This window comes from Pseudomonas sp. SHLD1 (genome assembly GCF_028640935.1).
Lineage (GTDB): Bacteria > Pseudomonadota > Gammaproteobacteria > Pseudomonadales > Pseudomonadaceae > Chryseomonas > Chryseomonas aestiva.
Genome location: NZ_JAQZAD010000023.1, coordinates 225,319 through 280,939, shown reverse-complemented (window position 1 = coordinate 280,939; position 55,621 = coordinate 225,319). Strand labels below are relative to the sequence as shown.

Sequence of the window (55,621 nt, the reverse complement as noted above, 5' to 3'; positions counted from 1 at the left end):
ATGGGCGCGGGCGCTGATGTTGATGTTCTCGGCCACGCTGGCCAGGGGCACGATGCCTTCCTTCTTGCGATCTTCCGGGCAGAGCAGGATGCCGGCGGCGATGGCGTCACGCGGCGATCTCAGACTGACCGGGGCGCCCTTGAGACTCAGGCTGCCGGCCTTGTGTTTTTCCAGACCCGCCAGCAGGCGCAACAGCTCGGTGCGACCGGCGCCGACCAGGCCGAACAGGCCGAGGATCTCACCCTGGCAGACCTCGAAACCGACCGGCTGCTGCAGGCCCTGGCCGAGCAGGCCCTCGACCTTGAGACAGCCGCCGCCGATCTCGCGCGGGCGGTAGTCGTAGATGTCGGCGAGATCGCGGCCGACCATCAGGGTGATCAGCTGGTCGGGGGTGATGTCGGCCAGGCGCTCGATGGTGCGCACATGGCGGCCGTCCTTGAACACCGTCACCGCATCGCAGATGCGGAAGACCTCTTCCATGCGGTGGGAGACATAGAGCACCACCCGGCCTTCATCGCGCAGCCGGCCGATGATGGTCATCAGCCGATCGGTCTCGCGGGCGGACAGCGAGCTGGTCGGCTCGTCGAAGGCGATGACGCGGGCGCCGCGGGAGAGCGCCTTGGCGATCTCGACCAGTTGGCGCTGACCGAGCGACAGGCGCCCGACCTTGGTGTTGGGGTCGATCTCTTCGGCCAGGCCCTTGAGCAGGTCCAGGGCCTGGCGGCGCAGATGACCGCGATTGACGATGCCGTAGCGCGCCGGCAGGTGCCCGAGAAAGAGATTTTCGGCGACCGTCATCTCCGGCACCAGCTGCAATTCCTGCTGGATCACGGCGACGCCGGCACGGATGGCTTCGGCGGTGCTCTTGAACACCAGTTCCTGGCCATCGATGTTGAGGTGGCCGGTGGTGGGGGCGTGGTAGCCGCTGAGGATCTTCAGCAGGGTCGACTTGCCGGCGCCGTTCTCGCCCATGAGGGCATGCACGGAACCGGGACGCACGGTGAAGGAGATGTCGGCGAGCGCCTTGACGCCGGGAAAGGTCTTGCCGATGCCGACGAAACCGAGGCTGTCGGCGCTCTGGGCGGTGGTGTGTTCCAAGGCTGCCATGAGGCACTCCTGTCACAACCTTTTTACGATCTGCTGCGCGTCGGCCAAACTGTGTTGAAAAGCCTTTCGGAATGCTCATTTACTAATCGTAAACTGCGCTTCCTAAAGCCTTTTCGCCTTGTTTGTCGCTAGCTCGCTAAATCGTAATAAAGGCTCCAATATGAAAGGGGGCGGCGCCAGCTCGGGCGCCGCCGGGGTCATCACTTCCAGAGGCCGATCTTTTCCAGCTCTTGCTGGAAATTGGCGCGGGTGATGAGGGTGACCTTGTCCATTGCGGTGTACTTGGGCGGTTCCTTACCGGTAGTCACCCACTCGTACATCATGCTGGCGGTCTGGTAGCCCTCTTCGTGGGGGCTGGGCAGCATGGAACCGAAGAAGCCGCTGTTGGGTTTCTTCAGTTCGCCGATGGCGTCGGTGCCATTGATGCCGATGCCGATCACCTGGTCGGCCTTGAAGCCGGCGCTTTCGGTGGCGCGGACGCCGCCCAACACGGTGTTGTCGTTCATGCCGCCGATGATCAGGTGCTTGGCGCCCGAGGGCAGCTTGACCAGGGCGGAGGTGGTGGAGTCCATGCTGCCGGGCACGTCCAGGGTCTTCTGCGGCGCGAAGATGATGTGGTCGGCGGGCAGACCGGCCTTCTTCAGGGCTTCCACTGAGCCGTCGGTGCGCTTCTTGCCGGTGTCCAGTTCGTTGTAGGTGTTGATCACCGCATAGGTGTCATCCCACTTCCAGCCACGCTTCTCGGCTTCGGCGGCCATGGCGGCGCCCTGCTGCTGACCGACCTCGAAGGCCGCCATGCCCAGGTAGGGCACGTCTTCCATGAACTTGCCTTTGGCGTCGACGAAGCGGTCGTCCACGGCCATGACCTTGAGATCGTTGAGCTTGGCCTTGGCGACGATGGCCGGGCCGAGAGAAACGTCGGGCGGGCAGATGACGAAGCCCTTGGCGCCGTTGGCGGCCAGGCTGTCGATGGCGGCGAGGGTCTTCTCGCCATCCGGCACGGCGATCTTGAGCAGGGTGAAGCCCTTGTCCTTGGCAGCTTTCTCGGCGAAGGCCCACTCGGTCTGGAACCAGGGTTCCTCGGGTTGCTTGACCAGGAAACCGATCTTGACCGGATCGGCAGCGAAAGCAGAAAGGGACAGGCTGACAGCGCCGGCAGCGAGGGCGGCACGCAGCAGAGAACGAACTCCCGGAACACGGAACATAGCTGGAACTCCTTGTTTTTATTGGTGTGGCCAGGCAATGCAAGGCGGCGGGCTGCCGTCGTGGAGGTCAGACGACGCCGCTCTTTATTGATATTATGATTGGATGGATGCGGGCGCAAGAAAAAGGTGACGAGATTTTTCGTCACCTCTGTCACCGAGCTGTTACATAGGGCCGGAAGCGGAAAGGCGCCGCGAAAGGACGCCTGGGTCGGTAGGATGAATCAGCCGGCGAACCTGTGGCAGGGCATGCCGGCTACCGGCGCGGTCGCCTTGAGCAGGGCGCCGTCGAGGGTACCGTCGGCGGCGGCACTGGTGACGTAGAGGGTGCGCAGATCCGCTCCGCCGAAGACGCAGCTGGTGGGCCGCTGCACGGGCAGCTCGACGATCTCCAGCAGCTCGCCCTCCGGCGAGAAGCGCAGCAGGCAGTTGCCATCCCAGCGCGCGTTCCATACGCAGCCTTCGCTGTCGATGGCCGAGCCGTCCGGCGAGCCGCGCTCGTGGGGACCGGCCCAGACGGTGGGGGTCCCCAGGTTGCCACTGGCATCCAGCGGGTAGCGATAGAGGGTGTCCTTGAGGGTGTCGGCGCTGATGACGTGGTTGTCGGCGGCGCTCCACACCAGGGTGTTGGCGATGCCGAGGTCGCTGGCGTGACGGCTGACGCTGCCGTCGGGATCGATGCGGAACAGACCGCCCGAGTGCCGGTCGATGGCCACGTCGCCGCCCTGGGCATCGAGGTTGTTCTGCATGGTGCCCAGCCACAGACGCCCCTGGGCGTCACAACGCGCCTCGTTGCCGCGATTGCCCGGATCGGGATCGGCGACGCAGAAGAGTTCCAGGGCGGGACGCTCGGGCGGGGAATCGAGATCCAGGCGGAAGACGCCGTTCGGCAGGGTCACCAGGGCATCGCCGCGGACCGTGGGCACGAAGGCGGAGCAGGGGCGATCCAGCTGCCATTCCTGATAATGCTCGCCGCGCAGGCGGCAGGCCTTGAAGCCGGCGATGTCTACCCAGTAGAGCGCCTGGGTCTCCTGGTCCCAGAAGGGGCCCTCGGCCAGTTTGAAGCGCTGGGGAAGCAGCGGCTGCCAGTCCATCGTTCACCTCTCTTGTTGTGGCAGGACGAAAAGTTCAGGCATGGGAACCTGAAACGCAGCGCAGGTTGCGCCGGGCGCGACGTCAGTCGGTATAGCGCGCCAGGGTCACCGCCGCGCTGTCGATCAGCATCATGCAGGCCCAGACGGCGCGCGCGGCATCGCGCGAGGCGATACCGTCGGCCAGGGTCTTGTGCAGGGGGAGGGTGCGCCGCAATTCGTCGGGATCGGCCGACGACAGGGTGAAGGAGGCTGCCAGCAGTGCGCCCAGGGCAGGCACCATCTGCTCGATGAACTGATTGTGGCTGGCCGCCAGGACGCATTCGTGGAAGCGCTGGTCGGCGGTGTTGTAGTCGCCGCCATTGAGGGACGCTTCCAGGTGCTGGTAGGCGACCTGGATCGCCTGGACCTGCTCGGGGGTGGCCCTTTCGCAGGCCCAGCGTACCGCCGCCGGCTCGATGGCGTGGCGCAGGTCCAGCAGGTCCTTGACGAAATGAGCGGGCAGACCGCCCGTGGCCAGCCAGCCCACCACCTGGGTATCGAAAAGATTCCAGCGACTGAGCGGCAGGACCCGGGTACCGACCTTGGGGCCGACTTCCAGCATGCCCTTGGCCGCCAGGGTCTTGATCGCCTCGCGCAGGATGGTGCGGCTGACGCCCAGTTCCTGGCAGAGGTCCGCCTCTACCTTGAGGGCGCTACCGGGTGGAAATTGCCCGGCCGCGAGTCGCTGGCCGAGTTGTTCTACGGTAGAGGCATGGTAGCTGCTGGACATGAGGGCATACCGCGAGTGGGTTCTTGCCCTCAATGATCATACGAAATTTCACCTTCAGACAAGGGCTGCGGCCGGAAGGCTTCGGCGACCATGTCATCGACACCGGCCAACTGGGCGATGGCGGCGTGGCGAGCGGTCAGCGGGTCGCGGTGCTGGATCGCGGTAAGGATCGCCTTGTGCCGGGAGACCAGCAGGTTGAGGCTGTCTCCGGCGGCGAACAGCGCCGAGGAGCGTTCCAGATAGTCCCGCACCGGCAGCAGCATGATGCTGTAGAGGTGCGTCAGCAATTCGTTGTGGGTGGCCGTGGCGATGGACAGGTGGAAGGCCATGTCCGGCTCGGCCATGTTGGCGATGTCGGCCGCCTGCTCCATCCGCTCGTAGGCGTCCTCGATGGCCTTGACGTCTTCAGGCTGGGCGTTGGCAGCCGCCATGGCGGCGACCTCCGGCTCGATGATGTTGCGCACCTTGACCAGGGTCTCGTAGAAGCTGTGCCGCGAATCGCTCTGCAGCAGCCAATGGAGCACGTCCGGATCGAGCAAATGCCATTCGTTGCGTGGCTTGACCACGGTACCGACCTTGGGCTTGGACCTGACCAGGCCCTTGGCCACGAGCACCCGGGTGGCCTCACGCAGGACGGGGCGGCTCACTTCGTACTCTTCGCACAGCTGCGCCTCGGGGGGCAGGCGCTGTTCTGGCAGGAAGTGCCCAGACACGATCTGGGTGCCGAGCTCATGGACGATGCGAGCGTGTCTGCTTTTGCGCGGCAGCGGTGTCTTGTAATTCATCGAAAGGCATCCGAAGTCGTCGTGCCATCACTATAACACCATCAGCGCGATAACCGATGTTATGGCGGGCCAAGCGGCTCTGTAACGGGGATCAGCGGAAATCAAGAGATAAGATTTCCTACTTCGTAACAATATTTTAGTATTATCAAAATTAGCTTAAGAGCCGATTAATGGCCTGATTTTGGTATTTAACGATTCAATGATAGTACGTTAGAATTTCGAGCGATCTGCGCTTCAACCGCACAACAACAACAAGTCGGAGAACGCCATGCACCCTGAATCCGCCCTCATCCGTCGGATCACGCTCAAGCTGGTCCCCTTTCTCGTATTGCTCTATCTGGTCGCCTACATCGACCGCTCCGCCGTAGGCTTCGCCAAGCTGCACATGGGCGCCGACATCGGTATCGGCGATGCCGCCTACGGCCTTGGTGCCGGGCTGTTCTTCATTGGCTATTTCCTCTGCGAGGTGCCCAGCAACCTGCTGCTGGAACGCTTCGGTGCGCGCCGCTGGTTCGCCCGCATCCTGGTGACCTGGGGTGCCATCACCATGGGCATGGCCTTCGTCCAGGGACCGAACAGCTTCTATGTCATGCGCTTCCTGCTGGGTGCGGCCGAGGCCGGCTTCTTTCCCGGCGTGCTCTACTACCTTACCCAGTGGTTCCCGGTACGCCATCGCGGCAAGATCATGGGGCTGTTCATCCTCTCCCAGCCGATCGCCATGCTGGTGACGGGACCGCTGTCGGGCATGCTGCTGCAACTGGATGGCGCACTCGGCCTGCACGGCTGGCAGTGGCTGTTCCTCTGCATCGGCGCGCCGGCGGTGCTGCTGGCCTGGCCGACCCTGACCCGCTTGCCGGATGGTCCGCAACAGGTCGCCTGGCTGGACGCCGATGAAAAGCGCTGGCTGGCCACGGAGCTGGAAAAGGACCTGCACCTCTTCGACCAGACCCGCCATGGCAATCCCCTGCATGCGCTCAAGGATCGCCGGGTGCTGCTCCTGGCGCTCTACTATCTGCCGGTGACCCTGAGCATCTATGGCCTGGGGCTGTGGCTGCCGACGTTGATCCACCAGTTCGGCGGCAGCGATCTCACCACCGGCTTCATTTCCGCCATTCCCTACGCCTTCGGCATTCTCGGCCTGCTCATCGTGCCGCGCAGTTCCGATCGCCTCGGCGATCGCTATGGGCACCTGGCCGTGCTCTATGGGGTAGGCGCCCTGGCCATGGCCGGCAGCGCCTGGTTCGGCACTGCCGTGCTGCAACTGGCGGCGCTGTCGGTGGTGGCCTTCTGTCTGTTTTCCCTCACCGCGCTGTTCTGGACCCTGCCCGGACGCTTCTTCGCCGGGGCCAGCGCTGCAGCCGGTATCGCCCTGATCAACTCGGTGGGCAATCTCGGCGGTTATCTCGGCCCCTATGGCATCGGTGCGCTCAAGGCGGCCACCGGCACCCTGGCCTCGGGACTCTATCTGCTGGCCGCGGTGCTGCTGTTCGGCCTCTTGCTCACCGGCATCGTCTATGCCCGCCTGGAGCGCAAGAACCGGCGGGAAGAGGGTTATGCCGCGGAGCGTTCCGCCGGCTGACGCCCCGGACAGGTCTCGGCGGCGAACCAGGCGGCGCCGAGACACACCAGATTGGCCACCAGCAGGTAGGCGGCCGGCGCCATGCGATCGCCGGTGGCGCCGATCAGCCAGGTCACCACGATCTGGGCGGTGCCGCCGAAGGCCGCCACCCCCAGCGCATAGACCAGCGAGAAGCCGGTGGCGCGCACCCGCTGCGGAAAGCTTTCCACCAGCAGCACGATCAGGGCCGCGCCGCTCATGCCGTGCAAGCCGGAGAGCACCGCCAGGGTCAGCAGGAAGGTGCCGGGGCCAGGCGCCTGGGTGATGAGCTCCAGCGCCGGATAGAGCAGCACCAGCAAAAGCAGTCGCGGCAGGATCAGCACGATGCGCCGGCCATAGCGATCGCTGAGCACACCGCCCAGGATCGAGCAGACCGCCATGGCCGCGCCCATCACCAGGGTGGCGAGCATGGCGATCCCGGCCGGCAGCTTCAGTTCCACCAGGGCGAAGGTGGTCATGTAGTTGAGGAAATACTGGGTGATGGTGCTGCCGGAGAGGATCAGCAGCCCCAGCAGCAGCGGCCGCCGCTGGGTGGCCAGCACCTCGCCCAGCACCGCGCCGGTGCCCCGGGTTTCGCCGACGTGGGTATCCACCAGGCCACGGCGGATATAGAGGCCGATGGGCAGGATCGCCAGGCCCAGCAGGAAGGGCAGGCGCCAACCCCAGGCCAGCAGCTGCTCCGGCGTCAGCCAGAGGGTCAGGCCGTAGCCGATCAGACCGGCCGCCACCGCGGCCAGCCCCTGGGCCACCACCTGCCAGCAGGCGTAGGTGCCCCTCTTGTGCAGCGGCGCCGCTTCCAGGATGTAGGTGGTGGCCGGGCCGGCTTCGCCACCCCAGGCCAGGCCCTGCAGCAGGCGCGTCAGCACCAGCAGGATGGGCGCGGCGATGCCGATCTGCTCATAGCCTGGCAGCACGGCGATGCCGCCGGTGCCCAGCGCCATCAGCACCATGGTCAGCAGCATCGCCGGCTTGCGCCCGACGCGGTCGGCCCAGGCGCCGATGAGAATGGCGCCCAGCGGGCGGACGACGAAGCCGACGCCAAAGGTGATGACGCTGGCCATCAGGCTGGCGAAGGCATTCTGCGAAGGAAAGAACACCTGGCCGATGAGCACGGCGAAGGTGGCGTAGACGCCGAAGTCGAAGAACTCCACGGCGTTGCCGAGCACCACGGCAAAGACGCCCTTGCGGGAGTGGATAGGGCGGGAAGCGGTCATGGGCGATGTTTCAGCGGAAGCAGGGCGCGCCCGGGACCGAGCGCGCGGGAGGTATCGACTCAGTGGGCGAGGTGCAGGCCGCACTCGCGGTTCTCGTCACCCTTGGTGGGATCGAAGTAGTCGAATTCGTTGGGCAGGTCGTGGGCGGTGAGGTACTGGTAGAGGTCCTTGGAGGTCCAGTGCAGCAGCGGCGCGACCTTGATCAGGCCGTCCGGATTGACGCTGACCGGGTCCATCTGGGCGCGCACCGCGGTGTCGGTGGCACGCAGGGCGGTGAACCAGACCTCAGGGGCGGTCTCGCGCAGGGCGCGGGCGAAGGGCTCCAGCTTGACCTCTTCGGTGAAGGCGGCGTGGCGCGGATCGTCCAGCCCCGGCACCGGGCCGTCGATGGCCTCGCGATGGGCACGCGAGCGCCTGGGCAGGTAGGTCACCAGGTTGAGATCGAGCTTGCGCACGATCTCGTCGGCGCAACGGTAGGTGGCGGGGGTGTTGTAGCCACTGTCCATCCAGACCACCGGGATGTCCGGCTTGACCTGGCTGACCAGGTGCAGGATCACCGCCTCGAAGGGGCGGAAGTTGGTGGTGACGATGGCGCTCTTGCCCAGGCCCAGGGCCCAGGCGACGAGCTTTTCGGGATCGCGGCCGAGGTCGGCGTTGATGCGGGCGAGATCGAGGGACATGGCGGGCTCCAGCCGGGGAAGGGATGAGGCCATGGTAGCAAAGCCGGATCAGCTGTGGGCTGCCAGCGTCTCCAGCAGCACCCGCACCTTGGCCAGGGACTCGGCGTATTCGTCGGCCCAGTGCGAATCCATGACGATGCCGCCGCCGCCCCAGCAACTGAGCACGCCGTCTTCCGCCAGCAGGCTGCGGATCAGGATGGAGCTGTCGCTCTCGCCGCGCACGTCCAGATAGAGCAGCGAGCCGCAATAGGGACCGCGCCGGGTTTCTTCCAGCTCGTCGATGATCTGCATGGCGCGGATCTTCGGTGCGCCGGTGATGGAGCCACCAGGGAAACTGCCGGCCAGCAGGTCCAGGGCGTCCAGCCCCGCGGCCAGGTCACCGGTGACGGCGCTGACCAGGTGATGGACGTTGGGATAGCTCTCCAGGACGAACAGCTCGGGCACCCGTACCGAGCCGATCCGGCAGCTGCGCCCCAGGTCGTTGCGCAGCAGGTCGACGATCATCAGGTTCTCGGCGCGATCCTTGGGGCTGGCCAGCAGGGCCTTGGCTTCGGCGGCATCGGCGCCAGGCGCGGCGCGGCGCGGCCGGGTGCCCTTGATCGGACGGGTTTCCACCTGACCACGGCTCACCCGCAGAAAGCGCTCCGGCGAATGGCTGAGCAGGGCGCCGCGCTCCAGCGCCAGATAGCCGGAGAAGGGCGTCGGGCAGGCCGCGCGCAGGGCCTGGTAGGCGGTCCAGGGCGAACCCTGGAAAGGCGCGCGAAAGCGCTGGGCAAAGTTGACCTGATAGCAGTCGCCGGCGGCGATATAGGCCTGGATGGCCTCGATGCGCTGGCGATAGGTGGGCTCGTCGATGTCGGCGGCGAAGGGGGCGGTCAGCCGGAAGCCCTCGGCCCTGGGCGCCTCCCCGGCGTCGAACAGGGCGATCAGTCGCTGGCGTTCCCCGGCGTCCAGCGCCGGATGGCAGACCAGTTGGCTGGTCCGCGCCTGGTGATCGCTGACCAGCGCCCAGGCATGGAGGCCCAGCCGCGCATCGGGTAGTGCCAGGTCGGCGCGGGCGCCCGCGGGTAGGCGCTCCAGGCGCCGGCCGAAGTCGTAGCCAAGATAGCCCAGCAGGCCACCGGCGAAGGGCAGGTCCGCACCCTCCGGCAGGTCGGCGCGACCCAGGCTGGCGAGGGCCGCGCGCGTCCGCGTGAAGAAGGCGTGGCCCGTTTCACCGGCAGCGGGCTGCAGCACCTGCAGCGGCCAGGCTGCCATGAGGTCGTAGCGCCCCCGCTCGGCCACTGGCCGCCCGGAGTCCAACAGCACCGCGCCGGGTTCGCCCTGCAGCAAGGCGAAACGCACGGTGGGATCGGCGTGGTAGGGCAGGGGATGCAGGTGGCAGAGGGGCATGGCGAGGTCGGCTGGGAGGGACGGCGCGCTAGTGTAGCGAACCGCCTCTAGCGGAGCGAGATACAGGCTGTCACAGCTGGATTGTCGACAGATGTTGACGGGAAAGGCGTTGAGGCGTAGTTATTCAGCCCATAAACACAAAAGGTGTCGACAATGATCGATAGCCCCCTCCAGGCCGAAGCGCCCGAGACCGACAGCGGGACCCTTTCCGAGCAGGTGTTCCGCCGGATCCGCGAGGCCATCGTCCGTGGCGATGTGGCGCCGGGCAGCAAGATTTCCGAGCCGGAGCTGGCCCGCACCTATGGCATCAGCCGCGGGCCGCTGCGCGAAGCCATCCACCGGCTGGAAGGCCAGCGCCTGGTGGTGCGGGTGCCCCATGCCGGCGCCCGGGTCGCCGCCCTGAGCCTGGCCGAGCTGGTCGAACTCTACGAAATCCGCGAATCCCTCGAGGGCATGGCCTGCCGCCTGGCAGCCGAACGCCTCACGTCCCAGGGCATCGACGAACTGCGCCGGCTGCTGGATACCCACGAGCGCGATCCGGCGTTCCAGGCCGGCACCGGCTACTACCTGCAGGAAGGCGACCACGACTTCCACTACCGCATCATCCAGGCCAGCGGCAACGGCATGCTGGTGCGGCTGCTCTGCGGCGAGCTCTATCACCTGGTGCGCATGTACCGGCTCAAGGTCTCCGCCACCCCCAATCGGCCGCGCCAGGCTTTCGCCGAGCACCATCGCATCCTCGATGCCCTGGCCGAGGGTGATGGCGAACTGGCCGAGCTGCTGATGCGCCGCCACATCGCCGCCTCCAAGCGCAATCTGCAGCACCATCCCCTAGTCCAAGATCAGTCGAGGTAACGCCATGCCTGCCGTCAGTCCCGGCCAGAAATTCCGCGCCGCCGTCGCCGCCGAACGCCCGCTGCAGGTGGTCGGCGCCCTCAACGCCAACCATGCGCTGCTGGCCAGGCGCGCCGGTTTCCAGGCCATCTACCTGTCCGGCGGCGGCGTCGCGGCCGGCTCCCTGGGCCTGCCGGACCTGGGCATCAGCGGCCTGGAAGACGTGCTCATCGACGTCCGCCGCATCACCGATGTCTGCGACCTGCCACTGCTGGTGGATGTCGACACCGGCTTCGGCGCCTCGGCCTTCAACGTGGCGCGCACCGTCCGGTCGCTGATCAAGGCCGGCGCGGCGGCCATGCACATCGAGGACCAGGTGGGCGCCAAGCGCTGCGGCCATCGGCCGGGCAAGGAGATCGTCAGCCAGCAGGAGATGGTGGATCGTATCAAGGCCGCGGTGGATGCCCGTACCGATCCCGACTTCGTCATCATGGCGCGCACCGATGCCCTGGCGGTGGAGGGCCTGCAGGCCGCCATTGACCGCGCCTGCGCCTGCGTCGAGGCCGGCGCCGACATGATCTTTCCCGAGGCCATGACCGAGCTGCCCATGTACCGCCAGTTCGCCCAGGCGGTAGGGGTGCCGATCCTGGCCAACATCACCGAATTCGGCGCCACGCCGCTGTTCACCACCGAGGAGCTGGCCGGGGCCGATGTCGGCCTGGTGCTCTATCCGCTGTCGGCCTTCCGTGCGGCCAATCGCGCCGCCGAAAACGTCTACACGGCGATCCGCCGCGACGGCAGCCAGCAGGCGGTGGTCGACACCATGCAGACCCGCGCCGAGCTCTATGACCGCATCGACTATCACCGCTACGAGGATCAGCTGGATCGCCTGTTCCAGCAGCAGAAGAACTGACGCTCCACCCTGAACGCCCGCTTTTTCGCACAACAACTCCAAGAGGAGCGAGACGATGGCAGACAGCAAAACCCTCGGCGGCGCCGGCCTGCGTGGCCAGGTCGCCGGCCGCACCGCGCTTTGCACCGTCGGCAAGACCGGCGCCGGCCTCACTTACCGGGGCTATGACATTCGTGAACTGGCCGCTCAGGCCGACTTCGAGGAAGTCGCCCACCTGTTGCTCTATGGCGAGCTGCCCACGCAAGCGCAACTGGACGCCTATCGCCAGCGCCTGGCGGCCCTGCGCGACCTGCCGCAGCCGCTCAAGGAAGGCCTGGAGCGCATCCCCGCCAGCGCCCACCCCATGGACGTGATGCGTACCGGCGCCTCCTTGCTGGGCACCCTGGAGCCGGAGCACAGCTTCGCCGACCAGCAGCAGGTGGCCGATCGCCTGCTCGGCGCCTTTCCGGCGATCCTGCTCTACTGGCACCACTTCAGCCAGCGCGGCACCCGCATCGACTGCAGCAGCGACGCCCCGGACATCGCCAGCCACTTCCTCACCCTGCTGCACGGCAAGGCGCCCAGCGAGTTGCATGCCCGGGTGATGAACGTCTCGCTGATCCTCTATGCCGAGCACGAATTCAACGCCTCCACCTTTACCGCCCGGGTCTGCGCCTCGACGCTGTCCGACCTCTATTCCTGCGTCACCGGCGCCATCGGCTCCCTGCGCGGGCCGCTGCACGGTGGGGCCAACGAGGCGGCCATGGCGCTGATCGAGCGCTTCGCCTCGCCCGAGGCGGCGGTCACCGGCCTCAAGCAGATGCTCGAACGCAAGGAGAAGGTGATGGGCTTCGGCCACGCCATCTACCGCGACAGCGATCCGCGCAACGAGGTGATCAAGGACTACGCCCGGCAACTGGCGGCGGAGGTGGGCGACCGCGTGCTGTTCCCGGTCTCGGAAGCCATCGACCGCACTATGAAGGAAGAGAAGGGGCTGTTCCCCAACGCCGACTTCTACCATGCCTCGGCCTATCACTTCCTCGGTATCCCGACGCCGCTGTTCACGCCGATCTTCGTCTGCTCGCGCACGGCCGGCTGGTGCGCCCACGTCTTCGAGCAGCGCGCCGACAACCGCATCATCCGCCCCAGTGCGGACTACACCGGCGTCGAGCAACGTGCTTTCACGCCCATCGCCAACCGCTGAACAAACCTGATCGCGGCCATGGGCCGCTTTTACAAGGGCGAGAGGGTCCTGTAGGAGCGGCCCATGGCCGCGATGAACCTAGCCCCGTAGCAGCGGCCGCATCGGCGGACCGCCATGACCACGATAAGGAATCAAAACCCCATGAGCGCCAACGTCGATCTCAACAACCGGCCCGACTACGACCAGGTCATCCAGGACCTGGCCGACTACGTGCTGACCTACCAGGTCACCTCCCGCGAGGCCCTGGACACCGCCCGCAACTGCCTGATGGACACCCTCGGCTGCGGCCTGCTGTCCCTGCGCTTCCCCGAATGCACCAAGCTGCTCGGCCCCCAGGTGGAGGGCACCGTGGTGCCCCAGGGAGCGCGGGTGCCGGGCACCAGCTATCGCCTGGATCCGGTCAAGGCGGCCTGGGACATCGGCTGCATCATTCGCTGGCTGGACTACAACGACACCTGGCTGGCCGCCGAGTGGGGCCATCCCTCCGACAACCTCGGTGCCATCCTGGCGGTGGCCGACCACCTCTCCCAGCGCCGCGTGGCCCAGGGCGAAGCGCCCCTGACCATGCGCCAGGTGCTGGAAGCCATGGTCATGGCCCACGAGATCCAGGGCATCTTCGGCCTGGAGAACTCCTTCAACCGCGTTGGCCTGGACCACGTCTTCCTGGTCAAGCTGGCTTCCACCGCGGTCAGCGCCAAGCTGATGGGCGCCAACCGCGAGCAGCTGCTGGCGGCGCTTTCCCACGCCTTCGTCGATGGCCAGGCGCTGCGCACCTATCGCCATGCGCCCAATGCCGGCAGCCGCAAGTCCTGGGCCGCCGGCGACGCCTCCAGTCGCGGCGTGCGCCTGGCCGATATCGCCCTGCGCGGCGAGATGGGCATTCCCGGCGTGCTCAGCGCACCCCAGTGGGGCTTCTACGACGTGCTGTTCAGCCACACCAACAAGGACCTGGCCACCAAGCCGGCCGATCAGCGCCAATTCAGCTTTCCCCAGGCCTTCGGCAGCTACGTGATGGAACACGTGCTGTTCAAGATCAGCTTCCCGGCGGAATTCCATGCCCAGACCGCCGCCGAAGCCGCGGTGATCCTGCATCCCCAGGTGCGCGATCGCGTCGATCAGATCGAGAAGATCGTGGTGACCACCCACGAATCGGCCATCCGCATCATCTCCAAGCAGGGCCCCATGGCCAACGCCGCCGACCGCGACCACTGCCTGCAGTACATGATCGCCGTACCGCTGCTGTTCGGCGACCTGGTCGCCGAGCACTATGAGGACGCCTTCCACCAGGCCCATCCGCGCATCGACCAGCTGCGCGAGAAGATGGAGATCGTCGAGGACGAACGCTACAGCCGCGAATACCTGGAAGCCGACAAGCGTTCCATCGCCAACGCCCTGCAGGTGTTCTTCACCGACGGCAGCAGCACCGAGAAGATCGCCGTGGAATATCCCATTGGTCATCGCCGTCGCCGCGAGGAGGGCATTCCGCTGCTGGAGCGCAAATTCCAGAGCAACCTGGCGACGCGCTTCCCGGCCGGTCGCTGCGCCCAGATCTTCGAGCTGTGCAAGGACCAGGCGGGACTGGAGGCCACTCCGGTGCATCGCTTCGTGGATCTGTTCGTCCTCTAGGCATTGTCTGAAAAGTGCCTGCGCTCGGTCATGCTGCGTTAAAAATCAGCTGGAATGCCAGCCCAGTCGGAATGCTCATTTACCGCTCGTAAACTCGTTCGCGAGCCCGGTCCGCTTCCTCGCTGATTCTTGCCTTGCCTGACCTTCGCTCGGCGACTGCTCAAACAAGCCTAACCAAATAAAGGAGGCGACTCGACCGAGCCTGCAGGGCCATGCAGGAGCGGACGAGTCGCCTCGGAGGTTGGGGCAGGGCGTGGCGGGTGATCAACCACCCGTCGCGCCCTTTTTCATGGCTAGCAGTAGCGATCCACATAGGCCGGCTGCTGCTGCCGACCGGCCAGGCGCCAGTGCTCCTGCAGGGCGGCGTGGACGCTTCTGATGAAGTTGTCGTCCGCCGCGGCCGACTTGCCGACGTAGCCGCCGCCCTTGTTGTAGGTCTTGAAGCGGATGCGCAGGCTGGGATGGCGCTCTTCGAACTGCTCGGGCGTCTCGCCGCCGGGCAGGCGGTCAACGTGCACCGCGCCGCTCTCGCAGACCCAGAGGATGTGGGTGTGGTTCTTGTCCTTGAGCCGGCCGAACAGGCGCTTGAGGTCGTCCAGGCAGGGGTTGTCGTTCAGGTTCATGAGCGTGTCCTCCGCAGTGGCCGTGATCAATGGAACTGGTTCATGGTGTTGTCCTTGCCCGCCGCCTTGAGGGCGGCCTCGCCGGCAAAGTATTCCTTGTGGTCGTCGCCCATGTCCGAGCCGGCCATGTTCTGGTGCTTGACGCAGGCGATGCCCTGGCGGATCTCCTGGCGCTGCACGCCCTTGACGTAGGCCAGCATGCCTTCCTCGGCGAAGTAGCCCTTGGCCAGGTTGTCGGTGGACAGCGCCGCGGTGTGGTAGGTGGGCAGGGTGATCAGGTGGTGGAAGATGCCCGCTTCCCGTGCCGCATCGCGCTGGAAGCTCTGGATCCGCGCATCGGCCAGGCGCCCCAGCTCGGTGTCGTCGTAGTCCACGCTCATCAGCCTGGCGCGGTCGTAGGCGGACACGTCCTTGCCCTCGGCCTGCAGGGCGTCGAACACCTGCTGGCGGAAACTCAGGGTCCAGTTGAAGGAGGGACTGTTGTTGTAGACCAGCTTGGCGTTGGGCACGACTTCGCGGATGCGGTCGACCATGGCCTTGATCTGGCCGACGTGAGGCTTCTCGGTCTCGATCCACAGCAGGTCGGCGCCGTTCTGCAGCGAGGTGATGCAGTCCAGCACCACCCGGTCCACACCGCTGCCGGCACGGAACTGGAACAGCCCGCTGGCCAGGCGCTTGGGCCGGAGCAGCTTGCCGCCGCGGCTGATCAGGACATCGCCGTTGCCCAGCTGGCTGGCGTCCACCTCGTCGCAGTCGAGGAAGCCGTTGTACTGGTCGCCCAGGTCGCCCGGCTGCTTGCTCACGGCGATCTGCTTGGTCAGGCCGGCGCCCAGGGAATCGGTGCGGGCGACGATGACGCCCTCGTCCACGCCCAGTTCGAGGAAGGCGTAGCGCACGGCGTTGATCTTGGCCAGGAAGTCCTCGTGGGGCACCGTGACCTTGCCGTCCTGGTGGCCGCACTGCTTCTCGTCGGAGACCTGGTTTTCCAGCTGGATGCAGCAGGCTCCAGCCTCGATCATCTTCTTGGCCAGCAGGTAGGTGGCCTCGGCGTTGCCGAAACCGGCGTCGATGTCGGCGATGATCGGCACCACGTGGGTCTCGTAGTTATCGATCTTCGCCTGGATGGCAGCGGCCTTGGCGTTCTCGTCGGCGGCGCGGGCGGCGTCCAGATCGCGGAACAGTATGGCCAGCTCGCGGGCGTCGGCCTGGCGCAGGAAGGTGTAGAGCTCTTCGATCAGCGCCGGCACGCTGGTCTTCTCGTGCATGGACTGATCGGGCAGCGGGCCGAATTCCGAACGCAGCGCGGCGATCATCCAGCCCGACAGGTAGAGGTAGCGGCCTTTCGTGCTGCCCAGGTGCTTCTTGATGGCGATCAGCTTCTGCTGCCCGATGAAACCGTGCCAGCAGCCCAGCGACTGGGTGTAGGCGCTGCTGTCGGCGTCGTAGGCGGCCATGTCCCGGCGCATGATGGCCGCGCAGTGGCGGGCGATGTCGAGACCGGTCTTGAAGCGATTCTGCAGGCGCATCCTCGCGACGTATTCCGGATTGATGGCGCTCCAGTGATTGCCGGTGCTGTTCTTGAGGGCGGCGATGGTCTGAACGTCGTTCTCGTAAGCGGACATGAGTCGATCCTTCTCGATGAGGTTGGCTTGGGTACCAGTCTTTTCCCAACGTCCGGCAGCGGGATGGTGGTTGCCACCCGGATGCCGGTCGCGAAGGCGAAAGGTCAGCCCAGCTGTCGAGTCATGTCGCCGTACGTTCCTGCATGGATCCGGACGTCACCTCTGGCGACGCTGCCTCGAGCAGCGCGGCATTTCAGTCGTCTTCTCTTGTAGTGCCTCTTGAGCATCACTACGCAAGACGGCCCGAGGGTCACCCGGAGCCCAGGCGCGACCCGCATGGATAGGGGGTTCGCGTCCGGTGCAGCTAGAGATTTGCAGGAGATCAGGCCGTCGTCAATCGAGTTTTGTAGTGCTTTCGTATAGTCACTACAAAAGTCGTAGACGCGGCCGGGAGCGGGTTTGGGGCGTCTATTGCTGACCCATGGGTCGCCGACAGGGGCAAAAGGGGCCCGCAAGCCACGGCGCTGGCCGTGACCCTGCGGTCACTTGGAAGGTGATCCGACGCCCACCGGTATCTGCCCCTGGTGAGGGGCAGCTGCGCGGGCGACTGGCGAGACTTGCCGGTCAGTGCCGACGAACGGTAAGTCCCTCTGGCCTAGGACGACGTGGCGGCGGTAAGGCCGGTGAGGGTATCGGCGATGTCCTTGGTGCGGTGGGAGGTCTGGGCGGTGAGCCGCCCGGATTCGCGCAGGACGGCGAGCAGCTCCTGCAGCGAGCCCACGTCCTCGGCCTGGCCGGCGATATGGGCGCCGACCTCGCTGATGGCGCGGGACAGCTGGTCGATGTCGGCGCCGATCTCGGCGGCGTTCTTGTGGGTGATGGCCGCCAGGTTGCGCACCTCGTCGGCCACCACCGCGAAGCCGCGGCCGCTCTCGCCGGCGCGCGCCGCCTCGATGGCCGCGTTGAGCGCCAGCAGGTTGGTCTGGCCGGCGATCTGCTGGATCACCTGGACGATGGACTGGATGCGCAGACTCGACTGGCTCAGTTCGTTGGCGCTGCGCACCACGTCCTCGGCCTGTTCGGTGAGGTGCTGCACGGTGCTGTCGGCCTGGCGGGTGACCTCGCCCTGCTGCAGGATGTTGCCCGCCAGATCGTCCATGCTGCTGTGCAATTCGCCGGAGTAGTGCCGCAACTGCTCGCCGATCTCCTGGCGACTCTGGTGGGCCTGGCGCAACACCTGGCCGAGATCGGCGAGGCCGCCGAACACCGCCTGGATGGAGTCGTCGAGGCCCTGGGCATCCACCACGCCGCTGAAGTTCTGCCGCTTGAATTCGTTGATCTGGTTGACCACCACCTGGCTCAGGCCGGCCAGCTTCTTGATCTGTCGACGCAGGAAGAAGGCCTTGAACTCGCCATAGTGGGCGGCGAAGTTGTCGACGTAGTCGTCGCGGAAGGGCGCGCCTTCGGGGGTGCGGAAAAAGAACACTGCGGTGAGCGTCTGGTTGAGATTCAGGCCAAGGATCTCGCCAAAGGTGGAAAAGCCCACCACCGGCGTCTGGCCGAACACCTCGCCCATGCGCGGCAGCTCGGCGCCGTTGTTGGCGCGGCGCAGGATGCAATCGTTGAGCACGCCCACCAGCGGGGTGCCGCTCTTGCCCTGCAGGAAGCGCGCGAAGTCCTGGCGGGTGGCGTCCACCAGCGAGGTGCGCTTGACCATCACCAGCTCTTCGCCGGGCGCCACGTCGCAGAACAGGTGGATGCGCTCGCGCTCGTAGTCGATGCGGGCGATGGAGCGGACGAACAGCTCCTCGCCCACGCGGATGGCGAAGGAATAATCCGCCAGGCGCTGCTCCAGCTGTTCGGCGCGGCAGCTCAGGGCCTCGCAGAGGGCCGCCACCATGCTCTTGATCTGGCCGCGGCTGTCGACCACCTGGCTGATGTAGCGCTCTTCCAGGGAGGCGGTGAGGACACTGAGGCTGAGCGGCGTGGCGCTGAAATTCTGGCTCTTGAACACCCCGAAGCGGGTATTCCTGGCCATCTTCAGGAAAACCAGCTGGGCATGGTTTTCATAGGCCTTGCGGCCATCGTGCAACAGCGTCTGGCGGAAGTCGCCCTTGCCGCCGGCGGAACCGCCGACGAACAGGCAGGGGAAGCGGCCGGACTCGTACAGCGCCTCCATGAAGAAGGATTCCGAGGCGGACAGGCCGTCGAACAGCACGAAGGCCAGGGTATCGCGGTGATCGATGGGCGTGCGTACCTGCAGGCGCTTGAGCGACTCGGTCAGGCGGGCGAGGCGTTCCTTCATGCTGCGCCGCGGTCCGCCCCGGCGGATGTCCTCGCTGTCCAGCGGGACGTGCACCACCTCGGCCGAGGCGATGACCGAGGCATCGAAGAATTGCAGCACCAGCCGGTCCCAGGCGCCGTCGGCGGCGCAATACAGGCGTGACTCGCTGCCGCAGAGTTCGCCGGACGTGGTGCACAGGCTGATGGAGGCGTCGGGAAAGCGCCCGGCCAGTTGCCGGGCGATGGCGTCCAGGTCCAGGTGCGGCGAGACGAACCCGGCGATGTAGGTGGGCTTGAAGGCGACGCCGCCGAGGCGGTCGCTCAATTCGCGAGCGGAGCAGGTCAGGCTGAACACGCCGCTACCGCCCTGGCGGGCACGCGCGCCGAAGCGTTGCAGAAACCCCATGATTGTTCCTCTTGTCTGGCAGGCTGGGAAAGGGAGCTCACCCAGGCATCGGCGCGTTTGGCGGCGGCTTGATAGGGGTGTGCGCCCAGGCCGCAGGCACGCGGGCAGGGTGGCTCGGGGGTGGGGAGGGGAATGGGGCTCTGGCACGAGCCTTGGCGCGCTAAGCGCCGTGCCCGGAGGCGCCCAGGGTCAGGCGACCAGCGGTCATGGCCGGCGCCCGGAATCGAACCCGGGCAGCTAGTCCCGGCTGTCGTGCTCGGCCAGGGCTTCGGCCCCGGTCAACTGGCGATGCGAGTGCGTGAAGCAGTACCAGGCCGGCTTTTCCTCCATGAAGATCTCGCTGTCCAGCCACCAGTCCGCGCCCTCGAGCAGGCCGACCGGGATGGCGTAGTGCGGCTCGGCCTTGAGGCGGTAGAACAGGTGGGTGCCGCAGTGGCGACAGAAGCCGCGCTCGGCCCAGTCGGACGAGGCATAGATGGCCAGGGCGTCGCCGCCACCGATCACCGGTGGCTGGGCGCATTCCACCGCCAGCAGCGGGCCGCCACCCCAGCGGCGACAGGTCCGGCAATGGCAGGCCGAAACGGCCAGGGTAGCGAGGCGACAATCCAGCTGAACAGCGCCGCACAGGCACTGGCCGTGACGTTCGAGGGGCAGGGACATGGCGCTATCCTCGGGAGGCAGTAAGTCTGCAGGATAGCCGGTTGGGCGCAGGGAGGGGAGGGTGCTCCCGCCGTGGGCGGGAGCACCGGCGCGATCAATCCTCGCGGCTGGTGACTTCCACCAGGTGATAGCCGAACTGGGTCTTTACCGGACCCTGGACCTGGTGCAGCGGCGCGCTGAACACCACGGTGTCGAATTCCTTGACCATCTGGCCCGGGCGGAAGGTGCCCAGGTCGCCGCCCTGACGGCTGGAGGGGCAGCTGGAGTTGTCCTTGGCCACCTGGGCGAAGTCGGCGCCCCCTTCGATGGCGGCTTTGAGTTCGTTGCACTTGTCTTCGCTGGAAACCAGGATGTGGCGGGCAGAGGCTTTGGCCATGGGAGAGACTCCTGTTGAATGAGCGGGCGAGCCTACCCCAATCACCCCTGCAAGCAAACTGCCATCCGTTCCTCGGTTGGCGAACCGTTTGGGTTGCGCCCCCGGTACAGGGCGGGTACATAGCGCTTCCCTGTTTTCCGGATCCGCTCGCGCATGCCTCGTCTTTCCGCCTTGTCCCTGCTGCTGACCTCGACCCTGCTGACCCAGGCCGCCCTCGCCGCGACGCCCGAGGAGGCGCGGCTGGTCAGCCTGATCAACGCCTATCGCGCCGCGCCCCAGGGCTGCCCCGGCACCCGCGCCGCGGCGCCCCTTGCCGCCGACGGTCGCCTGGCGGCGGTACGCCTGACCGGTCGCGATAGGCTGCAGAGCGATCTGCGCGCCGCGGGTTATCAGGCGTCGGCGGTGCAGGTGATCATGCTGGCGGGCGCGCCGACCGCCCAGGCGGCCATGGCCGGGCTGCGCCAGCAGTACTGCCGACCGCTGGCCAGCAGCGACTATGCGCAGATCGGGGTGAGCCAGCAGGGGCCGCGCTGGCAACTGGTGCTGGCGCGGCCGGTGGTGAGCGCCGGCCTGGGCGACTGGCAGACCGCCGGCAAGGCGGTGCTGGCCGAGGTCAATCGCGCCCGGGCCCAGGCGCGCACCTGCGGCACCCGCCGCTTCGCCGTCACCACGCCGCTGCGCTGGAATCCGGCGCTGGCCAATGCCGCCCTGGCCCACAGCCAGGACATGGCCGGGCGCGACTACTTCTCCCATACCGCACCCGGCGGCGGTACCGTGGCCGAGCGGGTGGCCAGGCAGGGTTACGGCTGGACCCGCATCGGCGAGAACATCGCCGCCGGCGCCGGTTCGGTCACCCAGGCCATGCAGGGCTGGCTGGCGAGTCCGGGCCACTGCGCCAACCTGATGAATCCGGAATTCACCGAGATGGGCGCGGCCTATGCCCTGAATCCGCGCAGCGCCCACAGCCTCTACTGGACCCAGGTGTTTGGCCGGCCACGCTAGCCCGGGTACTCGGCGATCTCGATCAGGTTGAGGTCGGGATCGCGCACATAGACCGAGCGAATCGGTCCGGTGGCGCCGGTGCGCGCCACCGGACCCTCGATGATCGGCCAGCCCTCGCGCTGCAGATGGGCGATCACCCGGTCCAGCGGCTCACGGGCGATAAAGCAGAGGTCGAGGGCACCCGGCACCGGCAGGTGGGCCTTGGGTTCGAATTCGTGCCCTCGCTCGTGCAGATTGATCTTCTGGTTGCCATAGCGCAGCGCCTTGCGCCCCGCGCCGAACGTTTCCAGGCGCATACCCAGCACCCGGGTGTAGAAATCCTCGCAGGCGGCGAGGTCCGTGGTGGTCAGGACCAGATGATCCAGATGGTCGATCAGCATGGCGGTCTCCGCGTCGGGACTGGTATCTCACTGTGCCAGTCCCGGACGCGGTGCACCATCACTTGGCGTGGGCCTTGATCCAGCGGTTGAGCTGGTCGATTTCCTTCTGCTGGGCCTGGATGATGTCCTCGGCCAATGTGCGCATCTCCGGGTCCTTGCCGTGCTGGAGCTGGTAGCGGGCCATGTCGACGGCGCCCTCGTGGTGGGCCAGCATGCCCTTGGCGAAGGCCAGGTCCGGGTCCTTGGCCTTGAGGCCTTCTTCCATGCCCTGGTGCATGGTCTCCATGCTCTTCTGCATGTCCTGGTGGGCCGGGTGCTGGGCCTCGGCGGCCTGGGCGACGCCGCCCGCCAGCAGGGTGAGGGCGAGCAGGGTGGAGGTAAGGGCAATACGCATGTTCAGAGCTCCTGACTGGGCTGACGACGCCGAGGCTAGAGCTTGCCCCTGGGGCAAGGTCAATGACCGGCTGCCTTTCGCCAACAGCCTGACCCGGGCAAAGGGTTTCGCGATGTTTTGTCGCAGCGACGGGCAGCTGCCAGGCCGGTTACTGGGCGAAAAAGCGCCGCCGATCAGGCAGTTGGGCACTCTGAGCGGGTGATCGTGGCGGCCGGGCGCAACTGCAGGTGGTTGTGGGGGTCCGAATCGACAGCGTAGAATTTTTACCACATCCAATTCCAATCCCTACCTACAGCAGACTTCTCGCTCGCGAACAGGCGTCGCAGGCGGGCCAAGCCTTTGCCGTGGGTTTTCGTCGTCGGCTTTCCGCCTGGAAGTCGCTGTCCACCCTTTCGCTCTGGAGTAGAAGACCCCCCATGGATGCTACCGCCGAAGCCCGGAAACCCAGCTGGTCCGGTGTCATCGCCCTGGCCCTGGCCGCCTTCATCTTCAACACCACGGAATTCGTCCCGGTGGCGCTGCTCAGCGACATCGGTCGCAGTTTCGACATGCGTCCCTCGCAGGTCGGGTTGATGCTGACCATCTATGCCTGGGTGGTCGCCCTGATGTCGCTGCCGATGATGCTCGCCACCCGCTCCATCGAGCGGCGGCGCCTGCTGATGTTCGTCTTCGTCGTCTTCATCGCCTGCCACGGCCTCTCCGGGGTGGCCTGGAGCTTCGAGGTGCTGGTGGCCAGCCGCATCGGCATCGCCTTTGCCCATGCGGTGTTCTGGTCGATCACCGCCTCGCTGGCGGTGCGCATCGCCCCGGCCGGCAAGCAGACCCAGGCCCTCGGCCTGCTGGCCACCGGCACCTGTTTGGCCATGGTGCTGGGTATCCCGCTGGGCCGGGTACTGGGCGAATTGCTGGGCTGGCGCTACACCTTCGTCGCCATCGCGGCGCTGGCGGTGGGCACGGTGCTCTGGCTGGCGCGCAACCTGCCGCTGCTGCCCAGCGAGAACTCCGGTTCCCTGGCCAGCCTGCCGGTGCTGTTCAAGCGTCCGGCGCTGCTGTGCATCTACCTGCTCACCACCCTGGTGGTGACCGCCCACTTCACCGGCTACAGCTACATCGAGCCCTTCGCGGTGGAAGTAGCGGGCATGGGCGGGATGCAGATCACCGCCTTGCTGCTGCTGTTCGGCGGCTCCGGCGTCATAGGTTCGCTGCTGTTCAGCCGCTACAGCCTGAGATTCCCCAATGGCTTCCTGGTCGCGGCCATCGCCGGCATCGCCCTGTCGCTGCTGTTGCTGCTGCCCTTCGCCTGGAAGAGCTTCATGCTGGAAGGGCTGAGCGTGGTCTGGGGCATCGCCATCATGAGTTTCGGCCTGGCGCTGCAATCCAAGGTGCTGGCGCTGGCCAAGGACGCCACCGACGTCGCCATGGCGCTGTTCTCCGGCATCTACAACGTCGGCATCGGTGGCGGCGCCCTGCTGGGCAGCGTGGTGGGGACCCATGTCGGCATGCCCTACATCGGCCTGGTGGGCGGCAGCCTGGCGGTGGCCGGCCTGCTGTTCGCGATCTTCATGACGCGGCGCTACACCGAGCAGCTCAACGCCAATCCGCTGTGATGTGCCAGGGCGCCTCGGCTGTTTCGAGGCGCCTCGGACCGCACGACCAGTGAGTCGCGAACTGTCTACCGGGCCGCGCCTGCCAGTCGTGGAGCGGCCCGGGACGAAGCGCTAAGCTGCGGGCTCCTGGCGCCTCGGCCAGGCTGCCGGATGCGCTCGCCATGAATCGACTGCTGTTCAATCTCTTCGTCTGGACCAAGGTGCCCATCGCCAAGATCGCCGGGCTGCGCCTGCGGCACCTGGACGATGCCGGCTGCCAGATGCAGGTCACCCATGGCTGGCTGAACCAGAATCCCTTCAAGAGCATGTTCTGGGCGGTGGAGGGCATGGCGGCGGAATTCTCCACCGGCATCCTCGCCGACCGGCACATCCGCCGTTCCGGCAGCCGCTACGCCATGCTGGTGGTGGCCATGAGCGCGACCTTTAGCAAGAAGGCCGTGGGCACCCTCGTCTTTCGCTGCGACCAGGGCGCGGCCATCGCCGCAGCGCTGGCGCAGGCGCGCGCGACGGGCGAGCCCCAAACCCTGAGTCTGCGCAGCGTCGGCACCGACGAAAGCGGCGACCAGGTCGCCGAATTCTGCTTCACCTGGAGCTTCAAGGCGCGGATGCCGGTGGCTACGTCTCTGTAGGATCGGCCGGCCGGTAGCGTGGAAAACCGCGCAGTGTCTTCCACTGGCAAGCCCGCTGCAAAACGGTGGAAGGCCGCGCCGTTATCCACCTCCGCGGCCTAACTGCGCCCTCTCCCTGGGAAGGCTGGGGAGAGGGGGATCGCGGCCATGAGTGGCCACGTTGTTGGGCTTCGCTGCGCTCAGCGCCAACCTACGAACTAGCGGCCGAAGCGTCCGCCACGGCGCTCGCCCCGTCCCTGGCGGCGCTCGCCCTTGCCTTTGCCCTGGCCCTTCTCCTGGTCACGTGGCCGCCGCCGGCGCGACAACTCCCGGGTGATGGCGTCGTTGAGCAGGTCTCGATGATCCTGGCCGCGTTCCAGGGCCGGAAACAGCTCGGGCAGGCTACGCGACAGGTGCAGATAAGTCTCCACCACGTGCAGGGCGCTTTCCAGCCCGGCGAGATCGGTGCCCATGGGGATGCGCGGCAGGTCCACCGGCTCGCCGCGGGCGACGCTGCGCAGCCAGCGCTGGGCCTGGCCGCTGGCCGGGCCTTCCAGGCCGCCGCGGATCGGCGTGCAGGCGAAGATCCAGCGCAGCTGGAAATCGATGCCGGGCAGGTCGATCAGCTTGATCCACTCGGCCAGCTCGTCGGGCAGTACCGAGACGAAGGCGTCGCCATAGTTGATGTTGCGATTGAAGGTCAGCCAGGTGCGCAGCAGGCTGGGCTCCTCCATGAACTCGGACAGCGCGCGCAGGTGCTCCAGGCTCGGCCGCACCTGGAACTGGTGCAGGTCCACCGGATCGTCCGGACTGTGGAACAGCCGCTTGATGTTGCGCAGCACATGGGGCTCCAGCGCGGTGATCTCGCCTTCGGCATGGTGACCGAAACGCCCGGCGCGACCACCGATCTGCTTGACCTCCTGCACCCGCAGTGGACGGTTCTCCACCCCGTCGAATTTCTCGTCGGTGTAGAAACACAGGGTGTGGGCCGGCAGGTTGAGGCCCATGCCCACCGCATCGGTGGCGACCATGATCTCGGTCTCGCCTTCGCGGAAGCGGCGCGCCTGCTCCCGGCGCACCTCCGGCGAGAGGGCGCCGTAGACCACCGAGACCCGGCGGCCGGCCATCTCCAGCAGGCCCTTGAGTTCCAGCACCACCCGCCGGCTGAAGGCCACCAGCAGCGAACCCGGTTCCAGGCGTTCCAGGGTGGTGGCGTGGCGCGCCACCGTGACCGGTGACAGGCGCTTGGTGGGTTTGATCTCCAGACGGTCCTCGCACAGGGCGCTGAGGGTGCGCAGCGAGGGCTCGATCAGCGCCGGACCGGTCATCAGCAGGCGTTTGGTGTAGGCGCTGACCAGGGCATCGACCCAGGCCCAGCCGCGCTGCGGATCGGCCAGCATCTGCACCTCGTCGACCACCACCACCTCCCACTGCTGGCGGCGGAAGCGGGCGAATTCCTCGACGGTGCAGCAGAAGTGGGTGGCGCCCGGACGGATGATCTCCTCCTCGCCGGTGACCAGCGAGCAGGGCACGCCCAGGGATTCCAGGCGCTCCTGGTTTTCCAGGGCCATCAGCCGCAGCGGCGAGAGGTAGATGGCATGGGTCACCGCCGCCATGGCCTCGATGGATCTGTGGGTCTTGCCGCTGTTGGTGGGACCGAGCAGGGCAGTCCAGGTGCGGGTCAGCCGCCGGGCCGGATAGTTCTGGTGGTACTGGCCGAAGCGCGGGTTGTTTTCCAGCAGCACGGCGAAGGCCATCTTCTCGCGCTGCTGGGTCACGGCGTGGCGCAGGGCCCGGCGCAGCTTGTCGGCCTCCAGGCGCATCAGCTCCTGCAGACGCGGCGTGCCCAGCTGGTGCAGGTCGAAGTCCAGGGCATCGGCTTCGCCCACCAGCACGGCGAAACGCTCGCGCAGGTCCGCCTCGGCTTCGGCCCTGAGCGCGGCGACATCGGCAGCGCCGAGCAGGCGGCCCTGGTTGGCCGCCAGCCGCCGGGGGATCTCCAGGCGAATGTCCTCGTGGGTCAGGACCACGTTGAATCTGAGTTCGTGGCGCGTCTCGTTGAGCACCTCCACCGCCCGCGGCAGGAAGTCGTCCAGACGGATCAGCGCCTGGGGCACCCGCTCCAGCACCCGCTGGCGATCTTCGTCGGCCATCTCGGCGAAGGGCGCCGCCAGGAGGCCCAGACGCTCGCGCACGGCATCGCCCAGGCGCTCGCTGACCGCGGCGGCGAAGGCTTCGGCGCAAGCGCTGTCAGCCAGGTTGAGCGCCCAGTGGGGTTCGAGCAATTCGCTCGCCGCGCCGCCAGTAAAGAGCTTTTCACTGCCGAAGACATCCACCGCATAGCCGAAGGTCTTGCCGGCACCGAGCAGCGCCTGGCCCAGCAGGCTGTCGGGATCGGGCGCGCTGCCCGTAGCCACTGCGGCGGCTTCGTCCAGACCCAGCCAGAAGGCCTTGGCGATCCGCCCCAGGTGCGGCAGGGGATAGCCCGAATAGGGCTTGAACCAGAGTTCCTGATGCTGTTGCCGGGCGACGAAGTCGGGATGGGTGCGGCCGGCCCAGTCGAGGAAGCGCTGCAGGCGTTCGAGGCGGCGTTGCTTGCGGAGGCGGTGATCGCTCATGCGAGGAGGGATTTTCCTTGAGGACTATAGGGCATGGGACCCCGGTCATGGGCACGGGGTCACGGCTGCGCGCACCATTCGGCAGATAGGGGGCACCGTGGCTGCGTTTGCGCAGTCTCCATCACAAGGGTGGCGTTCGCTACCCGCTCTCCTTCTTCTGTTCTGGATCACGCTACCCACATGACATTTCTCGTCTGGGTCGGGGTATTGGGATCGCTGTTGATGATCCTGGCCCTGACGTCCGCCTATCTGCGCTGGCTGCCGGTCACCACTTCGGTGGTCTGTCTGGCCTTCGGCATGCTGATCAGTCCCATTGGCCTCGGGCTCGCCGAGGTCAATTTCCAGCAGTCGGCAACCTGGATCGGTCACCTCACCGAGGTGGCGGTGCTCTTTTCGCTGTTCGTCAGCGGCCTCAAGCTGCGCCTGTCCTTTCATCGCTCCTCCTGGCACGGCGCCTACCTGCTGGCCGGGCCGGTGATGATCCTCAGCATCGCCGGGGTCTGCCTAGCGGCCCACTATCTGCTCGGCCTGCCCTGGGGCGTGGCCCTGCTGATCGGCGCCATCCTCGCGCCCACCGATCCGGTGCTGGCCGGGCTGGTGCAGGTCAATCACGCCCAGGATTTCGACCGGGTACGCTTCGGTCTCTCCGGCGAGGCGGGCCTCAACGACGGCACCGCCTTTCCCTTCGTGCTGCTCGGCCTGCTGCTCCTGCAGCACGGCGAACTGCAGTGGGGCTGGACCCTGGAGTGGTTCCTCAAGAACGTGGTCTGGGGCGTGCCGGCGGGCCTGCTGCTGGGCTATGTCATGGGCAAGGGGGTCGGGCGGCTGATGATCTTCCTGCGCACCCGGCATGGCGACAGCACCATCTCGCCCAATGACTTTCTCGCCCTGGCGCTGATCGCCCTGTCCTATGTGCTGGCCGACGAGATCGGCGCCTTCGGCTTTCTCGCGGTGTTCGCCGCCGGCCTGGGCCTGCGCCAGGCCGAGGTACAGACCTCCGGCCATGCCGAAGTACCCTCCGAGCACCTGGCGCAGCCGGTGATCGGTCATCTCACCGGGGCGCCGGAGCGCGCCACCGTGGCCAATGCCGAGGACATCGAGGAGCCGCGGATGGCGGCCGGGGTGATGATGGGCGACATGCTCGCCTTCGGCAGCCTGGTGGAGCGCTCCTTCGAGGTACTCCTGGTGACCCTGCTCGGGGTGGTGCTGATCACCCACTGGGACAGCCGCGCGCTGCTGCTGGGCGCCTTGCTGTTCGTGGTGATCCGCCCGCTGGGCGTGGCTACCATGCTGCCCTTCACCCGCATCGATCGCCACCAGGGTGCGCTGATCGGCTGGTTCGGCATCCGTGGCATCGGTAGCCTGTATTATCTGTGCTACGCGCTCACGCATCACGTCACGGCCGACTGGGCCGGGACCATCGTCGACCTGACCCTGTCGGTGGTGGCCTTGAGCATCGCGGTCCACGGGATTTCCATCCAGCCGCTGCTCGACCGCTACGAGCGCCTCACTGCCCGTCGCGAGGGCTCGGCGAGACCCTGAGCCCGTTTGCGACCTATACCGGAGGACGCATGTATCACGGCGAACGTCTCAATGCCTGGACCCATCTGGTCGGTGCCCTGCTGGCCCTGGCCGGCGCCATCACCCTGGTCGTGCTGGCCAGCCTGCAGGGCGATCCCTGGCGCATCGTCAGCGTGGCGATCTACGGGGTCGCGCTGGTGATCCTCTACAGCGTCTCGACCCTCTACCACAGCGTGAAGGGACGCGCGAAGCGCCTGCTGCAAAAGCTCGATCACCTGTCGATCTACCTGCTGATCGCCGGCAGCTACACGCCGTTCTGCCTGGTGACCCTGCGCGGGCCCTGGGGCTGGACGCTGTTCGGCATCGTCTGGGGCCTGGCGCTGATCGGCATGGCGCAGGAACTCAAGCCCCGTTCGGAGGCGCGCATCCTGTCGCTGGTGATCTACGCCGTCATGGGCTGGATCGTACTGGTGGCAGTGGGACCGCTGCTGGACCGCCTGGGCGGCGAAGGCTTCGCCTGGCTGGCGGCCGGCGGCGTGCTCTATACCGTGGGGATCCTGTTCTTCGTCTTCGACGATCGCTTCCGCCACTGGCATGGCATCTGGCATGGCTTCGTCATGGCCGGCAGCGCGCTGCACTTCGTCGCCATCCTCAGGTTCGTGCTACCAGCGTCCTAGCCGTGGTCTTGAGGGGCTCGTCACAGATATGGCGGCCTATGGCCATCCGTGGCGAACCCTTGGGTAGCTGTTTGGTTCTCAAATAGCTGAACCCATTCCCAGTGCGTTGCTTTCCCCAAAACGAAGAAGAAGAGGAAGGTGAAACGTGTTCAGCCGTCCCAGATTTCTTGTATTGCTCCTATTGCTCGCCTGCAGCGCCTGCCAGGAAAAGGACGCCAAGACCGTCGCCGCGCCGATCAAGAAGGAAGCCAGCTTCGAGCAGCGCGGCAAGGCCTCCTTCTATGCGCGCAAATTCCATGGCAAGGAAACCGCCAGCGGCGAGACCTTCAACAACAACGAGCTGGTCGCCGCCCACAAGACCCTGCCGCTTGGCACCCGGGTCAAGGTGACCAACCTGGAAAACGATCGCGCCGTGGTGGTGCGCATCAATGACCGCGGCCCCTATATCCGCGGCCGCATCATCGATCTCTCGCGCGCCGCTGCCCGGCGGGTGGACATGGTCGACGACGGCACCACCGCGGTGAAGGTGGAAAAGCTGGAGTAGCGACCCTCAGCGGATCCAGACGGTCTGGTCCTTGCCCTGGCGCTTGGCCCGATAGAGTCCTTCGTCCGCCTGGCGCAGCAATTCGTTCAGCGACAGCTCCGGCGCGAGTCGTAGCGCCCCGGCACTGAAGCGGATACCCAGGGGCTCGGCTTCAGCCAGGCGCCTGCGCAGGGTTTCCAGCAGCTGACTGACCCGCCCCTCGTCGAGGTCGCGGATCAGCAGCCCGAATTCCTCGCCGCCCAGCCGGCCGCCTTGCAACCTTGGATCGAGCTGATCGAGTTGCCGCGCCGTGGCGAACAGCACCTGGTCACCGACCTGGTGGCCGTGGCGGTCGTTGATCTCCTTGAAGTTGTCGATATCAAGCATGACGAAATGCCTGGGCGCCTGCCCGCTCTCGCCGCGTGCCGCGTCGACCTGCTCGAGGAGCTTGCGGCGGTTGGCGATTCCGGTGAGTTCATCGGTCTCCGCGAGAATCCGATAGCGCTCCTTGAGAATGAAGGTCCGCCGCATCCACTGGCTGTTGGCATGGTTGTAGGCGATACCGATGGCCAGGGTGGCACCGACCAGCAACCCGACCAGCTGCACCGGCATGGCGGCGGGTATCAGCTGGGCCTGGCCGGCGAAGAGGATGAAGGCGGCGCCGGCGAGGGTAATCAGGTAGTGGGAGAGGCGATAGGTCAGGCCGCAGGTGCCCAGCACGACGGCGATGGCGATGGGGAGATTCCAGTAGTGACCCAGGGCGCCACCATCCTGGATCTGGATGCGGAAGGCGAAGACGAGCGCCCAGATGTTGCCAGTGAAGGTCAGACTCATCATGCGCGCGCTGCGCGCCACGCCGAGCAGGGCGCTGATCCCCAGCAACAGCAGCATCACCGCGAAATAGCGCGTCTTGTAAGGACTGCCGATCAGCGGATTGCTCCACAGACTCAGCGGCCACATCGCCAGCATCAGGGGCTGCAACACCAGCAGGGGCGTGCGCAGCACCCGGCGGACATGCTGTTCATAGCGAATATCGTCGTCCATCGACATCTCGGAAGGGGGTAGGGCCGCTGGACGATGGCAAATCGGCCGATGGCTCGGCCAGGGTGCATCACTGTAATGGCTAAGTGCTAGTGCCTCCAAGTAGGACAGGGTGCTATTGCCCGCCGTAGAGCGGTTTGCCGATGACTGGTCTGACTGTATGGCCAGCCTGGCGCAACACTGTATCTGGCCGACGCCCGCCCGGGAGGCCGAGACTCTTGCTTCACCCCGCGCCCCCGGTAGCCCCATGCACCTCGCCATCCTCACCTTCGACGGCTTCAACGAACTGGACTCCCTGATCGCCCTGGGCCTCCTCAATCGCATCAGGCGTCCGGACTGGCGGGTCTCGCTGATGGCGCCGACTCCCTGCGTGACCTCCATGAACGGCGTTCGCCTGGAGCGTCAGGCCGGCTTCGACGAGCTGGCGGACTGCAGCGCCGTGCTGGTGGGCAGTGGCAGCCGTACCCGGGAACTGGCGCGAGACGCCGCCCTGCTGGAACAGCTGGCGGTGCTCGACCCCGGACGCCAACTGGTCGGCGCCCAGTGCTCCGGCACCCTGTTGCTGGCGCGCCTCGGCCTGCTCGACGGCGTACCTGGCTGCACCGATCTCACCACCAAGCCCTGGGTGCAGGAAGCCGGCATCGAGGTGCTGGCGCAGCCCTTTTTCGCCCGCGGCAACCTGGCCACCGCCGGCGGCTGCCTGGCTTCCAGCTACCTGGCGGCCTGGGCCATCGCCCGGCTGCTGGGGCGCGAGGCGGCGGCCGAGGTGCTGCATTACGTGGCACCGGTGGGTGAGAAGGAGGACTATGTGCAGCGCGCGCTCGGCAATATCGAGCCCTATCTCAGCCATCCATCCCGGGAGGTCGCCTCGGCATGCTGAAAATTCTCGGTCGCGTCTCTTCGATCAACGTCCGCAAGGCGCTCTGGTGCCTCGACGAACTGGGCCTGGGCTATGAGCGCAAGGACTGGGGCGCCGGCTTTCGCTCGGCGCAGTCCGCCGAATACCTGCAATGGAATCCCAATGGCCAAATCCCGGTCCTGCTGGACGGCGACTTCGTGCTCTGGGAGTCCAACAGCATCCTGCGCTACCTGGCCAACGCCCATGGCGGCGAGGCGCTGTATCCCGCCGCTCCGCGCGCCCGGGCACGGGTCGATCAGTGGCTGGACTGGCAGGCCTGCGAACTCAATCCGGCCTGGAGCTACGCCTATCTGGCGCTGGTGAAGCAGCAGCCGGCGGAACCCGATCCGCAGCGCCTGGCGCAAGGTGTCGCCGCCTGGAACGAACGCATCGCCATTCTGGACGCGCACCTGGCGCAGCATGGCCCCTATGTGGCCGGCGAACACTTCAGCCTGGCCGACATCGCCCTGGGCCTGTCGCTGCACCGCTGGCGCAGCACCCCGATGGAGCGCAGCGCGGCGCCGGCGATCGAGGCCTATCTCGAACGCCTGGCCACGCGCCCGGCCTGGGCCTGCTATGCCAGCGCTGCCACGCCCTGAGACGCAGCGTCTGGGCTAGTGGGCCGACTCCTCCGGCTGGCTCTTCTCCGTAGGGGGGGAACAGCGGATTGCCGCAGCGATTGCAAAAGGAGGAATCGGGTTCGTGGGTAGGCTTCTGGCAGCGTGGACAGTCGCGCTGCAGCGTGGCGCTGCGCATGGCGTTGGCCAGCTCCGCGGTAAAGATGCCGGTGGGCACGGCGATGATCGAATAACCGGTGATCATGATCATGCCCGCCAGGGTCTGGCCCAGTGCCGTCTTGGGCACCATGTCGCCGAAACCCACGGTGGTCAGGGTCACCACCGCCCAGTAGATGCTGCGCGGGATGCTGGTGAAACCATTGGCCGGTCCTTCGATGACGTACATGAAGGTGCCGAACATGGTTACCAGGGTGCAGATGGCCAGCAGGAACACGGTGATCTTCTGCCGGCTGCTGCTCAGCGCCACCATGAGGAAATCCGCCTGGCTCAGGTAGGGCGTCAGCTTGAGCACGCGGAACACCCGCATCATCCGCAGCACCCGGATGACCAGGAAATACTGGGCGTCGGGCATCAGCAGGGCGATGAAGGCCGGCAGCACGGCCAGCAAATCGATGAAGCCGTAGAAACTGGTGACGTACTGGCGCGGCCGGGGCGCGCAGATCACCCGCAGCAGGTATTCGATCGCGAAGAGGCCGGTGAAGATCCATTCCAGTCCATAGAGCCAGCTGCCGTAGCGCAGGTGGATGGCCTGGATGCTGTCCAGCATCACCACGCCCAGGCTGGCCATGATGACCGCCAGCAGCAGGGTGTCGAAGAGTCTTCCGGCCGGGGTGTAGGTGTGGAAGATGATGACGTACAGGCGCTCGCGCCAGGTACCTGGGCGAGGGTAGGGATCCATGGGCGCTCCTGGGCAGGGGTATCCAACGGACAAGGATAGCAAGCCCCTTCCCGCTGACCGAGTGAATGTGCCCTAGAGCCGTCCGGCCACCTCGGTAGTCGCCAGGAGGTGCTGGAAACCGTCCAGCAACGCCGTTTCCGCCTGGGTCATGCGCTGCTCGCGGTGCCAGAGCAGGTGCACGTCGACATCGGCCACGCCTTCGCCAGGCGGCAGTCGCCAGAGTTCGCCGGCGGCCACGTCATCGGCCACTACATGCTGGGGCAGACAGCCGATGCCGTAACCGGCGCCGACCAGGCGGCGGATTTCTTCGAGGCTGGGTGAGGAGGCGACGATCCGTCCGGTGAAGCCCTGCTGATCGCGAAAGATGGTGAGCGGCGAGAGGCTGCCGCCAATCTGGTCGCTGGTGAAACTGACGAAGTTCTCGCCCTGCAGATCGGCCAGCGACAGGTCACTGCGCCCGAACAAGGGATGGCGACGTCCGCAGAAAAAGGCATAGCGCTGCTGCAACAGCACCCGTTGCTCCAGTTTTGGCTGAGGAATACGGCAGAGGGCGAGGCCCAGGGTCGCGGTCTTCTGCAGCAGGGAGCTGATGATGTCCGAGCTGCGCATCACGTCGATCTCCAGTTCCACCCGTGGAAAGCGGCGGTGGAAGTCGGCGAGGAAGTCGTCGTAGCAGCGCGACTGGATGCGGCTGATGGTGAGCATCCGCACCTTGCCCACCACGGTCTCCGTTGAGCGCTCAAGTGCAGCGCCGAGGCGGGAGACGTTGCCATAGAGGTCGCTGGCGATGCGGGCCACCTCTTCGCCGGCCTCGGTGAGGGCGAAGCGCGGCCCCCGGCGAATGATCAGCGTCCGGTCGAGTTGTTCCTCCAGCCGCTTGAGGGCCTGGCTGACGGCTGGCTGAGTCAGGTGCAGCCGCGCGGCCGCACGACTCACGCTACCTTCCTGGACGATCACCAGATAGGTGCGCAGGAGATTCCAGTCCAGCCGATCATTGAGAAAGCGCCGGCCGTCTGGCGAGGGCGCGGGGGAGAGCGGTTCATCCTGATTATTAGCCATGCTTATAGATAGGTATAAGAATTAGAAAATTGACTAATCTTAGCCTGCCAAGGGATAACGACGTCAAGGCGCCCCAGAACGCTCCTGCATTCTTCTTCCTCTCCTGCCCAACAAGAACGATACCCCCAGGAGTGCTGCGTCCATGTCTCCCTGACTACGCCTGCCCATCGCTCTCCGTGCGTCCGGCCTTTCAATCCGCCGCGCCGCCCCTCTTTCCGGCAGTCGATAGGAGCACCCTGCATGCCGTCCACCTCACCGCGTCGCCAGCCCAGGCGCGCCGCCGCCGCTGCCTTCGTGGGCACCACCATCGAGTGGTACGACTACTACATCTTCGCCACGGCCGCCGCACTGGTCTTCGGCCAGCTGTTCTTTCCCTCCGATGACCGCTTGCTGAGCACCCTGGCTGCCTTCGGTACCTTCGCCGTGGGGTTCTTCGCCCGGCCATTGGGCGGTCTGGTCTTCGGCCATATCGGCGACCGCATCGGCCGCAAGAAATCCCTGATCGTCACCCTGCTGATGATGGGCGTGGTCACCGTGCTCATCGGCGTGCTACCCACCTACAGCCAGGCCGGCGTCTGGGCGCCGATCCTGCTGATCCTGCTGCGGGTGGTGCAGGGCATCGCCGTGGGTGGCGAATGGGGCGGCGCCGTGCTGATGGCCGGCGAGCATGCACCGGCCGGTCGCCGTACCTTTTTCGCTTCCTTCGCCCAGTGGGGTAGCCCGGCCGGCCTGATCCTGTCGATCATTGCCTTTCGTAGCGTCACCAGCCTGCCGGAAGAGGACCTGCTCGACTGGGGCTGGCGCCTGCCTTTCCTGGCCAGCGCGTTGCTCCTTGTGGTCGGTCTGGCCATCCGCCTGGGCGTGGACGAGTCCCCCGAGTTCGCCGAGATGAAAGAGCGCCAGGAAACGGCCAAGGCGCCGGCGGCCGAAGTGCTGCGTACCGCCTGGCGTCCGCTGCTGCTGTGCATCGGTGCCAATACCCTGGGTATCGCCGGGGTCTATTTCACCAATACCTTCATGCTCAGCTACACCACCCAGGTGCTGGAGTTGTCGCGCTCGCTGATCCTCGACTGCCTGCTGTTCGTCGCCCTCATCCAGTTCCTGGTCCAGCCACTGGCCGCGCTGCTCGCCGAGCGTATGGGCAGCGCACGTTTCCTGCTGTTGATCTCGGCCCTGGCCATGGCCTCGCCCTATCCGATGTTCGTCCTGGTCAAGACCGGCTCGGCGCCGCTGATCGTGCTGGGAATCGCCCTGGCGGCTGCCTGCATGGCGTCCTTCTATGCGGTGATCGCCGGCTTCGTCAGTGGCGTCTTCGCTACCCGGGTGCGCTACACCGCCATCTCCATGGCCTACCAGGTCTGTGGCGCCATTGCCGGTGGCCTGACACCCATGGTCGGCACCCTGCTGGCCCATCGCTTCACGGGCGAGTGGTGGCCGCTGGCGGTCTTCTACTCCCTGCTGGCCGGCCTGTCGCTGCTGTGCGTGGCGGCCCTGGCGCGCCGTCGGGAGGCCACTGCCCATGTCTCTCCCGCCTGAGTACAAGGAATCCAGCATGTATAAAGTTGATGGCGAGCGCCTCTGGCAGAGTCTGGCCGCCATGGCCGAGGTCGGTCCGGGCGAGGCCGGAGGCAGCAGTCGCCTGGCCCTGACCGAAGAAGATCGCCAGGGGCGGGCGTTGTTCAGCCAGTGGTGCGTGGCCGCCGGCCTCAGCCTGACGGTGGACCCGGTCGGCAACCTGTTCGCTCGTCGTCCGGGTCTTGATAAGCAGGCCGCGCCAGTGGTCATGGGCAGCCATCTGGACACCCAACCCAAGGGCGGGCGCTTCGATGGCGTCTATGGGGTGTTGGCCGGGCTGGAGGTGATGCGCAGCCTGAACGACGCGGACATCCAGACCGACCGACCCCTGGAAATCGCCGTCTGGACCAACGAGGAGGGTGCCCGCTTCACGCCGGCCATGCTGGGTTCCGCGGTCTTCACCGGGCAGTTGCCCCTCGCCGCCGCCCTGGCGACCTGCGACCGTGACGGCATCTCCGTGGCCACGAGTCTGGAGCGCACCGGCTATGCCGGCGACCAGCCGTTGGGGCGGTCCTTCGATAGCTATTTCGAGGCCCATATCGAGCAGGGCCCGGTTCTCGAAGACGAAGGCCTGGCGGTGGGCGTGGTCACCGGGGGCCAGGCGATCTGCTGGCTCGACGTGTGCGTCCGGGGCACCGCGGCCCACGCCGGCACCACCCCCATGGCCAGGCGCCGGGATGCCCTGTTCGGCGTCGGCCGGATGCTGGCTGCGCTGGAGGATCTCGCTTCTCGCTTCGGCGACGGACTGGTCACCGTGGGGCAACTGGACGTGGCGCGCTCCTCGCGCAACACCATCGCCGGCGAGGTGCACTTCACCCTGGACCTGCGTCACCCCCAGGACCCGACCCTGGCAGCGCTGGAAACCGCCGCACGGGAATGCCTGGCCGCCGTGGCCGCGGAGCGCGGCTTGTCGCTGGACGTCCAGCGGCACTGGCTGAGCCCTGCCACTCCCTTCGCCGCCGACTGCGTCGCCGCCGTACGCGACGCGGTCCAGGCGCTGGGCTATCCCCACCGCGACATCATCAGCGGCGCCGGTCACGACGCCATCCACCTGGCCAGGCACTGTCCCACGGCGATGATCTTCATCCCCTGTGCCGGCGGCCTGAGCCATAACGAGGCCGAGTCGGCCAGTTTCGATGACGTCCGCCGCGGCGCCGACGTCCTGTTCAATGCCGTGCTGGCCCGAGCGGGCCATCAGGAGAGATGACATGAAGACCTTTTTCCATCCCGATCAGCGCCTGCATCATCCGCGCAGCTACCTGTCCCGAGGCCAGATGCGCACCCCCCAGGAGGTGCCGGCCCGCCTCGACGCCCTGCTGGCCGCGGTGGAGCGGCTGGGCTATCCCCTCGAACAGCCGGCGGATCACGGCCGCGCACCGCTGCATGCAGTGCACGGCGAGGCCTATGTGACCTACCTGGAGAATGCCTATCGCGACTGGCACCAGGTGCCCGAAGACTGGGGTGACGAGGTGATGTCGAACATCTATGTCCGCGAGAACAACCCGCTGCGTGGCATCCTCGGCCAGACCGCCCGCTACCTGGCGGACGGCAGTTGCCCGATCGGCGCCCAGACCTGGGCCGCCGTCTATGGCTCCGCCCAGAGCGCGGTCGCCGCGGCGCGCTGCGTGCGGGACGGCGCGCCAGCCGCCTATGCGCTCTGTCGCCCACCGGGGCATCATGCCCGGGCCGAGGCGGCCGGCGGTTTCTGCTACCTGAACGGCGCCGCCATCGCCGCCCAGGAGTTGCGCGCGCGCTTCGCCCGGGTCGCCATCCTCGATACCGACATGCACCACGGCCAGGGCATCCAGGAGATCTTCTACGACCGCGACGACGTCTATTACCTGTCGATTCACGGTGATCCGACCAACTTCTATCCGGTGGTGGCGGGCTTCGCCGACGAACGCGGCAGCGGGCTGGGCGAGGGCTGCAACCTCAATCTGCCGATGCCTCATGGCGCCTCCGAAGCGGACTTCTTCGCCCGGCTGGACGAGGCCGAGACGGCGCTGCGTGAATGGGCGCCGGACGTGCTGGTGCTATCCCTCGGCTTCGACATCTACGAAAACGATCCGCAGTCCAAGGTGGCGGTGAGTCAGGCAGGGTTCGGCGTGCTGGGCGAAAGGATCAAGGCCCTGGGGCTGCCCACGGTGATCGTGCAGGAAGGGGGATACGACCTGGAAACCCTGAGCGACAATGCCGAGCGCTTCTTCCGCGGTTTCGACGGTCGCTGACCGCTGACCGCTGACCGCTGACCGCTGGCCCCGGCCTTGGCGCCGGGGCCTGTCCTGGCCTGATCAGGCGAACACGAAATACTTGCGCACCGTCTCGACCACTTCCCAGGTGCCCTTCATGCCGGGCTCGACGACGAAGATGTCGCCGGCCTTGAGGTGGATGGGTTCCTGGCCATCGGGAGTGATGATGCAGTAGCCCTCCTGGAAGTGGCAGTACTCCCACTTCACGTAGTCGACGCGCCACTTGCCGGGGGTGCAGATCCAAGTGCCCATGATCTTGCTGCCGTCATCGGAGGTGTAGGCATTGAGGTTGACGGTATGGGGCTCGCCTTCGATGCGCTCCCATTTGCAGGCATCGACCACGGGCATGGGTTGGGTGTCGCGCAGAACGGTGATGGGCGGGTTGGCCATGGCGGCTCTCCTGGTGATGGAAGCCGTCAAGGGTGAGGGGTCGCCCCGGACCGGAGTTGTCCAGGGTCGACCTTTAGCGATGCGTTTGCGCTATCCGGCCAACTAACGCTCCACCTGCCGATTCCAGCGAGCATTCCACTGCGGCCGCACCTTGTTGACCTCGTCCCAATCGATGGTCACGGCGGTCTTCAGGTAGTTCTGCATGGCGTCCACCTGGCCGCGGGTCTTGTCGGTGGTGGGGGTGTTGGGATTGGACGGGATCTGGTCGCCCAGTTCCAGCGCCGGGGCCTGGGCCTCCGGGGTCAGCAGGTACTCAGCCAGTTGCTGGGCCAGCTCCGGCTGGTCGTTGTTGGCGGTCACGCATTCGGCGACGTTGAGCACCACGGCGCCTTCCTTGGGCGGCGCGTATTCCACCGGGATGCCCTTGAGCTTGAGCGCGGTGACCTGGGTGGGGGTCAGCGGGAACAGCGCCGCCTCGTCGGTCTGCACCATCTCCGAGAGCTTGGCCGAGCTGGGGATGTACTCCAGCACATTGGGGCCGACGGTGGTGGGCCAGGCCTTGAAGCCGGGGTCGACGTCCTGCTCGGTGCCGCCCTTGAGGCGGTTGAACATTAGGAAGCCGTGCAGGCCGAAGGTCGATGAGGACAGCGACTGGAACACCACCTTGCCCTTGTACTTGGGATCGGCGAGGTCCGCCCAGGAGGTCGGCGCCGCCCAGCCCTTGTCCTTGAACAGCCGGCTGTTGTAGGCCAGACCGGTCACGCCCAGGCTGACGGCGGCGGCCTGGTCCTTGATCTTGGCCTTGTCGGGAATCTGCGCCAGGCTCGCGCTGGGCTTGAGCGGGCTGCACAGATTCATGCCGATGGCGCGGTACATGATGCCGTCGTCGAGGAACATCACGTGGATCGGCGGCTTCTGCGGACTGGCCTGGACCTTGGCGAGGATGTCCGCCGAGGTGCCGGGCACGATCACCACCTTGACGTTGTGCGCCTTCTCGAAGGCGGGCAGCACGCTGTCGGCGTAGAGGCGCTCCATGGTGCCGCCATTCATGCCGAGATAGAGCGTCGGTTCGGCCACGGCGGCCAGGGGCAGGCCGGCGAGGGCCACGAGCAGGGCAGGGGTCAGGCGCATGATTGGGAACTCCTGGGCTGGGAAGGGAAACGGGCGATGGAAAAGGCCTGCAGGCTGTGCCGGGGCGCGCCTTGCAGGATGCACTCGGCCAGGGCTTCGCCAGCCGCCGGCCCGATCTGGAAGCCCGCGCCGGCAAAGCCGAAGCCGTGCAGCAGGCCGGGAGTGGTGAGACTGGGGCCGAGCACCGGCTGGTGGTCCGGCAGATAGCCCTCGACGCCGCTCCAGGTGCGGATCGCCTGGGCACCGGTCAGGGCCGGATAGAGTTCGGCGGCGTTTCTCAGGATGTCGAGGATGGCCAGCTGGCCGGGGCGGGCGCGGTCGGCGTCGAGGGCGAAACCGCGCCCGCCGCCCAGCACGCAATTGCCGCGCGCCACCTGGCGAGCATAGATGCCACCGCCTTCCACGCCGGTGCTGGCGGTCATGAACGGGGGCAGCGGTTCGGTCACCAGCATGGCCGGATGGGCCGCGGTAAGGGGTACCGGCTCGCCGAAGCGGGCGGCCAGCTCCGCGGCCCAGGCGCCCGCGCAATTCAGCAGCCAGGGCGCGCTCAAGGTCAGGCCGCTGTCGGTGCGGAGCTGGAAGCGCTGGCCGTCGTGCTCGACGGCGGTCACGGCGGTCCGCTCGAGGATTCGGGCGCCCGCCCGGGCAGCCGCCTGGGCGAAGGCCGGGGAGACCAGGCGTGGATTGGCGTGGCCGTCTTCCGGGCAGAAGGAGGCGCCCACGGCGATGTCGCCGACCCAGGGAAAGCGGCGACGCAATTCGCCCCGGTCGAGCAGTTGCAGATCGAGGTCGAAGCCCTGGCTGGCCTGGGCATAGGCCTGCAGGGAGGCGAAGTCGGTGTCGCTGCGGGCCAGCTTGAGGTGGCCGGATCTGAGGTATTCGCCATCGGTACCCAGCAGGTCCTGCAGACCGCCCCAGAGCTGATGGGCGCGACTGGACAGCGGCAATTGCACCAGCGGGCGGCCCTGGCGGCGCACCCCGCCGTAGTTGACGCCACTGGCCTGGGCGCCGCAGAAGTTGCGTTCCAGCAGGACGACGCGCTGGCCGCCCTGGGCCAGGAACAGCGCCGCGCTGCTGCCGACGATGCCGCCGCCGATGATCAGGACATCCACGTCCAGCCGGCTCATGGCGCCAGCTCCACGCCGAAGGGCAGCGGCTTGATCGGCGCCTGGGCGCGCAGCCGGCCGATCTGGTCCGGCGGACGACCACTGGCGCAGGCGATCAGCTCGGCCGCCGCGGCGCCGCAGATGCGCCCCTGGCAGCGGCCCATGCCGACCCGGCAGGTGGCCTTGACCCTGTTGATCTCCCAATGGCCCTGGCCCACGGCGGCGCGGATCTCGCCCGCGCTGACCTGTTCGCAGCGACAGACCATGAGTGCGTCCGGCGCCTTGGCCGCCCAGTCCGCGGGGAAGGGGAAGGCTCGCTCCAGGCCCTGGCGAAAGACCTCGAAGCGCGCCAGCCGTCCTTGCAGGACCTGGATGCGCGCCCTGTCCACCGGCACGCCCCGATCGTCCAGCAGACTCAGGGCCGCCAGTTCGCCCGCCAGTTCGGCGGCATCGGCGCCCTGGATACCGGCGCCATCGCCGGCCAGGTAGACCCCGGCCTGGCTGCTGCGACCGCCGTTGTCCCGCACGGGCAACCAGGCGCGATTGAGGCCACTCCAGGCGAAGTCGCACCCCAGCAGGTCGGCCAGTTGCGTCTCGCTGCGCAGCGTCTGGCCGAAGCCCAGGGCGTCGCACTCCAGTCGATGCGCCTCACCATCGGCAGCGCGCCAGCGCACGGCAGCCACCCGGCGTTCACCTTCGACGGCGAGGAGCTCGGCGCCCTGGTGCACGGGTACGCCATGCAGCGCCAGCCAGCTGCGGTAATAGAGGCCCTTGGCAAAGATGGCCGGCTGGCCGAGCAGGGCCGGGGTGGCCGCGGCCTGGTCGCGGAAGGGCGCGCTGTCCAGTACCGCCAGTGGCTTGGCCCCGGCCTTGGCGTATTGATAGGCCACCAGATAGAGCAGCGGGCCCGTCCCGGCCAGTACCGGACGGCTGCCGATGGCGCAGCCCTGGAACTTGAGCGCCACCTGGGCCGCGCCGAGGCTATAGACGCCCGGCAGGGTCCAACCCGGCACGGGCAGGATGCGGTCGGTGGCACCGGTGGCGACGATGACCTGGTCGAAGGTCAGGCGGTCGACGTAGCGGCCTTGGCTCAGGGTATCCAGGGCGCTTTGCTCGGCATTCCACACCAGGGTGTCAGGCCGATAGTCCAGCGCCGTCTTCACCTCGGTCAAAGCACCGTGCAGTGCCTGGGCCTTGCCGGCTTCGAAGCCGTACAGCGCCTTTGGCGGACGCTGGAAATTGTCCGGTTGCTGGCGATAGATCTGGCCGCCGCCGCGGGCGCTTTCATCCAGCAGCACCGGCTCGAGGCCATGGGCGACCAGGGTCTGGGCCGCGCGAATGCCCGCCGGCCCGGCGCCCACCACCACCACGGCGCTCACAGCGGCCGCCCCGGGTCGCGACTGATCGCCTGGCCCGCCTCGAGAAAGGTGGCGCAGGCGCGCACCCGACGGCCATCGGCCAGGCGCACCCAGCAGTCCTGGCAGGCGCCCATCAGGCAGAAACCGGCGCGGGGTTCGCCACCGAAGTCGCTGCCACGCAGGTGATCGCTCTGGGTCAGGATGGCGGTGAGCAGGGTATCGCCCTGCAGGCCCTCGGCCGGCTGGCCGTCGAGGGTGAAGGCCAGGGTCGGGCGGTCGACTTCGGCCACCCGCTTGAGCAGTGCCATGGAGAGGTCTCGGCTGTTCATTGTTTGCCCACCAGCACGCGATCCAGGCCATAGACGCGGTCGAGCAGGATCATGGTGGCCGCGGTGAGGGCGATCACCAGGGCCGACACCGCCGCCATCATCGGATCGATGGATTCGGTGGCGTAGACGTACATCCGCACCGGCAGGGTCTGGGTCGCGGGGGAGGTGACGAAGATCGACAGGGTCACCTCGTCGAAACTGTTGATGAAGGCCAGCAGCCAGCCGCCGGCCACCCCGGGCAGGATCATCGGCAGGGTGATGCGGCAGAACAGCGTGGTGCGACTGGCGCCCAGGCTCTCGGCGGCCTGCTCGGCGCTGCGGTCGATGCCGATGGCGGCGGCGATCACCAGGCGCAGCACATAGGGGGTGATCACCACCACGTGGGCCAGCACCAGCCAGCTGAAGCTGCCGTTCACCCCGAGCAGGGCGAACAGCCGCAGCATGGCCACGCCCAGCACCAGGTGCGGGATGATGATCGGCGAGAGGAACAGGCCGTTGAGAAAGCCCTGGCCGGGAAAGCGGTAGCGGGTGATGGCCAGCCCGGCCGGTACCGCGATCAGCGTCGCCAGGGTCGCCGACAGCGCCGCCAGCTGCAGGCTGTTGTAGAAGGCGGTGAGGAAGTCCGCCCGTTCGAACACGGCGGCGAACCAGCGCAGCGAGAAGCCGGAGGTGGGCAGGCTGAGGGTGTTCTCCGGGGTGAAGGCCACCAGGCAGACCACCACCAGCGGCGCCAGCATGAAGACCATCACCAAGGTATGGAAGGCGAGCCCGAGCGGGCCGTTGCGGGTCATGAGGTCAGACTCCCAGGGCACGTTTGTAGCGGCGTTCCACCAGGCGATTCCAGCCCAGCATCACCAGCAGGTTGAGCAGCAGCAGGGCCACCGCCAGGGTGGCGCCCATCGGCCAGTTGAGTTCGGCCAGGTACTGGTCGTAGATCAGGGTGGCGACCATCTTCAGCCGGCGTCCGCCGAGCAGGCCGGGGATGGCGAAGGAGCTGGCGGCCAGGCCGAAGACGATCAGCGTCCCCGACAGCACCCCGGGCATCACCTGGGGCAGCACGATGCGCCGCAGCACCGTCAGGTGACTGGCGCCCAGCGACAGCGCGGCCTGCTCGGCGGAAGGATCGAGCTTCTGCAGCGAGGTCCACACCGGGATGATCATGAAGGGCAGCATCACGTGGACCAGGCCGACGATCACCGCGAAGGGGGTGTAGAGCAGCTTCAGCGGCCGTCCGCCCAGGGCCACGATGGCCTGGTTGACCAGCCCGTCGGCGCCCAGCAGCAGACTCCAGCCGAAGGCGCGCACCACCACCGAGATCAGCAGCGGCGTCAGCACCAGGATCAGGAAGATTGAGCGCCAGGGCGCGCCCATGCGACTGAGGACGATGGCCTCCGGTACCCCGATCAGCACGCAGAGCAGGGTGACCAGGGCGCTGATCCAGAAGGTGCGCAGGAAGATCTCGTAGAAATAGGGGTCGCCCAGCAGGCTGATGTAGTGCGCCAGGGTGTAGCTGCCTTCCTTGATCCCGGTCTCGTAGTCGAAGACGTTGAAGGACAGCGCCAGGGTCAGCGCCAGGGGCGCCAGCAGCAGTCCGGCGAACAGCACCAGCGCCGGGGCGCTGAGCAGATAGGCGCGACCGGTGCCGCGCAGCAGGGTGCTCATGCCGCGGCCTCCGCGGCTTCCAGCCGGCGCAGCAGACCGTCGTCCCAGTGCAGCCCGACACGCTGCCCTTCGTCCAGCGGCGGCAGCCCATCGTTGCTGCGCAGCACCGAGACCTCGCCCAGCGCCGTCTCCAGGCGATACAGCCACTGGCTGCCGAGGAAGAAACGGGTCAGCACCCGCCCTTGCAGACGCCCCTCACCGGCGGGGCGTACCTCGATCTTTTCCGGCCGCAGCGAGATCGCCAGGGCGCCGCCCGCGGTGATCTGTGGTCGACCCTGGGGATCCAGGCTGCCGGGCAGCAGGTTGGCCTTGCCGACGAAATCGGAGATGAATCTGTTGCGCGGGTGTTCGTAGAGGCGATAGGGCGCATCCACCTGGGTGATGCGCCCGGCCTCCATCACCACCACCCGGTCGCTGATGGACAGCGCCTCGGATTGGTCGTGGGTCACCATCAGGGTGGTGATGCCCACCTCGCGCTGGATGCGGCGGATCTCGAACTGCATCTCTTCGCGCAGATGGGCGTCCAGGTTGGACAGTGGTTCGTCCAGCAAGAGCACTGGCGGGGCTATCACCAGCGCCCGCGCCAGGGCCACCCGCTGGCGCTGGCCACCGGAAAGTTCGCGCGGATAGCGCTCGGCGTGCTGACCCAGGTGCACCAGGCCCAGGGCCTCCTCGACGCGCCGCGCCAGCTCGGCGCCCGCCACCTTGCGCATGCGCAGGCCGAAGGCGACGTTGTCGCGCACCGTCATGTGCGGAAACAGCGCATAGCTCTGGAAGACCACCCCGAGGCCGCGGCTGGCCGGCTTGGCGTGGGTGATGTCCTGGCCGTCGAGGAGGATGCGCCCGCTGCTGACGTCGACGAAGCCGGCGATCATCTGCAGGGTGGTGGTCTTGCCGCAGCCGGAGGGACCGAGCAGGGAGACGAATTCGCCGCGCTCGATGGCCAGGGTCGAACCGGCCACCGCGTAGCTGTCGCCGTAGCGCTTGCTGAGATTGTCGAGAGTCAGGAAAGCCATGGCCGCAATGCTCCTCCGGTCGCGCCCACGGGAAAGGTGGGCAAGGTATGGGCAGGGCGAAAGACAGCCTGGATCTGGGACGTTGGCGCTCGCTCGATTGGCGGCGTCCGGTGATTGTGAGTATCGCCCTATGGACCTGAAGGTAAGGGCGACCTAGGATGCAGGACAAGCAGGTTTTTCACTGAATGGACTCTTTTTTCATATTTTTTCATTCAGTGGAATATTTTGGAGCGGTGTAGATGGAAGATTCCATTGAAAGAAAGACCACTGCGGGAGAGGTAGGCGTCGGCGCCATCAGCCGGGTGTTTGCCGTGGTGCGCGCCCTGGGCGAGGGCGATCCCGAGGGGGAAAAGGTCACCCGCCTGGCCGAGCGCGTGGGGCTGTCGCAACCCACCACCCACCGGCTGCTGCGCGGCCTGGTGGAGGAGGGCATGGTCGAGCAGTGCGCCCGCAGCAAGAGATACCGCCTGAGCCTGGACTTCTTTGCCCTGGCGGCTCGCGCCGGCCAGGTCGGCAACCTGCGCGACCTGGCGCGCCCCAGCCTGCTGCGGCTGTCGGCATCCCTGGGCGATTCGCTGTTCCTGCTGGCGCGCAGCGGCTTCGACGCCATGTGCCTGGACCGCAGCGAGGGACCCTATCCGATCCGTACCTTCACCGGCGACATCGGCGGTCGCGTGCCCCTGGGCGGCGGCCAAGGCGCCCTGGCGATCCTCGCCTTCCTGCCCGAGGAAGAGCGCGAAGAGGTGATCCGCTACAACCTGCCGCGGCTGCGCGATGCCCATCATTACGATGAGGTGCTCCTGCGCGCCGAGATCGACAACGTCCGCCAGCAGGGCTACGCCGCGCGCAACACCGGGGTGCTGGCCGGCATGGCGGGTCTTGCCGTCCCCATCCTCGACCGCAACGGCCGGGCGGTGGCGGCCCTGAGCGTGGGCACCCTGAGCGAACGCCTCAACCCCCAGCGCCTGCCCACGGTGATCGAACTGCTCCGGCGCGAAGCCGGAGTGATCGCCGCACGCATCAACCCCTTCGATCCGGTCTTGCGCCGGCCGACCCAGGGGTTTGGTTAAAACAGCGGACCGGAGCGAGTGTTGTTGCCTTTCGCCAGGCGGTCATAGAGCACCACATTGACCGTGGCCGCCAGATTCATGCAGCCCTGGGTGGGGATGTACACCACGTCCTCGCACCAGTCGCGCAGCTCCTGGCTCAGCGAGCCGTCCTCCGAGCCGAACAGATAGAGGGCGCGATCGGGATGGGTGTATTCGGGCAGCGGCCGGGCGCCGTCCACCAGCTCCACTGCCACCGGCACGCACCCCAGCGGCAGGATGCGTCGCAGGTCGTCGATGTTGATCAGCGGGATGTCCTGATGGACCTTCTTGGTGTCGGTGACGAAGTCCTTGGCGCGGTCGTAGCGGGTGCCGGTATAGAACACCGAGGCCACCCCGTAGCAACCCGCCGCCCTCATGATGGACCCGACGTTGGACGGCGACTTGGGGTTGCTCAGGCCGATGCAGGCGTATCTCTTGTTGCTCACGTCAGGGGACTCTCGGGAAAACCGCCAGTATAAGGCGTCGAAGGTTGCAGAAACCGACTAAGATGCGCGCCCGCGTCTCCAGCCCCGAGCCCCTGCGATGTCCGCCACCGCCCTCTACACCGACCTGTCGGCCTACTACGACCTGCTCTGCGCCGACATCGACTACCGGGCCCAGAGCCAGGCGGTGCTGCGCCTGCAGCGGCTGTTCGGCAACGGCGGCAGCCGTCACCTGGATCTCGCCTGCGGCACCGGCCCCCATGTGCGGCATTTTCTCGATGCCGGTTTCCAGAGCAGCGGGCTGGACCTCAATCCGCCGATGCTGGCCCAGGCCGCGCTGCGCTGCCCGGAGGCCGACTTCTCCTGCCAGGACATGTGCGCCTTCGAGCTGGACCAGCCGGTCGATCTGATCACCTGCTTTCTCTACTCCCTGCACTACAGCGGCAGCCTCGCACGGCTCCAGGCGTGCCTGGCGCGGGTCCAGGCGGCCCTGACGCCCGGCGGCCTGTTCTGCTTCAACGCAGTCGACAAGCGCCGCATCGACAATGCCTCCAGTGTCGGCCACAGCGTCGAACGGGCCGATGGCCACTTCAGCTTCGCCTCCGCCTGGCACTACCCGGGCGAGGGCGAGCACCAGCAACTGCGCCTGCGCATCGAACGCCGCCACGCCGGCCAGCAGCAGACCTGGCAGGACGAACACCCCATGGTGGCGGTGGACTTCCCCGAATTGCTGGCCCTGCTGGAGCCACTCTTCGACGTCCAGGTGCTGGAGCACGACTACCAGCGCATCGAACCCTGGACCGGCGAGGCGGGCAATGCGCTGTTCGTCTGCGTCAGGCGCTAGTGGGCATGGGCTACCGTAGCGTGGAAAACGGCGGAGCCTTTTCCACTGATCACTATCAACGCATGACTGGAGTATCTGCGTGGACAAGCTGCGCGTTGTCCACCCTACCTCGCTGCCTCAAGCGCTGGTGGGCTAAGGGCTACCGTAGCGTGGAAAACGGCGCAGCCTTTTCCACTGATGCCGCCAAGTCGTGACCCCGCGTGGACCAGCTTCCCTTGTCCGCCCTACGTAGCTATTCCCCCCAATGCCCCATCTCCGCCATAAAGTCTCTACCCCAATCTTGCGGATAGAGCCCCTCCCGCACCGCTCGATGGAAACTCGAATAAGGCCAGTCCTTCACCGCGCCAACGTGGCCATGCTTGACCGGATTGAAGTGAATGTACTCCACATGACGCTGGTAATCCTGCTCGTCTCTTATCAGGTGCTCCCAATACCGCCGCTGCCATATCCCACGTTCACCCCGGGTCCTTTGCGTTGCGGTACGCTCTTCACCTACTGGCAGGCGCTTTGAGAAACCGAACTTGATCACCTTCCAGCGCAAGGCGAAATTCGCATCGCCCTCCGGCAGGGTCCAGATGCAATGCAGATGATCGGGGAGGGTGACCCACGCATCGATATGAAAGGGATGGCGCGACTGCGTCACCCGCACGGTCTCGCGGAGCAGATCAATATGGCGCGTCAGCAGATCGCTACGCCGATCCGCCAGGACAACGGTGAAAAAATAGGAAGCCCCCGGAACACGGGCACGACGAAATCGAGACATGGCAGCTCTTCCTTGAGCAGAGACAGAAACGATAGCTCAACCCGTAGCGTGGAAAACGGCGCAGCCTTTTCCACTGAGGCCACCAACGCATGCCCCCAAAACTCCCGCGTGGACAAGCTTCGCGTTGCCCACCCTACAGGTCCCGTAGCGTGGAAAACGGCGCAGCCTTTTCCACTGACGCCACCAACGCACGCCCCCAAAGCTCCCGCGCGGACAAGCTTCGCGTTGTCCACCCTACAGGTCCCGTAGCGTGGAAAACGGCGCAGCCTTTTCCACCGGCGCCACCAACGCACGACCCCAAAACTCCCGCGTGGACAAGCTTCGCGTTGTCCACCCTACAAAACCCGTAGCGTGGAAAACGGCGTCAGCCTTTTCCACTGACTCCACCAACACATGATCCCAAAACTCCCGCGTGGACAAGCTTCGCGTTGTCCACCCTACGGATCTAGCCGCTTCTCCATGAACACACTCAACGGATCCTCCCGATACTCCCCAAAAGGACCACGCCGCTGGTAACCCGCTGCCTCATAAAGCCACAAGGCCTCCGGCTGATAAGGCCCCGTCTCCAGTCGCGCCAGCTCACACCCGCGGCCTGCCGCTTCGCGCTCCAGCTCCGCCAGCAGACGCCCACCCAGCCCTTGCCCGCGACCCCTGGGGCTCACATACATCCGCTTGATCTCGCCATAGCCGTCCTGCAGCACCATGGCCCCACAGCCCAGGGCAGTGCCGCTGTCATCCCGGGCGACCAGGAACAGCACGTTCGGCTGCATGAGCGACGTCAGATCCAGGGCATGACGACTCTCGGGCGGATAGAGGCCGTCCTGATAGGCATCCAGTTCGGCGACCAGGGCGATCACCTCGGGTTGGTCGGGGGATTCGAGGGCGATGGGCATGGTGGCTCCGGTCAGGCAATCGCCCAAGCCTAAGCCATTAGCGCGGCCTCAGCCCAGGCTCATCCGCAATCCATCCCGCCCGCCGCGCTTGGCGGCGTAGAGGGCACTGTCCCCGCGCTCTAGCAAGGCCGCCAGGCTTTCCGGCGGCTGATCGAACAGCACGGCGCCGATGCTCAGGGTGACGGGCTCGGGCGTCCGCAGGCGCTGCGCCGCCAGCTGGTTGAAGCGCTGGCGCAGGGTGTCTGCCAAACGCACGACATCCGCATCGGCCGCTTCACCCAGCAGCACCACGAATTCATCGCCCCCCAGTCGAGCGGCCAGCGCCTGGCGGGGCAGGGTGGTGCGCAGCAGGTCGCTCAGGGCGATCAGCAGGCCGTCACCCGCCGCGTGGCCATGGAGGTCGTTCACCAGCTTGAAGTTGTCCAGATCGATCAGCAGCAGGGCGCCAGGTCGTGCCGGTGTTGCCTGGCCGAACAGTCGCGGCGCCTCGGCTTCCAGCGCCCGGCGGTTGTACAGGCCGGTCAGGGGATCGCTCCCAGCCAGCCGTTCGATGCGCTGTTCGCGGCGATAACGCACCGTGCCGGTCATCGACAGGGCGATCAGCATCACCGCCATCACCCCCTCCACCAGGGAGATCTGGATGATGGCGCCGCGATAGACCGCCAGATCGATCAAGGTGCCAGGGGTGAGCGGCGGAATCATCTTGGCCAGGTAGAAGAGGCCATGGATCAGCAGCACCGCACGCAACTGTCGTTCTCCGGCGTTGCGCCGGCGCAGCAGCAGGCTCGCCCTTATCGAAAGGACGCCGATCAGCAGCGACTGCACCACCAGCAGCACCTTGGACCACCAGGGCTCGTTGGGCAGCAGCAACAACCCCAGCCAGAGGGCGGCGAAGGCCCACCAGCCCAGACTCAGACGGCGCCCGGTGAAGCGCGCCACGCCGAGCAGAAAGAGGCCATGCACGAAGATCAGCAGCCCATTGGCGAACCAGATGCCCACCAGCAACAGCCCCTGACTGCGCAACAGCGCCAGGGTGCTACCCACGCTAATGAGGGCGAAACCCATGCTCCAGTACAAAAGCGCTGACTCGCGCACCGACCGCCACTCGATGGCCAGATAGCCCGCCGCGGCAGCCGCCAGGGCGATGGTGAGTATCAGCATGGTAGGGGCATCGAGTGCCATGGGCGAATCGGACCTGTCTGGATACGAGAAGGGCGCTCCCTGCCTGGGATGAGCGCCCGCCAAAGCGGAGCCGCACCGCAGTCTTATCGACACGGCAGGCGCGGGCTTGAGGCAGAGGATTGCCCGTCATGATGACGGGCAGATAACGCTAATTCAAACCTGACCTTTGGCGGGCTTAGGCGGCCTACCCGTTACTGGGGTTTCACCAGCGTCCGAATCGCCGATGCCGGCAACCGCGCCGTGCTGCCATCCGCCAGCCGCAGCTCGAAGGCCTCCCCAACGACCAAACCACCTGTACCTGCTTGAGCACGCACTGGTCATCGGTGGGCAGCACCCTGGCCTGCTCCTTGGCGCAATAGGAGGTGTCGAGCACGATGGCCCTGGCCTGGTAGTTACCCAGGCCCAGCGTCTTGACCATGGTCTCGGGCAGGGTGGTAAGCACACCGCTATAGCCGGCGAGAAAGAGAGCGAAGAACAGGGAAAACATCATCGCCGCCTTCCACCCCGCGATGAACAACATGGAAGTCATGGTCGTGACGAAAACGATGATGAAGGGAGCGATGGCCAGAGCACCCCACTTGAGCAGAGGCTGCCAATCGCTCACCAGCGGATAGGCCTGGGCCAGCATCCAGACGATGAACAGGCCGACGACCATCGTCGACAGGTAAGCCTCCCAGACGAACTTCAGGAAGCTGAAGCGACGCAAGTCGAACATCCCCTGTATGGCCATGCCCGCCAATAGCGTGATGGCGATGGGCGCAAGAAAGGCGACGCTAAGGAACAGCTCAGGATCGACCAAGAGAATGGCCGCATCGCTGAACCCCGCCAGCAGATAGGGCACGAAGAACACCAGCGTCATCAACAGCATGACCTTGCGAAAGCGCCCCTCGCCGCGATAGGGCAGGGCGTAGGTGATGTCTTCCTTGATCGCCGCCGTGTTGATGAAGCGGTAATAGACCCAGGCCCCAGGCAGAAACAGCGCGGCGACGAAGGCGCCTATGGTCAGGAAGCCCAGGCAGGCAGCCGCCAGCAACAGCGACGAAAACTGGAAGAGATCGAAGCTGGGATAGAAGTGATTACGGGCGAAATAGGCCAGGAACATCCCGAAGCCCAAGGTCGGCGGCAGTACCTTGGCCAGCAGCGAAGCATGGCGCCGCAGGAAGGTGCCGGAGAACATGAGGATGAAATCGAAGACGGCATCCGTGTCGGTGGCGGGTTGGTCGGTCCAGCGGGGCATGGGGTGGCCTTTAAGAATATATTAGATATGGCAGTCGTCTTATTACATATGTGAGATTAGTTGTCTGGTTTTATAAAATAGCTGCCGTTTTTAGGTGTGAGCTTAATTTCTTATTGTTAGTCTGTGTTGGGTTTTGATTTATTTGATTTGCGATTCTCTACTGCTGCGTTGTGATTTATTAAGAGTGTCGCAAAAGGTTTGTAGTGATTTGTATTGCGTTATACATGGTGATCACTACGCTTGTTTCTATTATTATAAAAATTATCAATATTTCTAGGAATATGGTTTTCCTAAATTTCCAGCAGACTATAATGTTCTTGATGAGTTTCCTTAAAAAATCAATCTTTCCTTCAGGCTTTCCTCTATCAAGCTCTGGAAGTCTGATGGAGTTTTCTAGAAATAGTGTGATGCTGCAGTAGGTGGCTGCAAGCCAAGTAAGGGTGAAAATTGTTGCTATTGCAAATAGGAAAACGTTTTTTTGAGTATATAGCTCTTCATATACGATTTTTTGAAATGTCAAAAAGGACATTGATAGTAATATGGCTTGAGGTGTAAGGTTTCTTAGGAAGTCTAGAAAGTCTTTTCTACCTTCGCTTAGAATATGCATCTTGATTTCCCTTTCTAGTGGCAGTGCTTTATCAGGGTTTCTATTTTTTATTTCCGCATTTTCATAATATTTGCTGGCGTGTAAGTCTCGCAGAATACTTCTACGCCAATTTTTATAATCAAGGCTGATAAGTATACTGCTATTGCATAACCTCCGGCGCTTAATCCTGCTAGTGCACTAAGAATTGCAGTTGTGATGTATTTTTTGTCAAGAACAGCTTGCAGTCCGTTATTGAACCAAGCTTTATAAACTTCGCTCTGAGGGTCGCAAAGAGACTTCCAGACAACTCTTTTGAATGCGGAAAGTAAGTCGCTTCCTAATTTTTTCTTCTGTGTGAAAGATGCCGGGGAAGGGAGTAATAATTTTTCTTCACGTGTCAGAAGCTTAGTGGCTTCGTCATGAACGTCTTTCGTAAATTGAACCGCTTCTGCAGGTATGGTTGATCCCAGCATCTCGAGTATTTCGTCATCATGCTTTGTTCTTATTAATTTTCCAGCATCGTTTTGAATAATGCTTGCGTCTAAATTCTGCGATTCTTGTTTTTCTAATGATGCGAGCAGTGCCTCCTCGTCGAAGCGCTTAGCTAGTCCTACTTTGAATTCAGTTCTCTTGGCTTGAGATTTGATGTTTTTTTCATATCTAAAGGCCTCTACCATAAATGTACTTGCTGACTTTAGATCCTTTTTCCTGAGGTAGCAAATAGCTAGTAATGTTGTGGCTTCTAGGTAAAGGCGGGTGGTTTGGGCTGCTTTTTGACGGACCCCAATGAATCCTGGTATTGCGGTGTCCAATAGGCCTGTCTCTAAAGCGGTTTCGAAAAGATAGTTCTTTGCCTGAAGCAGGCGTGCCTCATGTCCTGTAGGTTTGAGTATTTTTTGGATTTCTATCGTGGCTTCACGAGCCTTCTTATAGTCGTGTTTACTTGACGCCAAACGTAAAGCCAATTCCAGTTTTCTAAGTTTTTCTTTTTGTTCTTCTGATAGCTGTATTGACATGGTTTGGCTCTTTTAAATAAAAGCCCCGCTTTGTGCGAGGCTTTTATAGTGCGATCAGTGATATGTTAAATTCTAGAGGGTCTAGTTTTTAATCCCAGCTCAACGCCCCACCAGTCTGATACTCGATCACCCGCGTCTCGAAGAAGTTCTTCTCCTTCTTGAGGTCCATGATCTCGCTCATCCAGGGGAAGGGGTTGGTGGCGCCCGGGTATTCTTCCTTGAGGCCGATCTGGGTCAGGCGGCGGTTGGCGATGAACTTGAGGTAGTCCTCCATCATCGCCGCGTTCATGCCCAGCACGCCGCGGGGCATGGTGTCGCGGGCGTATTCGATCTCCAGCTGGGTGCCTTGGAGGATCATCTGGGTGGCTTCGTCCTTCATCTGGGCATCCCAGAGGCTCGGGTTCTCGATCTTGATCTGGTTGATCATGTCGATGCCGAAGTTCAGGTGCATGGACTCGTCACGCAGGATGTACTGGAACTGCTCGGCGGTGCCGGTCATCTTGTTGCGGCGACCCATGGAGAGGATCTGGGTGAAGCCGCAATAGAAGAAGATGCCTTCCAGCACGCAGTAGTAGGCGATCAGGTTCTTGAGGAACTGGCGATCGGTCTCCGGGGTGCCGGTCTTGAACTCGGGGTCGGAGATGGAGCGGGTGTACTTCAGGCCCCAGCTCGCCTTTTTCGCGACGCTCGGGATCTCGTGGTACATGTTGAAGATCTCGCCTTCATCCATGCCCAGCGACTCGATGCAGTACTGGTAGGCGTGGGTGTGGATCGCCTCTTCGAAGGCCTGGCGCAGAATGTACTGGCGGCATTCGGGGTTGGTGATCAGGCGGTAGACGGCCAGCACCAGGTTGTTGGCAACCAGGGAGTCGGCGGTGGAGAAGAAGCCGAGGTTGCGCTTGACGATGCGGCGCTCGTCCTCGGTGAGGCCGTCCGCGCTCTTCCAGGTCGCGATGTCGGCGTTCATGTTCACTTCCTGGGGCATCCAGTGGTTGGCGCAACCATCCAGATACTTCTGCCAGGCCCAGTCGTACTTGAAGGGTACGAGCTGGTTGAGGTCGGCGCGGGCATTGATCATCTGCTTGTCGCCAACGTGCACGCGCGCGGAAGAGCCTTCCAGGTCGTCCAGGCCTTCCTGAATGTCCAGTTCGTTCAGCGCGGCCTTGGCGCGGGCCACGGCGTCGGAGTCGTCGGCGGACGGGGCGCGGGCGTCATGGACCAGGGCGTCGCCCTCGGAATCCAGGCGCTCGGTCTGGGCGGGCGCCTGCTGGCCGGCGGCCTGCGCGGGCTTGGCGGTGGCGGTGTCGTCGTCTTTGTCGAATTCTTCCCAGTTCAGCATGAGGTGTCTCCTGGGTGGCTGTGTGGTGGGGGCGGGGCGGCGTGGCCCTCACCCTAGCCCTCTCCCAGGGGGAGAGGGGATAAAGAGCAGCCCTCTACGGGGAGAGGGCTTGGGGTGTTACTGGCAAGCTTCGCACTCGGGATCGTCGAGGCTGCAGGCCTTGGGCACCGGAGCCGGTGCCGCGGCGGGTGCCGCCTCGACCTTCTGCGCCGGGGCGGGCGCGGCACTGGCCTGGACGCCGGTGATGGGATCGGCGCTCACGGCGTTCAGCTTGCCGGTGTTGATGGTGGACTTCTCGGTGCTGGTGGCGGCCAGGGCGCGGAGGTAGTAGGTGGTCTTCAGACCGCGGAACCAGGCCATGCGGTAGGTCACGTCGAGCTTCTTGCCCGAGGCGCCGGCGATGTACAGGTTCAGCGACTGGGCCTGGTCGATCCACTTCTGGCGACGGCTGGCGGCCTCGACGATCCACTTGGTCTCCACTTCGAAGGCGGTGGCGTACAGGTCCTTCAGATCCTGCGGGATGCGCTCGATCTGCTGCACGGAGCCGTCGTAGTACTTGAGGTCGTTGACCATCACCGAGTCCCACAGGCCGCGGGCCTTGAGGTCGCGTACCAGGTAGGGGTTGATGACGGTGAATTCGCCCGAGAGGTTCGACTTCACATAGAGGTTCTGGTAGGTCGGCTCGATCGACTGGGACACGCCGGTGATGTTGGCAATGGTCGCGGTCGGCGCGATGGCCATGATGTTGGAGTTGCGGATGCCTTTCTTGGCACGCTCGCGCAGCGGGGCCCAGTCCAGGGTCTCGGACAGGTCGACCTCGATGTACTTGGCGCCGCGCTCTTCGATCAGGCGCTTCTCGGAGTCGATCGGCAGGATGCCCTGGGACCACAGCGAACCCTGGAAGCTGGAGTAGCTGCCACGCTCTTCGGCCAGGTCACAAGAGGCCTGGATGGCGTAGTAGCTGATCACTTCCATGGAGGTGTCGGCGAACTGCACGGCGGCATCGGAGCCGTAGGCGATGTGCTGCAGGTACAGCGCATCCTGGAAGCCCATGATGCCCATGCCGACCGGACGATGCTTGAGGTTGGAGTTCTCCGCCTGGGGCACCGAGTAGTAGTTGATGTCGATGACGTTGTCGAGCATGCGCACGGCGGTCTTGACGGTACGGGCGACCTTGGCCACGTCCAGCTTGCCGTCGACGATGTGGTTCACCAGGTTCACCGAACCCAGGTTGCACACGGCGATCTCGTCCTTGTTGGTGTTCAGGGTGATCTCGGTGCAGA

52 protein-coding genes and 1 pseudogene (2 of these 53 running past the window's edge) are annotated in these 55,621 nt (G+C 65.6%); 18 read left to right on the top strand and 35 right to left on the bottom strand.

Annotated features, from left to right (window positions below; translation table 11 throughout):
* The 5 genes from araG to PVZ77_RS17385 form a co-directional block, all read right to left on the bottom strand.
* A protein-coding gene (araG, locus tag PVZ77_RS17405; protein ID WP_273807779.1) for an L-arabinose ABC transporter ATP-binding protein AraG crosses the window boundary here: on the bottom strand, window positions 1–1,107 show its 5' portion. The gene continues 420 nt to the left of window position 1, outside the view; only the first 1,107 of its 1,527 coding nucleotides appear in the window; its start codon is at window positions 1,105–1,107; the stop codon falls past the left edge of the window.
* 200 nt (window positions 1,108–1,307) lie between these two features.
* Window positions 1,308–2,312 (bottom strand): substrate-binding domain-containing protein, encoded by a 1,005-nt coding sequence (locus PVZ77_RS17400; protein WP_140217469.1) that lies wholly within the window; start codon window positions 2,310–2,312, stop codon window positions 1,308–1,310.
* 221 nt (window positions 2,313–2,533) lie between these two features.
* Complete coding sequence (locus PVZ77_RS17395; RefSeq protein WP_273807776.1) at window positions 2,534–3,403, bottom strand: SMP-30/gluconolactonase/LRE family protein; 870 nt, start codon at window positions 3,401–3,403, stop codon at window positions 2,534–2,536.
* An 82-nt stretch (window positions 3,404–3,485) separates the two neighbouring features.
* Entirely contained in the window at window positions 3,486–4,172 is a 687-nt protein-coding gene (locus PVZ77_RS17390) for a FadR/GntR family transcriptional regulator (protein ID WP_132831943.1), read from the bottom strand.
* 29 nt (window positions 4,173–4,201) lie between these two features.
* A complete protein-coding gene (locus PVZ77_RS17385) occupies window positions 4,202–4,957 on the bottom strand; it encodes a FadR/GntR family transcriptional regulator (protein ID WP_273807775.1) in 756 nt (251 codons plus the stop codon).
* A gap of 268 nt (window positions 4,958–5,225) precedes the next feature.
* Here PVZ77_RS17385 and PVZ77_RS17380 point away from each other — a divergent pair, with 268 nt between their 5' ends.
* On the top strand, window positions 5,226–6,536 hold the full coding sequence (locus tag PVZ77_RS17380; protein WP_273807774.1) for an MFS transporter: 1,311 nt from the start codon (window positions 5,226–5,228) through the stop codon (window positions 6,534–6,536).
* On the opposite strand, the gene PVZ77_RS17375 is transcribed toward PVZ77_RS17380, so the two are convergent.
* The 3 genes from PVZ77_RS17375 to pabB are packed head-to-tail and all read right to left on the bottom strand — an operon-like array spanning window position 6,509 to window position 9,861.
* Window positions 6,509–7,789, bottom strand: coding sequence for an MFS transporter (locus PVZ77_RS17375; RefSeq protein ID WP_273807773.1), 1,281 nt, complete (start codon window positions 7,787–7,789; stop codon window positions 6,509–6,511). The two genes, PVZ77_RS17380 and PVZ77_RS17375, sit on opposite strands and share 28 nt — an antisense overlap.
* Window positions 7,790–7,848: 59 nt before the next feature.
* Complete coding sequence (locus tag PVZ77_RS17370) at window positions 7,849–8,469, bottom strand: phosphoadenosine phosphosulfate reductase domain-containing protein (RefSeq protein WP_273807772.1); 621 nt, start codon at window positions 8,467–8,469, stop codon at window positions 7,849–7,851.
* A gap of 48 nt (window positions 8,470–8,517) precedes the next feature.
* Window positions 8,518–9,861 carry an aminodeoxychorismate synthase component I gene (gene pabB / locus PVZ77_RS17365; protein ID WP_273807771.1) on the bottom strand — a complete coding sequence of 448 codons (1,344 nt, stop codon included), beginning with the start codon at window positions 9,859–9,861 and terminating at the stop codon, window positions 8,518–8,520.
* Window positions 9,862–10,014: 153 nt separating this feature from the next.
* Between pabB and PVZ77_RS17360 the strand changes: the two genes are divergently transcribed.
* The 4 genes from PVZ77_RS17360 (at window position 10,015) to prpD (ending at window position 14,417) form a co-directional block, all read left to right on the top strand.
* Window positions 10,015–10,716 (top strand): GntR family transcriptional regulator, encoded by a 702-nt coding sequence (locus tag PVZ77_RS17360; RefSeq protein WP_273807770.1) that lies wholly within the window; start codon window positions 10,015–10,017, stop codon window positions 10,714–10,716.
* A 4-nt stretch (window positions 10,717–10,720) separates the two neighbouring features.
* Window positions 10,721–11,608: a methylisocitrate lyase gene (gene prpB, locus PVZ77_RS17355; RefSeq protein ID WP_273807769.1), complete on the top strand. Its 888-nt coding sequence runs from the start codon at window positions 10,721–10,723 to the stop codon at window positions 11,606–11,608.
* Window positions 11,609–11,663: 55 nt separating this feature from the next.
* Window positions 11,664–12,791, top strand: a complete 1,128-nt coding sequence (prpC, locus tag PVZ77_RS17350) for a bifunctional 2-methylcitrate synthase/citrate synthase (protein ID WP_273807767.1) — start codon at window positions 11,664–11,666, stop codon at window positions 12,789–12,791.
* Between the two features lie 141 nt (window positions 12,792–12,932).
* Window positions 12,933–14,417, top strand: a complete 1,485-nt coding sequence (prpD, locus tag PVZ77_RS17345) for a 2-methylcitrate dehydratase (RefSeq protein WP_273807765.1) — start codon at window positions 12,933–12,935, stop codon at window positions 14,415–14,417.
* A gap of 293 nt (window positions 14,418–14,710) precedes the next feature.
* Here prpD and PVZ77_RS17340 read toward each other — a convergent pair whose 3' ends face one another.
* The 5 genes from PVZ77_RS17340 to PVZ77_RS17320 all read right to left on the bottom strand — a co-directional run bounded on the left by PVZ77_RS17340 (window position 14,711) and on the right by PVZ77_RS17320 (window position 20,327).
* Window positions 14,711–15,040, bottom strand: coding sequence for a hypothetical protein (locus PVZ77_RS17340; RefSeq protein WP_273807764.1), 330 nt, complete (start codon window positions 15,038–15,040; stop codon window positions 14,711–14,713).
* A gap of 26 nt (window positions 15,041–15,066) precedes the next feature.
* Window positions 15,067–16,662: an isocitrate lyase gene (locus PVZ77_RS17335; protein ID WP_273807763.1), complete on the bottom strand. Its 1,596-nt coding sequence runs from the start codon at window positions 16,660–16,662 to the stop codon at window positions 15,067–15,069.
* Window positions 16,663–17,257: 595 nt separating this feature from the next.
* Window positions 17,258–19,291 carry a methyl-accepting chemotaxis protein gene (locus PVZ77_RS17330; protein ID WP_273807762.1) on the bottom strand — a complete coding sequence of 678 codons (2,034 nt, stop codon included), beginning with the start codon at window positions 19,289–19,291 and terminating at the stop codon, window positions 17,258–17,260.
* 237 nt (window positions 19,292–19,528) lie between these two features.
* The gene (locus tag PVZ77_RS17325; protein ID WP_273807761.1) at window positions 19,529–19,951 is read right to left on the bottom strand and encodes a GFA family protein; all 423 of its coding nucleotides are present in this window, start codon (window positions 19,949–19,951) and stop codon (window positions 19,529–19,531) included.
* 94 nt (window positions 19,952–20,045) lie between these two features.
* On the bottom strand, window positions 20,046–20,327 hold the full coding sequence (locus tag PVZ77_RS17320; protein WP_064307472.1) for a peptidylprolyl isomerase: 282 nt from the start codon (window positions 20,325–20,327) through the stop codon (window positions 20,046–20,048).
* 153 nt (window positions 20,328–20,480) lie between these two features.
* Between PVZ77_RS17320 and PVZ77_RS17315 the strand changes: the two genes are divergently transcribed.
* Window positions 20,481–21,329 (top strand): CAP domain-containing protein, encoded by an 849-nt coding sequence (locus PVZ77_RS17315; protein WP_273807760.1) that lies wholly within the window; start codon window positions 20,481–20,483, stop codon window positions 21,327–21,329.
* On the opposite strand, the gene PVZ77_RS17310 is transcribed toward PVZ77_RS17315, so the two are convergent.
* Both PVZ77_RS17310 and copM read right to left on the bottom strand, forming a co-directional pair.
* Complete coding sequence (locus PVZ77_RS17310) at window positions 21,326–21,706, bottom strand: VOC family protein (RefSeq protein ID WP_273808045.1); 381 nt, start codon at window positions 21,704–21,706, stop codon at window positions 21,326–21,328. The two genes, PVZ77_RS17315 and PVZ77_RS17310, sit on opposite strands and share 4 nt — an antisense overlap.
* A 61-nt stretch (window positions 21,707–21,767) precedes the next feature.
* Entirely contained in the window at window positions 21,768–22,103 is a 336-nt protein-coding gene (copM, locus tag PVZ77_RS17305; RefSeq protein ID WP_273807759.1) for a CopM family metallochaperone, read from the bottom strand.
* A 416-nt stretch (window positions 22,104–22,519) separates the two neighbouring features.
* Here copM and PVZ77_RS17300 point away from each other — a divergent pair, with 416 nt between their 5' ends.
* Both PVZ77_RS17300 and PVZ77_RS17295 read left to right on the top strand, forming a co-directional pair.
* On the top strand, window positions 22,520–23,710 hold the full coding sequence (locus PVZ77_RS17300; protein WP_273807758.1) for a sugar transporter: 1,191 nt from the start codon (window positions 22,520–22,522) through the stop codon (window positions 23,708–23,710).
* 161 nt (window positions 23,711–23,871) lie between these two features.
* On the top strand, window positions 23,872–24,339 hold the full coding sequence (locus PVZ77_RS17295) for a DUF4442 domain-containing protein (protein ID WP_273807757.1): 468 nt from the start codon (window positions 23,872–23,874) through the stop codon (window positions 24,337–24,339).
* Window positions 24,340–24,536: 197 nt separating this feature from the next.
* On the opposite strand, the gene PVZ77_RS17290 is transcribed toward PVZ77_RS17295, so the two are convergent.
* Complete coding sequence (locus tag PVZ77_RS17290) at window positions 24,537–26,936, bottom strand: DEAD/DEAH box helicase (RefSeq protein ID WP_273807756.1); 2,400 nt, start codon at window positions 26,934–26,936, stop codon at window positions 24,537–24,539.
* Between the two features lie 180 nt (window positions 26,937–27,116).
* On the opposite strand from PVZ77_RS17290, the gene PVZ77_RS17285 reads away from it, so the two are divergent.
* From PVZ77_RS17285 to PVZ77_RS17275, 3 genes are all read left to right on the top strand, one after another.
* Complete coding sequence (locus PVZ77_RS17285; protein ID WP_273807755.1) at window positions 27,117–28,478, top strand: cation:proton antiporter; 1,362 nt, start codon at window positions 27,117–27,119, stop codon at window positions 28,476–28,478.
* Between the two features lie 29 nt (window positions 28,479–28,507).
* Window positions 28,508–29,134, top strand: a complete 627-nt coding sequence (gene trhA / locus PVZ77_RS17280) for a PAQR family membrane homeostasis protein TrhA (protein WP_273807754.1) — start codon at window positions 28,508–28,510, stop codon at window positions 29,132–29,134.
* Window positions 29,135–29,279: 145 nt separating this feature from the next.
* Complete coding sequence (locus PVZ77_RS17275) at window positions 29,280–29,678, top strand: septal ring lytic transglycosylase RlpA family protein (RefSeq protein ID WP_158892742.1); 399 nt, start codon at window positions 29,280–29,282, stop codon at window positions 29,676–29,678.
* A gap of 6 nt (window positions 29,679–29,684) precedes the next feature.
* Here the strand turns inward: PVZ77_RS17275 and PVZ77_RS17270 are convergent, their stop codons facing one another.
* Entirely contained in the window at window positions 29,685–30,701 is a 1,017-nt protein-coding gene (locus PVZ77_RS17270) for a GGDEF domain-containing protein (RefSeq protein ID WP_273807752.1), read from the bottom strand.
* A gap of 244 nt (window positions 30,702–30,945) precedes the next feature.
* On the opposite strand from PVZ77_RS17270, the gene PVZ77_RS17265 reads away from it, so the two are divergent.
* Complete coding sequence (locus PVZ77_RS17265) at window positions 30,946–31,578, top strand: DJ-1/PfpI family protein (protein WP_273807751.1); 633 nt, start codon at window positions 30,946–30,948, stop codon at window positions 31,576–31,578.
* Complete coding sequence (locus PVZ77_RS17260; protein ID WP_273807749.1) at window positions 31,572–32,195, top strand: glutathione S-transferase family protein; 624 nt, start codon at window positions 31,572–31,574, stop codon at window positions 32,193–32,195. Before PVZ77_RS17265 ends, PVZ77_RS17260 begins: the two co-directional genes overlap by 7 nt.
* A 58-nt stretch (window positions 32,196–32,253) precedes the next feature.
* On the opposite strand, the pseudogene PVZ77_RS17255 reads toward PVZ77_RS17260, so the two are convergent.
* Both PVZ77_RS17255 and PVZ77_RS17250 read right to left on the bottom strand, forming a co-directional pair.
* Window positions 32,254–33,072: pseudogene (locus PVZ77_RS17255) on the bottom strand (ion transporter); the annotation flags it as partial.
* Between the two features lie 72 nt (window positions 33,073–33,144).
* A complete protein-coding gene (locus PVZ77_RS17250) occupies window positions 33,145–34,131 on the bottom strand; it encodes a LysR family transcriptional regulator (RefSeq protein ID WP_273807748.1) in 987 nt (328 codons plus the stop codon).
* Between the two features lie 240 nt (window positions 34,132–34,371).
* On the opposite strand from PVZ77_RS17250, the gene PVZ77_RS17245 reads away from it, so the two are divergent.
* Genes PVZ77_RS17245 through PVZ77_RS17235 form a run of 3 tightly spaced genes read left to right on the top strand, consistent with a single transcriptional unit; the run spans window position 34,372 to window position 37,934 of the window.
* On the top strand, window positions 34,372–35,667 hold the full coding sequence (locus PVZ77_RS17245; protein ID WP_273807747.1) for an MFS transporter: 1,296 nt from the start codon (window positions 34,372–34,374) through the stop codon (window positions 35,665–35,667).
* A gap of 16 nt (window positions 35,668–35,683) precedes the next feature.
* On the top strand, window positions 35,684–36,913 hold the full coding sequence (locus tag PVZ77_RS17240) for a Zn-dependent hydrolase (protein ID WP_273807746.1): 1,230 nt from the start codon (window positions 35,684–35,686) through the stop codon (window positions 36,911–36,913).
* A gap of 1 nt (window position 36,914) precedes the next feature.
* On the top strand, window positions 36,915–37,934 hold the full coding sequence (locus PVZ77_RS17235; RefSeq protein ID WP_273807745.1) for a histone deacetylase family protein: 1,020 nt from the start codon (window positions 36,915–36,917) through the stop codon (window positions 37,932–37,934).
* A 63-nt stretch (window positions 37,935–37,997) separates the two neighbouring features.
* Here PVZ77_RS17235 and PVZ77_RS17230 read toward each other — a convergent pair whose 3' ends face one another.
* The 8 genes from PVZ77_RS17230 to PVZ77_RS17195 all read right to left on the bottom strand — a co-directional run bounded on the left by PVZ77_RS17230 (window position 37,998) and on the right by PVZ77_RS17195 (window position 44,947).
* Complete coding sequence (locus PVZ77_RS17230) at window positions 37,998–38,345, bottom strand: cupin domain-containing protein (protein ID WP_273807744.1); 348 nt, start codon at window positions 38,343–38,345, stop codon at window positions 37,998–38,000.
* Window positions 38,346–38,447: 102 nt separating this feature from the next.
* Window positions 38,448–39,476: an ABC transporter substrate-binding protein gene (locus PVZ77_RS17225; protein ID WP_187979971.1), complete on the bottom strand. Its 1,029-nt coding sequence runs from the start codon at window positions 39,474–39,476 to the stop codon at window positions 38,448–38,450.
* The gene (locus tag PVZ77_RS17220) at window positions 39,467–40,603 is read right to left on the bottom strand and encodes an NAD(P)/FAD-dependent oxidoreductase (protein ID WP_273807743.1); all 1,137 of its coding nucleotides are present in this window, start codon (window positions 40,601–40,603) and stop codon (window positions 39,467–39,469) included. Before PVZ77_RS17220 ends, PVZ77_RS17225 begins: the two co-directional genes overlap by 10 nt.
* The gene (locus tag PVZ77_RS17215) at window positions 40,600–41,961 is read right to left on the bottom strand and encodes an FAD/NAD(P)-dependent oxidoreductase (protein WP_273807742.1); all 1,362 of its coding nucleotides are present in this window, start codon (window positions 41,959–41,961) and stop codon (window positions 40,600–40,602) included. Before PVZ77_RS17215 ends, PVZ77_RS17220 begins: the two co-directional genes overlap by 4 nt.
* A complete protein-coding gene (locus PVZ77_RS17210) occupies window positions 41,958–42,248 on the bottom strand; it encodes a (2Fe-2S)-binding protein (RefSeq protein WP_273808044.1) in 291 nt (96 codons plus the stop codon). Before PVZ77_RS17210 ends, PVZ77_RS17215 begins: the two co-directional genes overlap by 4 nt.
* 17 nt (window positions 42,249–42,265) lie before the next feature.
* Window positions 42,266–43,060, bottom strand: a complete 795-nt coding sequence (locus tag PVZ77_RS17205) for an ABC transporter permease (protein WP_273807740.1) — start codon at window positions 43,058–43,060, stop codon at window positions 42,266–42,268.
* A gap of 4 nt (window positions 43,061–43,064) precedes the next feature.
* Window positions 43,065–43,931 carry an ABC transporter permease gene (locus PVZ77_RS17200; protein ID WP_273807739.1) on the bottom strand — a complete coding sequence of 289 codons (867 nt, stop codon included), beginning with the start codon at window positions 43,929–43,931 and terminating at the stop codon, window positions 43,065–43,067.
* Window positions 43,928–44,947 carry an ABC transporter ATP-binding protein gene (locus PVZ77_RS17195; protein WP_273807737.1) on the bottom strand — a complete coding sequence of 340 codons (1,020 nt, stop codon included), beginning with the start codon at window positions 44,945–44,947 and terminating at the stop codon, window positions 43,928–43,930. The genes PVZ77_RS17200 and PVZ77_RS17195 overlap by 4 nt, the downstream gene beginning before the upstream one ends.
* Before the next feature lie 239 nt (window positions 44,948–45,186).
* Between PVZ77_RS17195 and PVZ77_RS17190 the strand changes: the two genes are divergently transcribed.
* A complete protein-coding gene (locus tag PVZ77_RS17190; RefSeq protein WP_273807736.1) occupies window positions 45,187–46,017 on the top strand; it encodes an IclR family transcriptional regulator in 831 nt (276 codons plus the stop codon).
* On the opposite strand, the gene PVZ77_RS17185 is transcribed toward PVZ77_RS17190, so the two are convergent.
* Entirely contained in the window at window positions 46,014–46,481 is a 468-nt protein-coding gene (locus PVZ77_RS17185) for an RNA methyltransferase (protein WP_059226744.1), read from the bottom strand. The genes PVZ77_RS17190 and PVZ77_RS17185 overlap by 4 nt on opposite strands.
* A 97-nt stretch (window positions 46,482–46,578) precedes the next feature.
* Between PVZ77_RS17185 and PVZ77_RS17180 the strand changes: the two genes are divergently transcribed.
* Window positions 46,579–47,322, top strand: coding sequence for a class I SAM-dependent DNA methyltransferase (locus PVZ77_RS17180; protein WP_273807734.1), 744 nt, complete (start codon window positions 46,579–46,581; stop codon window positions 47,320–47,322).
* Between the two features lie 232 nt (window positions 47,323–47,554).
* Here PVZ77_RS17180 and PVZ77_RS17175 read toward each other — a convergent pair whose 3' ends face one another.
* The 7 genes from PVZ77_RS17175 to PVZ77_RS17145 all read right to left on the bottom strand — a co-directional run.
* On the bottom strand, window positions 47,555–48,085 hold the full coding sequence (locus PVZ77_RS17175) for an REP-associated tyrosine transposase (protein WP_273807733.1): 531 nt from the start codon (window positions 48,083–48,085) through the stop codon (window positions 47,555–47,557).
* A gap of 437 nt (window positions 48,086–48,522) precedes the next feature.
* A complete protein-coding gene (locus PVZ77_RS17170; RefSeq protein WP_273807732.1) occupies window positions 48,523–48,978 on the bottom strand; it encodes a GNAT family N-acetyltransferase in 456 nt (151 codons plus the stop codon).
* 48 nt (window positions 48,979–49,026) lie between these two features.
* A complete protein-coding gene (locus PVZ77_RS17165) occupies window positions 49,027–50,160 on the bottom strand; it encodes a GGDEF domain-containing protein (protein ID WP_273807731.1) in 1,134 nt (377 codons plus the stop codon).
* 202 nt (window positions 50,161–50,362) lie between these two features.
* Entirely contained in the window at window positions 50,363–51,397 is a 1,035-nt protein-coding gene (locus PVZ77_RS17160) for a hypothetical protein (RefSeq protein WP_273807730.1), read from the bottom strand.
* 654 nt (window positions 51,398–52,051) lie between these two features.
* Window positions 52,052–52,999 (bottom strand): hypothetical protein, encoded by a 948-nt coding sequence (locus PVZ77_RS17155; RefSeq protein ID WP_273807729.1) that lies wholly within the window; start codon window positions 52,997–52,999, stop codon window positions 52,052–52,054.
* An 88-nt stretch (window positions 53,000–53,087) separates the two neighbouring features.
* Window positions 53,088–54,338, bottom strand: coding sequence for a ribonucleotide-diphosphate reductase subunit beta (locus tag PVZ77_RS17150; protein ID WP_183629036.1), 1,251 nt, complete (start codon window positions 54,336–54,338; stop codon window positions 53,088–53,090).
* A 117-nt stretch (window positions 54,339–54,455) separates the two neighbouring features.
* Window positions 54,456–55,621, bottom strand: the 3' end of a protein-coding gene (locus tag PVZ77_RS17145; protein ID WP_273807728.1) for a ribonucleoside-diphosphate reductase subunit alpha. The gene runs 1,750 nt beyond the window's last position; the window shows 1,166 of its 2,916 coding nt (coding positions 1,751–2,916); its start codon lies beyond the right edge, outside the window; its stop codon occupies window positions 54,456–54,458.

Coding starts and splice junctions, on each gene's coding strand:
- PVZ77_RS17400 (WP_140217469.1), bottom strand. CDS start 2,312: ATGTTCCGTGTTCCGGGAGTTCGTTCTCTGCTGCGTGCCGCCCTCGCT.
- PVZ77_RS17395 (WP_273807776.1), bottom strand. CDS start 3,403: ATGGACTGGCAGCCGCTGCTTCCCCAGCGCTTCAAACTGGCCGAGGGC.
- PVZ77_RS17390 (WP_132831943.1), bottom strand. CDS start 4,172: ATGTCCAGCAGCTACCATGCCTCTACCGTAGAACAACTCGGCCAGCGA.
- PVZ77_RS17385 (WP_273807775.1), bottom strand. CDS start 4,957: ATGAATTACAAGACACCGCTGCCGCGCAAAAGCAGACACGCTCGCATC.
- PVZ77_RS17380 (WP_273807774.1), top strand. CDS start 5,226: ATGCACCCTGAATCCGCCCTCATCCGTCGGATCACGCTCAAGCTGGTC.
- PVZ77_RS17375 (WP_273807773.1), bottom strand. CDS start 7,789: ATGACCGCTTCCCGCCCTATCCACTCCCGCAAGGGCGTCTTTGCCGTG.
- PVZ77_RS17370 (WP_273807772.1), bottom strand. CDS start 8,469: ATGTCCCTCGATCTCGCCCGCATCAACGCCGACCTCGGCCGCGATCCC.
- pabB (WP_273807771.1), bottom strand. CDS start 9,861: ATGCCCCTCTGCCACCTGCATCCCCTGCCCTACCACGCCGATCCCACC.
- PVZ77_RS17360 (WP_273807770.1), top strand. CDS start 10,015: ATGATCGATAGCCCCCTCCAGGCCGAAGCGCCCGAGACCGACAGCGGG.
- prpB (WP_273807769.1), top strand. CDS start 10,721: ATGCCTGCCGTCAGTCCCGGCCAGAAATTCCGCGCCGCCGTCGCCGCC.
- prpC (WP_273807767.1), top strand. CDS start 11,664: ATGGCAGACAGCAAAACCCTCGGCGGCGCCGGCCTGCGTGGCCAGGTC.
- prpD (WP_273807765.1), top strand. CDS start 12,933: ATGAGCGCCAACGTCGATCTCAACAACCGGCCCGACTACGACCAGGTC.
- PVZ77_RS17340 (WP_273807764.1), bottom strand. CDS start 15,040: ATGAACCTGAACGACAACCCCTGCCTGGACGACCTCAAGCGCCTGTTC.
- PVZ77_RS17335 (WP_273807763.1), bottom strand. CDS start 16,662: ATGTCCGCTTACGAGAACGACGTTCAGACCATCGCCGCCCTCAAGAAC.
- PVZ77_RS17330 (WP_273807762.1), bottom strand. CDS start 19,291: ATGGGGTTTCTGCAACGCTTCGGCGCGCGTGCCCGCCAGGGCGGTAGC.
- PVZ77_RS17325 (WP_273807761.1), bottom strand. CDS start 19,951: ATGTCCCTGCCCCTCGAACGTCACGGCCAGTGCCTGTGCGGCGCTGTT.
- PVZ77_RS17320 (WP_064307472.1), bottom strand. CDS start 20,327: ATGGCCAAAGCCTCTGCCCGCCACATCCTGGTTTCCAGCGAAGACAAG.
- PVZ77_RS17315 (WP_273807760.1), top strand. CDS start 20,481: ATGCCTCGTCTTTCCGCCTTGTCCCTGCTGCTGACCTCGACCCTGCTG.
- copM (WP_273807759.1), bottom strand. CDS start 22,103: ATGCGTATTGCCCTTACCTCCACCCTGCTCGCCCTCACCCTGCTGGCG.
- PVZ77_RS17300 (WP_273807758.1), top strand. CDS start 22,520: ATGGATGCTACCGCCGAAGCCCGGAAACCCAGCTGGTCCGGTGTCATC.
- PVZ77_RS17295 (WP_273807757.1), top strand. CDS start 23,872: ATGAATCGACTGCTGTTCAATCTCTTCGTCTGGACCAAGGTGCCCATC.
- PVZ77_RS17290 (WP_273807756.1), bottom strand. CDS start 26,936: ATGAGCGATCACCGCCTCCGCAAGCAACGCCGCCTCGAACGCCTGCAG.
- PVZ77_RS17285 (WP_273807755.1), top strand. CDS start 27,117: ATGACATTTCTCGTCTGGGTCGGGGTATTGGGATCGCTGTTGATGATC.
- trhA (WP_273807754.1), top strand. CDS start 28,508: ATGTATCACGGCGAACGTCTCAATGCCTGGACCCATCTGGTCGGTGCC.
- PVZ77_RS17270 (WP_273807752.1), bottom strand. CDS start 30,701: ATGGACGACGATATTCGCTATGAACAGCATGTCCGCCGGGTGCTGCGC.
- PVZ77_RS17265 (WP_273807751.1), top strand. CDS start 30,946: ATGCACCTCGCCATCCTCACCTTCGACGGCTTCAACGAACTGGACTCC.
- PVZ77_RS17260 (WP_273807749.1), top strand. CDS start 31,572: ATGCTGAAAATTCTCGGTCGCGTCTCTTCGATCAACGTCCGCAAGGCG.
- PVZ77_RS17250 (WP_273807748.1), bottom strand. CDS start 34,131: ATGGCTAATAATCAGGATGAACCGCTCTCCCCCGCGCCCTCGCCAGAC.
- PVZ77_RS17245 (WP_273807747.1), top strand. CDS start 34,372: ATGCCGTCCACCTCACCGCGTCGCCAGCCCAGGCGCGCCGCCGCCGCT.
- PVZ77_RS17240 (WP_273807746.1), top strand. CDS start 35,684: ATGTATAAAGTTGATGGCGAGCGCCTCTGGCAGAGTCTGGCCGCCATG.
- PVZ77_RS17235 (WP_273807745.1), top strand. CDS start 36,915: ATGAAGACCTTTTTCCATCCCGATCAGCGCCTGCATCATCCGCGCAGC.
- PVZ77_RS17230 (WP_273807744.1), bottom strand. CDS start 38,345: ATGGCCAACCCGCCCATCACCGTTCTGCGCGACACCCAACCCATGCCC.
- PVZ77_RS17225 (WP_187979971.1), bottom strand. CDS start 39,476: ATGCGCCTGACCCCTGCCCTGCTCGTGGCCCTCGCCGGCCTGCCCCTG.
- PVZ77_RS17220 (WP_273807743.1), bottom strand. CDS start 40,603: ATGAGCCGGCTGGACGTGGATGTCCTGATCATCGGCGGCGGCATCGTC.
- PVZ77_RS17210 (WP_273808044.1), bottom strand. CDS start 42,248: ATGGCACTGCTCAAGCGGGTGGCCGAAGTCGACCGCCCGACCCTGGCC.
- PVZ77_RS17205 (WP_273807740.1), bottom strand. CDS start 43,060: ATGACCCGCAACGGCCCGCTCGGGCTCGCCTTCCATACCTTGGTGATG.
- PVZ77_RS17200 (WP_273807739.1), bottom strand. CDS start 43,931: ATGAGCACCCTGCTGCGCGGCACCGGTCGCGCCTATCTGCTCAGCGCC.
- PVZ77_RS17195 (WP_273807737.1), bottom strand. CDS start 44,947: ATGGCTTTCCTGACTCTCGACAATCTCAGCAAGCGCTACGGCGACAGC.
- PVZ77_RS17190 (WP_273807736.1), top strand. CDS start 45,187: ATGGAAGATTCCATTGAAAGAAAGACCACTGCGGGAGAGGTAGGCGTC.
- PVZ77_RS17180 (WP_273807734.1), top strand. CDS start 46,579: ATGTCCGCCACCGCCCTCTACACCGACCTGTCGGCCTACTACGACCTG.
- PVZ77_RS17175 (WP_273807733.1), bottom strand. CDS start 48,085: ATGTCTCGATTTCGTCGTGCCCGTGTTCCGGGGGCTTCCTATTTTTTC.
- PVZ77_RS17170 (WP_273807732.1), bottom strand. CDS start 48,978: ATGCCCATCGCCCTCGAATCCCCCGACCAACCCGAGGTGATCGCCCTG.
- PVZ77_RS17165 (WP_273807731.1), bottom strand. CDS start 50,160: ATGGCACTCGATGCCCCTACCATGCTGATACTCACCATCGCCCTGGCG.
- PVZ77_RS17160 (WP_273807730.1), bottom strand. CDS start 51,397: ATGCCCCGCTGGACCGACCAACCCGCCACCGACACGGATGCCGTCTTC.
- PVZ77_RS17155 (WP_273807729.1), bottom strand. CDS start 52,999: ATGTCAATACAGCTATCAGAAGAACAAAAAGAAAAACTTAGAAAACTG.
- PVZ77_RS17150 (WP_183629036.1), bottom strand. CDS start 54,338: ATGCTGAACTGGGAAGAATTCGACAAAGACGACGACACCGCCACCGCC.